Annotated in this window: 44 protein-coding genes, 2 tRNA genes and 1 pseudogene (2 of these 47 cut by a window edge); 17 read left to right on the forward strand and 30 right to left on the reverse strand. The window is 70.5% G+C overall.

Features of this window, described 5'->3' with window-relative positions; translation table 11 throughout:
* The 9 genes from rodA to OG927_RS10905 form a co-directional block, all read right to left on the reverse strand.
* On the reverse strand, positions 1–33 hold the start of the coding sequence (gene rodA, locus OG927_RS10865; RefSeq protein WP_056785536.1) for a rod shape-determining protein RodA. 1158 nt of this gene lie to the left of the window's left edge; 33 of the gene's 1191 nt are visible here — the first part of the coding sequence; the start codon lies at positions 31–33; its stop codon lies beyond the left edge, outside the window.
* Entirely contained in the window at positions 33–2210 is a 2178-nt protein-coding gene (mrdA, locus tag OG927_RS10870; RefSeq protein ID WP_056785540.1) for a penicillin-binding protein 2, read from the reverse strand. The genes rodA and mrdA overlap by 1 nt, the downstream gene beginning before the upstream one ends.
* Positions 2211–2247: 37 nt before the next feature.
* Entirely contained in the window at positions 2248–2907 is a 660-nt protein-coding gene (mreD, locus tag OG927_RS10875; protein WP_056785544.1) for a rod shape-determining protein MreD, read from the reverse strand.
* A gap of 11 nt (positions 2908–2918) precedes the next feature.
* Positions 2919–3977 (reverse strand): rod shape-determining protein MreC, encoded by a 1059-nt coding sequence (gene mreC, locus OG927_RS10880; protein ID WP_056785548.1) that lies wholly within the window; start codon positions 3975–3977, stop codon positions 2919–2921.
* A 97-nt stretch (positions 3978–4074) separates the two neighbouring features.
* The gene (locus tag OG927_RS10885; RefSeq protein ID WP_056785551.1) at positions 4075–5094 is read right to left on the reverse strand and encodes a rod shape-determining protein; all 1020 of its coding nucleotides are present in this window, start codon (positions 5092–5094) and stop codon (positions 4075–4077) included.
* A gap of 292 nt (positions 5095–5386) precedes the next feature.
* Positions 5387–5800, reverse strand: a complete 414-nt coding sequence (gene ndk, locus OG927_RS10890; RefSeq protein ID WP_056785556.1) for a nucleoside-diphosphate kinase — start codon at positions 5798–5800, stop codon at positions 5387–5389.
* Positions 5801–5890: 90 nt separating this feature from the next.
* Positions 5891–6253 carry a DUF4233 domain-containing protein gene (locus OG927_RS10895; protein ID WP_056785560.1) on the reverse strand — a complete coding sequence of 121 codons (363 nt, stop codon included), beginning with the start codon at positions 6251–6253 and terminating at the stop codon, positions 5891–5893.
* Positions 6254–6256: 3 nt separating this feature from the next.
* Positions 6257–7780: a bifunctional tetrahydrofolate synthase/dihydrofolate synthase gene (folC, locus tag OG927_RS10900; protein ID WP_056785563.1), complete on the reverse strand. Its 1524-nt coding sequence runs from the start codon at positions 7778–7780 to the stop codon at positions 6257–6259.
* Between the two features lie 123 nt (positions 7781–7903).
* Positions 7904–10525: a valine--tRNA ligase gene (locus tag OG927_RS10905; RefSeq protein ID WP_056785567.1), complete on the reverse strand. Its 2622-nt coding sequence runs from the start codon at positions 10523–10525 to the stop codon at positions 7904–7906.
* Positions 10526–10662: 137 nt separating this feature from the next.
* Between OG927_RS10905 and OG927_RS10910 the strand changes: the two genes are divergently transcribed.
* The gene (locus tag OG927_RS10910; RefSeq protein WP_056785573.1) at positions 10663–11655 is read left to right on the forward strand and encodes a hypothetical protein; all 993 of its coding nucleotides are present in this window, start codon (positions 10663–10665) and stop codon (positions 11653–11655) included.
* Between the two features lie 73 nt (positions 11656–11728).
* On the opposite strand, the gene clpX is transcribed toward OG927_RS10910, so the two are convergent.
* The 5 genes from clpX to OG927_RS10935 form a co-directional block, all read right to left on the reverse strand.
* Positions 11729–13030, reverse strand: a complete 1302-nt coding sequence (gene clpX, locus OG927_RS10915) for an ATP-dependent Clp protease ATP-binding subunit ClpX (protein ID WP_056785577.1) — start codon at positions 13028–13030, stop codon at positions 11729–11731.
* Positions 13031–13186: 156 nt separating this feature from the next.
* Positions 13187–13870, reverse strand: coding sequence for an ATP-dependent Clp protease proteolytic subunit (locus tag OG927_RS10920; protein ID WP_019992624.1), 684 nt, complete (start codon positions 13868–13870; stop codon positions 13187–13189).
* Between the two features lie 91 nt (positions 13871–13961).
* Positions 13962–14567, reverse strand: a complete 606-nt coding sequence (locus OG927_RS10925) for an ATP-dependent Clp protease proteolytic subunit (protein ID WP_164494208.1) — start codon at positions 14565–14567, stop codon at positions 13962–13964.
* Positions 14568–14845: 278 nt separating this feature from the next.
* The gene (gene tig, locus OG927_RS10930) at positions 14846–16267 is read right to left on the reverse strand and encodes a trigger factor (RefSeq protein WP_056785584.1); all 1422 of its coding nucleotides are present in this window, start codon (positions 16265–16267) and stop codon (positions 14846–14848) included.
* Positions 16268–16430: 163 nt separating this feature from the next.
* Positions 16431–16507 (reverse strand) — tRNA-Pro (locus tag OG927_RS10935).
* A 167-nt stretch (positions 16508–16674) separates the two neighbouring features.
* Here OG927_RS10935 and OG927_RS10940 point away from each other — a divergent pair.
* A tRNA-Gly gene (locus OG927_RS10940) sits at positions 16675–16748 on the forward strand.
* Between the two features lie 160 nt (positions 16749–16908).
* Here the strand turns inward: OG927_RS10940 and OG927_RS10945 are convergent.
* Positions 16909–17103 (reverse strand): hypothetical protein, encoded by a 195-nt coding sequence (locus OG927_RS10945; protein WP_056785587.1) that lies wholly within the window; start codon positions 17101–17103, stop codon positions 16909–16911.
* Between the two features lie 479 nt (positions 17104–17582).
* On the opposite strand from OG927_RS10945, the gene OG927_RS10950 reads away from it, so the two are divergent.
* On the forward strand, positions 17583–18755 hold the full coding sequence (locus OG927_RS10950) for an acyltransferase family protein (RefSeq protein WP_330320063.1): 1173 nt from the start codon (positions 17583–17585) through the stop codon (positions 18753–18755).
* A gap of 48 nt (positions 18756–18803) precedes the next feature.
* On the opposite strand, the gene OG927_RS10955 is transcribed toward OG927_RS10950, so the two are convergent.
* Complete coding sequence (locus OG927_RS10955) at positions 18804–19304, reverse strand: HD domain-containing protein (protein WP_209470540.1); 501 nt, start codon at positions 19302–19304, stop codon at positions 18804–18806.
* A gap of 151 nt (positions 19305–19455) precedes the next feature.
* Between OG927_RS10955 and OG927_RS10960 the strand changes: the two genes are divergently transcribed.
* Complete coding sequence (locus tag OG927_RS10960) at positions 19456–20640, forward strand: cation:proton antiporter (RefSeq protein WP_056785597.1); 1185 nt, start codon at positions 19456–19458, stop codon at positions 20638–20640.
* Positions 20641–20755: 115 nt separating this feature from the next.
* Here OG927_RS10960 and OG927_RS10965 read toward each other — a convergent pair whose 3' ends face one another.
* From OG927_RS10965 to OG927_RS10975, 3 genes are all read right to left on the reverse strand, one after another.
* Positions 20756–21901 carry a PP2C family protein-serine/threonine phosphatase gene (locus OG927_RS10965; RefSeq protein WP_056785600.1) on the reverse strand — a complete coding sequence of 382 codons (1146 nt, stop codon included), beginning with the start codon at positions 21899–21901 and terminating at the stop codon, positions 20756–20758.
* Positions 21902–22213: 312 nt separating this feature from the next.
* Positions 22214–23023: an Fpg/Nei family DNA glycosylase gene (locus OG927_RS10970; RefSeq protein WP_330320064.1), complete on the reverse strand. Its 810-nt coding sequence runs from the start codon at positions 23021–23023 to the stop codon at positions 22214–22216.
* Between the two features lie 92 nt (positions 23024–23115).
* A complete protein-coding gene (locus OG927_RS10975) occupies positions 23116–23604 on the reverse strand; it encodes a ribose-5-phosphate isomerase (RefSeq protein ID WP_056785606.1) in 489 nt (162 codons plus the stop codon).
* Positions 23605–23850: 246 nt separating this feature from the next.
* On the opposite strand from OG927_RS10975, the gene OG927_RS10980 reads away from it, so the two are divergent.
* Positions 23851–25290: an amino acid permease gene (locus OG927_RS10980; protein ID WP_056785610.1), complete on the forward strand. Its 1440-nt coding sequence runs from the start codon at positions 23851–23853 to the stop codon at positions 25288–25290.
* 354 nt (positions 25291–25644) lie between these two features.
* Here OG927_RS10980 and OG927_RS10985 read toward each other — a convergent pair whose 3' ends face one another.
* Complete coding sequence (locus OG927_RS10985; protein WP_319105552.1) at positions 25645–26238, reverse strand: biotin transporter BioY; 594 nt, start codon at positions 26236–26238, stop codon at positions 25645–25647.
* Positions 26239–26505: 267 nt separating this feature from the next.
* Between OG927_RS10985 and OG927_RS10990 the strand changes: the two genes are divergently transcribed.
* The 5 genes from OG927_RS10990 (at position 26506) to OG927_RS11010 (ending at position 32288) form a co-directional block, all read left to right on the forward strand.
* Complete coding sequence (locus OG927_RS10990) at positions 26506–27963, forward strand: amino acid permease (protein ID WP_330320065.1); 1458 nt, start codon at positions 26506–26508, stop codon at positions 27961–27963.
* A 181-nt stretch (positions 27964–28144) separates the two neighbouring features.
* Positions 28145–29560, forward strand: coding sequence for an amino acid permease (locus OG927_RS10995; RefSeq protein WP_124282776.1), 1416 nt, complete (start codon positions 28145–28147; stop codon positions 29558–29560).
* Between the two features lie 43 nt (positions 29561–29603).
* Complete coding sequence (locus OG927_RS11000) at positions 29604–30272, forward strand: CatB-related O-acetyltransferase (protein WP_330320066.1); 669 nt, start codon at positions 29604–29606, stop codon at positions 30270–30272.
* Positions 30273–30484: 212 nt separating this feature from the next.
* Positions 30485–31549 carry a glycerophosphodiester phosphodiesterase family protein gene (locus OG927_RS11005; protein WP_330320067.1) on the forward strand — a complete coding sequence of 355 codons (1065 nt, stop codon included), beginning with the start codon at positions 30485–30487 and terminating at the stop codon, positions 31547–31549.
* A gap of 97 nt (positions 31550–31646) precedes the next feature.
* Positions 31647–32288 (forward strand): superoxide dismutase, encoded by a 642-nt coding sequence (locus OG927_RS11010; RefSeq protein WP_124282381.1) that lies wholly within the window; start codon positions 31647–31649, stop codon positions 32286–32288.
* A gap of 187 nt (positions 32289–32475) precedes the next feature.
* On the opposite strand, the gene OG927_RS11015 is transcribed toward OG927_RS11010, so the two are convergent.
* The 3 genes from OG927_RS11015 to OG927_RS11025 all read right to left on the reverse strand — a co-directional run bounded on the left by OG927_RS11015 (position 32476) and on the right by OG927_RS11025 (position 36150).
* Entirely contained in the window at positions 32476–33987 is a 1512-nt protein-coding gene (locus tag OG927_RS11015) for a pyridoxal phosphate-dependent decarboxylase family protein (protein WP_330320068.1), read from the reverse strand.
* Positions 33977–35347, reverse strand: coding sequence for an MFS transporter (locus OG927_RS11020; protein ID WP_330320069.1), 1371 nt, complete (start codon positions 35345–35347; stop codon positions 33977–33979). Before OG927_RS11020 ends, OG927_RS11015 begins: the two co-directional genes overlap by 11 nt.
* Before the next feature lie 152 nt (positions 35348–35499).
* Complete coding sequence (locus tag OG927_RS11025) at positions 35500–36150, reverse strand: mycothiol-dependent nitroreductase Rv2466c family protein (protein WP_056785630.1); 651 nt, start codon at positions 36148–36150, stop codon at positions 35500–35502.
* Between the two features lie 143 nt (positions 36151–36293).
* On the opposite strand from OG927_RS11025, the gene pepN (OG927_RS11030) reads away from it, so the two are divergent.
* The 4 genes from pepN (OG927_RS11030) (at position 36294) to OG927_RS11045 (ending at position 44802) form a co-directional block, all read left to right on the forward strand.
* The gene (pepN, locus tag OG927_RS11030) at positions 36294–38873 is read left to right on the forward strand and encodes an aminopeptidase N (RefSeq protein WP_330320070.1); all 2580 of its coding nucleotides are present in this window, start codon (positions 36294–36296) and stop codon (positions 38871–38873) included.
* A gap of 208 nt (positions 38874–39081) precedes the next feature.
* Positions 39082–40110: a hypothetical protein gene (locus OG927_RS11035; protein ID WP_124282378.1), complete on the forward strand. Its 1029-nt coding sequence runs from the start codon at positions 39082–39084 to the stop codon at positions 40108–40110.
* A gap of 170 nt (positions 40111–40280) precedes the next feature.
* Complete coding sequence (locus tag OG927_RS11040) at positions 40281–43589, forward strand: S8 family serine peptidase (RefSeq protein WP_330320071.1); 3309 nt, start codon at positions 40281–40283, stop codon at positions 43587–43589.
* Between the two features lie 184 nt (positions 43590–43773).
* Positions 43774–44802: an aspartate-semialdehyde dehydrogenase gene (locus OG927_RS11045; protein WP_124282377.1), complete on the forward strand. Its 1029-nt coding sequence runs from the start codon at positions 43774–43776 to the stop codon at positions 44800–44802.
* Positions 44803–44990: 188 nt separating this feature from the next.
* Here the strand turns inward: OG927_RS11045 and OG927_RS11050 are convergent, their stop codons facing one another.
* Positions 44991–45527 carry a DUF1203 domain-containing protein gene (locus tag OG927_RS11050; protein ID WP_209470529.1) on the reverse strand — a complete coding sequence of 179 codons (537 nt, stop codon included), beginning with the start codon at positions 45525–45527 and terminating at the stop codon, positions 44991–44993.
* Positions 45528–45639: 112 nt separating this feature from the next.
* Here OG927_RS11050 and pepN (OG927_RS11055) point away from each other — a divergent pair, with 112 nt between their 5' ends.
* Positions 45640–48216 (forward strand): aminopeptidase N, encoded by a 2577-nt coding sequence (pepN, locus tag OG927_RS11055; protein ID WP_056785654.1) that lies wholly within the window; start codon positions 45640–45642, stop codon positions 48214–48216.
* A gap of 120 nt (positions 48217–48336) precedes the next feature.
* Here pepN (OG927_RS11055) and alc read toward each other — a convergent pair whose 3' ends face one another.
* The 5 genes and pseudogenes from alc to OG927_RS11080 all read right to left on the reverse strand — a co-directional run bounded on the left by alc (position 48337) and on the right by OG927_RS11080 (position 53246).
* A complete protein-coding gene (alc, locus tag OG927_RS11060) occupies positions 48337–49479 on the reverse strand; it encodes an allantoicase (protein ID WP_330320072.1) in 1143 nt (380 codons plus the stop codon).
* A gap of 69 nt (positions 49480–49548) precedes the next feature.
* The gene (locus OG927_RS11065; protein WP_330320073.1) at positions 49549–50457 is read right to left on the reverse strand and encodes a LysR substrate-binding domain-containing protein; all 909 of its coding nucleotides are present in this window, start codon (positions 50455–50457) and stop codon (positions 49549–49551) included.
* A gap of 83 nt (positions 50458–50540) precedes the next feature.
* Entirely contained in the window at positions 50541–50768 is a 228-nt protein-coding gene (locus OG927_RS11070) for a hypothetical protein (protein ID WP_079099521.1), read from the reverse strand.
* A 26-nt stretch (positions 50769–50794) separates the two neighbouring features.
* A pseudogene (gene malQ / locus OG927_RS11075) lies at positions 50795–52955 on the reverse strand (4-alpha-glucanotransferase); the annotation flags it as partial.
* Positions 52956–53246 (reverse strand): hypothetical protein, encoded by a 291-nt coding sequence (locus OG927_RS11080; protein ID WP_056785672.1) that lies wholly within the window; start codon positions 53244–53246, stop codon positions 52956–52958.
* Positions 53247–53566: 320 nt separating this feature from the next.
* On the opposite strand from OG927_RS11080, the gene OG927_RS11085 reads away from it, so the two are divergent.
* Entirely contained in the window at positions 53567–56560 is a 2994-nt protein-coding gene (locus OG927_RS11085; protein ID WP_330320075.1) for a beta-N-acetylglucosaminidase domain-containing protein, read from the forward strand.
* Here OG927_RS11085 and OG927_RS11090 read toward each other — a convergent pair.
* The gene (locus tag OG927_RS11090; RefSeq protein ID WP_056785679.1) at positions 56542–57132 is read right to left on the reverse strand and encodes an HNH endonuclease; all 591 of its coding nucleotides are present in this window, start codon (positions 57130–57132) and stop codon (positions 56542–56544) included. The genes OG927_RS11085 and OG927_RS11090 overlap by 19 nt on opposite strands.
* A 317-nt stretch (positions 57133–57449) precedes the next feature.
* Between OG927_RS11090 and OG927_RS11095 the strand changes: the two genes are divergently transcribed.
* On the forward strand, positions 57450–57671 hold the 5' end (the start) of the coding sequence (locus tag OG927_RS11095; protein WP_056785682.1) for a mechanosensitive ion channel family protein. The gene runs 837 nt beyond the window's last position; only the first 222 of its 1059 coding nucleotides appear in the window; the start codon lies at positions 57450–57452; its stop codon lies beyond the right edge, outside the window.

Here is a 57671-nt window from a genome sequence, read left to right on the forward strand (position 1 = left end):
GGGGGCGTAGCGCGAGACGGAGAAGCCTGCCATCAGTCCCGCCTCCCCGGGGCTCCGGCGAGGGCGGCCGCGAGGGCCTGGGTGCCGTCCTGGGCCGGGGGCTCGGGGGTGTACGGCTTGATCCTCGGGGACTCGATCGAGCCGTCCTGCTGGATCTTGGGCAGGGTCTTCTGGGGCGTGGGCAGCAGGGCCTTCGACAGGTCCTGCTTGCCGGCGGCGTCGAGCCCGTAGAGCGCGTTGTAGATGTTGCGCACGGCGGGGCCCGAGGCTCCGGAGCCCGTACCGCCCTGGGCGATCGTCATGACGATCGAGTAGTCCTTCGTGTACGTGGCGAACCAGGAGGTCGTCTGCTTGCCGTAGACCTCGGCCGTTCCCGTCTTGGCGTGCATCGGGATCTTGTCCTGGGGCCAACCGCCGAATCGCCAGGCGGCGCTGCCCCGGGTCGCGACTCCCGCGAGGGCTTCGTCTATCTCGTCGCGGGTGTCTCCCTTGAAGGGGAGCTTGCCGTGTGCCCGGGGCTTGATCTCCTGGACGGTCCGGCCGTCGCCGCTGATGACCGCCTTGCCGACGGTCGGGTCGTAGAGCGTGCCGCCGTTGGAGATCGCGGCGTAGATGGTCGCCATCTGGATCGGGGTGACGAGCGTGTCGCCCTGGCCGATCGAGTAGTTGACGGAGTCACCGGCGCGCATCTTGTAGCCCTCGAGGCAGCCTTCGTACGCGATCATCTCGACGTACGTTCCGTCCTTCTTGCCCTGCTTGCACCACGCGGTCTTGTTGGCGTCGTAGAAGTCCTGCTTCCACTGACGGTCGGGGACGCGGCCGGGGACCTCGTTGGGGAGGTCGATGCCGGTCTCCTTGCCGAGGCCGAACTGGTGGGCGGTCTTGTAGAACCAGTCGTTGGCCTTCTTCTTCGGGACGTTGCCGCCGTCCCGCTGCCACTCCTTGTGCGCCAGGCCGTAGTAGACGGTGTCGCAGGAGACCTCGAGCGCACGGCCGATGCTGATGCTGCCGTAGCCCTGGGACTCGAAGTTCTTGAAGGTCTGGCCGCCGATGGAGTACGAGCTGGGGCAGGGGTAGTTGCCGTCGAACGGGTATCCGGCGTTGACCGCGGCGGTCGAGGAGACCACCTTGAAGATGGACCCGGGTGCGGCGGTGCCCTGGATGGCGCGGTTCAGCAGCGGGAAGTTCGACTTCTTGCCGGTGAGCTTCGCGTAGTCCTTGCCGGAGATCCCGCCGACCCAGGCGTTGGGGTCGTACGTCGGCAGGGACGCCATCGAGACGATGCGGCCGGTCTTGGTCTCCATCACGACGACGGCGCCGGAGTCGGCCTTGTACAGCTCGTTGGTGTTGCGGTCCATCTCCTTGCGGGCCGTCTCCATCGCCTTGTTGAGCTCGTACTCGGCGACGGCCTGGACGCGTGCGTCGATGGAGGTGACGACGCTGGCGCCGGGCTCGGCCTCGTCGTTCTCCGCCTGCCCGATGACACGGCCGAGGTTGTCGACCTCGTAGCGGGTGACGCCGGCCTTGCCCCGCAGCTCCTTGTCGTACGTGCGTTCCAGGCCGGAGCGGCCGACCTGGTCGGAGCGGAGGTAGGGCGAATCGGTGTCCTGTGCCTTCGTCAGCTCGTCGTCGGTGACGGGCGAGAGGTAACCGAGCACCTGGGCGGTGTTGGCCTTCCCGGGCGCGGCGTAGCGGCGCACGGCGGTGGGCTCGGCGGTGATGCCGGGGAAGTCCTCGGCACGCTCACGGATCTGCAGTGCCTGCTGGGTGGTGGCCTCGTCCGTGACCGGGATCGGCTGGTAGGGCGAGCCGTTCCAGCACGGCTGCGGGGTCTTGGAGTCGCAGAGCCGGACCTTGTCCAGGACGTCCTTGGGCTTCATGTCCAGGACGCCGGCGAGCCGGGTGAGGACGCCGACGCCGTCGTCCTTCATCTTCATCAGCTCGGTGCGGCTGGCGGAGACGACGAGGCGGGTCTCGTTGTCGGCGAGGGGCACGCCGCGCGCGTCGAGGATGGCGCCGCGGACCGCGGGCTGCACGACCTGCTGGACGTGGTTGTTCTTGGCTTCGTCGGTGTACTCCTGGCCGTTGCGGATCTGGAGGTACCAGAGCCGGCCGCCGAGCGTCAGGAGCAGGGAGAAGACGAGGACCTGGATGACGACGAGGCGGATCTGGACCCGCTGGGTCCGGCCCGTCTCGGGAATGTTGCTCACGGGGCGCCCCCGGTGGTGTTCCGGTGCTGGTCCAGCCTCACAGTCGCTTGACCCCCTTGATCCTTCCTGCGCGTGCGGCACGGTTGCGGGCCGCCTTGACGCGGAGCCCGCCCCGCTGGCTGCCGATCCGCAGCCCGGTCCCCGAGGCCAGCCAGCCCGCGGCGACATCGCCGCCGGAGCTCTCGGCGATCGGGTCGTTCTCGGTACGTCTGGCGAGCGCCATGATCAGCGGGACGGTGAACGGCGCGAGGAGCAGGTCGTACACCAGTGCGGTGAACAGCAGGCTGCCCAGGCCCACATGGCGGGCGGCCGTGTCCCCGACGAGGGCGCCGACTCCCGCGTACAGCAGGGTCGATCCGACCGCCGCGGCGACGACGACGGCCATCGGGGCGAAGGCCGACTTGAGCTGGCCGTTCTCGGGACGCGCCAGCCCGGCGAGGTAGCCGATGACGCAGAGCACGAGGGCGTAGCGCCCCGCGGCGTGGTCGGCGGGCGGCGCCAGGTCCGCGAGGAGACCCGCGCCGAAGCCGATGAGCGCACCGCTGACGTGCCCGTACACGAAGGCGAGTCCGAGGACGACGAGGAGGAGCAGGTCCGGGGTGGCGCCGGGGAGCTGGAGGCGGGCGAGTACGGAGACCTGGACGACGAGGGCGACCACGACCAGGGTGACGGAGAGCAGCGTCCGGTTGAAGCGCATGGGGATCAGCTCTATTCCTGCTCGTTCGCCGCGTCACCGGCGTCGGTGTCGGTAGTGCCGTCCGCGCCGGCGTCGGTGTTCCCGGAGGCGTCCGTGCCGGGCTTCTCGTTGATGTTCCCGACGACCTTGCCGCTGCCGTCGACGAGGTCGCCGTTGGGCTGGACGGTGACCGTGACGGTCGGGGTGGGCTTGGGCTTCTCCGGCTTCCTGGGCTGCTTCGGCAGCACCATGTCGCGGGGATCCTCACGGGGCGCCTGGACGACGATGCCGACGATGTCGAGCTTGGTGAAGCCGACGAACGGGCGGATGTAGACGGTCCGGGTCAGGTCGCCGCCGGACGGGTCGACCCGTACGACCTCGCCCACCGGAACCCCGGGGACGAACGGCTTGTCCTTGCTCGATCCGAAGGTGACGAGCCGGTCGCCCTTCTTCACCTTGGCCTTGCCGTTGAGGAACTGGACCGACAGCGGGCGGGAACCCTGTCCGGTGGCGAAGCCGAGCTCGTCGGTCTTCTCCATGCGGGTGCCGACGGTGAAGTCGGGGTCGTTGGCGAGCAGGACGGTCGCGGTCTCGGGGCCGACGGTGGTCACCCGGCCGACGAGTCCTTCCCCGTTCAGCACGGTCATGTCGCGGCGGAGGCCGTCGTTCGCCCCCGCGTCGATCGTGATCGTCCAGGAGAAGCCCTGGGCCGCTCCTATGGCGATGACCTCGGCGGCCTTGATGCCGTACTGGCCGGCGCCCGCGCTCTTGAGCATGGTGTCGAGCTGGCGGACCTTGCTGCTGTTGCGGTCGTCGCTGCCGAGTCTCGTCTTGAGCGCGGCGTTCTCGTGCTCCAGGGCCGCGATCCGGTCGTGCCGGTCGTCGGAGTCCCGTACGGCGCCGATGGCGTTGCCCACCGGATCCACCGCCGCTGCGACGCCGTTCTCGACCGGTCCGAAGACCGTGGCGGCGGCCTGCCGGGCGCCGTCCACCGGCGACTCCTCGCCACCGCGGATGTCCACCGTGATCAAAGCGAACGCGGTGGCGACCAGCAGCACCAGGAGCAGCCGGCTCTCTCGTGTGTCCCTCACGTGCGGCGGCCGTGCCTTCCTCGTCGGAATATTCGTGTCTGTATATCAACGTTCCGCCGTACGGGGCGGCAGTGCCCGTACGGCGGAACGGCGGGTTCTACCGTCGGGGCTGGGCGTCCAGCACCTGCTGGAGAGCCTCGAACTCCTCGACGCACTTGCCGGATCCGAGCGCCACCGAGTCCAGCGGGTCCTCGGCGATGTGGATGGGCATGCCCGTCTCGTGGCGCAGCCGCTCGTCGAGTCCGCGCAGGAGGGCGCCGCCGCCCGTGAGGACGATGCCGCGGTCCATGATGTCGCCCGAGAGCTCCGGCGGGCACTTGTCGAGCGTCGTCTTCACGGCGTCGACGATCGCGTTGACCGGCTCCTCGATGGCCTTGCGGACCTCGGCGGCCGAGATGACCACGGTCTTGGGCAGTCCGGAGACCAGGTCGCGTCCGCGGATCTCGGTGTGCTCGTCCTTCTTGAGGTCGAAGGCCGAGCCGATCGTGATCTTGATCTGTTCGGCGCTTCGCTCACCGAGGAGGAGCGAGTACTCCTTCTTGATGTGCTGGATGATCGCGTTGTCCAGCTCGTCGCCGGCGACCCGGATCGACTGGGCGGTGACGATCCCGCCGAGCGAGATCACGGCGACCTCGGTGGTGCCGCCACCGATGTCGACGACCATGTTGCCGGTGGCCTCGTGGACCGGCAGGCCGGAGCCGATGGCCGCGGCCATGGGCTCCTCGATGATGTGCACCTGGCGCGCGCCGGCCTGCGTGGACGCCTCGATGACGGCGCGTCGCTCGACCCCTGTGATACCGGAGGGGACACAGACGACGACCCGCGGGCGGGCCAGGTAGCGGCGCTTGTGGATCTTGAGGATGAAGTAGCGGAGCATGCGCTCCGTGATCTCGAAGTCGGCGATCACGCCGTCCTTGAGGGGCCGTACGGCAACGATGTTGCCCGGCGTACGGCCGATCATCTTCTTGGCCTCGGAGCCGACCGCCAGGATGCCGCCGGTGTTGGTGTTGATGGCCACGACGGACGGCTCGTTCAGAACGATGCCGCGCCCCCTGACGTACACCAGCGTGTTGGCAGTCCCGAGGTCGATAGCCATGTCACGGCCGATGAACGACATTGAGTTCCCCTTGTTCCCCATGAGGATGCGTCGGGCCTTCCCAGGAAGCGGAAAATGGCTTGTTCCAGGTAGGCGAGGTTGGCGCTGCGGGCGTGGAAGCTTCCATCGTAGTGCCGTATGCACGGACACAGCGCGAGGGTCCTTCGCCATTGTGGACGGAACGGCTGCCCGTTCCACCCATGGTGACGTTACGTCGGGAGGATGCGTTCCCGCGATCCCTGACCCTATGCCGAAGGGCGACCGAATTACTTCGGTCGCCCCAGGTCATGAGCGCTGATTGGCCGAGCCGAAGTCAGGAAAGTCCGGGAAAGAAAAGCTTGATTTCTCGCCCTGCGGACTCCTCGGAGTCCGAGGCGTGGATCAGGTTCTCCCGGGTGACCGTACCGAAGTCACCACGGATCGAGCCGGGCGCGGCGGCGATCGGGTCGGTCGGGCCGGCCAGGGCGCGGACGCCCTCGATGACCCGCTCGCCCTCGGCCACGAGGGCGACGACGGGGCCGGACGCCATGAACTCCACGAGGGGCTCGTAGAACGGGCGGCCCTTGTGCTCGCCGTAGTGCTGCTCCAGGGTCTCCTGGTCGAGCGTGCGCAGCTCCAGCGCGGTGATCGTCCAACCGGCCTTGCGTTCGATGCGGCCGACGATCTCGCCGATCAGCCCACGCCTGACGGCGTCCGGCTTGAGAAGGACGAGGGTGCGCTGAGTCATGTGCGGCTCCTTGCAGACTTGCGGGTGCGGTGAGGTGAGATTACAGGTGCAGGCGTACGACCCAGCGGCCGGGTTTACGCTGCGTCATCCTCAGGCCGGAGCCTCTGTGCTCTCCTGCGTCTCGGCCTGTGCCGCCCACCGGGCCTTCGCCTCGTCGATCTGGCGGCCGTAGTGCACCGAGGCCCACCACAGGGCGCTGAAGATCACGCCGAGGATGAACATCATCGGGACGAAGAAGCCGCTCAGCACGAGCGCGATCTGGAACGCCCAGCCGAGCTGCACACCGCCGGGCCGGGTGATCACACCGCAGAGCAGGACGGAGAGCAGCATGCCGATGCCGCACACCGTCCAGACCGTGGTCATGGACAGGTCGTCGGACTTCATCGCGACGAGTCCGGCGAAGCCGATCACGAAGAATTCACCGATAAGTGTCGATGCGCAGAGCGTACGCACAGGTCAGTGCCTTCCCAGGAGCAGCCGGGCCTCGCCGACCGTGATCACGGATCCGGTCACCAGCACACCGGCGCCCGCGTACTCGGCCTCTTCCTCGGCGAGGGTGATGGCCGCCTCCAGCGCGTCGTCGAGGCGCGGCTCGACCTGCACGCGGTCGTTGCCGAAGACCTCGACGGCCACCGCGGCCAGCTCGTCCGCGTCCATCGAGCGGGCACTGGAATTCTGGGTGACGACGATCTCGGCGAAGATCGGCTCGAACGCTTCCAGCAGCCCTCGGACGTCCTTGCCCTCGCTGGCGCCGACGACCCCGATGAGCCGGGAGAAGCTGAACGCCTCGGAGATGCCGTCGGAGGCGGCGCGGGCACCGGCCGGGTTGTGGGCCGCGTCCAGCACGACGGTCGGACTGGACCGCACGACTTCGAGTCGGCCGGGCGAGAGCACCGCGAGGAAGGCCTTGCGGACGGCCTCGATGTCGAGGCTGCGGGCCTGCTCGGCGCCGATGCCGAAGAACGCCTCGACGGCGGAGAGCGCCACTGCGGCGTTGTGCGCCTGATGGGCGCCGTACAGCGGGAGGAAGATGTTGTCGTACTCGCCGCCGAGGCCGCGCAGCGTCAGCAGCTGACCGCCGACCGCGACCTCGCGGGAGACCACGCCGAACTCCATGCCCTCGCGGGCCACCGTGGCGTCGACCTCGACGGCCTTCTTCAGCATGACCTGCGCGGCGTCGACCGGCTGCTGGGCCAGTATCACCGTCGCGCCCTGCTTGATCACTCCGGACTTCTCGCCCGCGATCTCGGCGGGGGTGGAGCCGAGGCGGTCGGTGTGGTCCAGCGAGATGGGGGTGACGACGGCGACCGAGGCGTCGATGACGTTGGTCGCGTCCCAGGTGCCGCCCATGCCGACCTCGACGACCGCGACGTCGACCGGCGCGTCGGCGAAGGCCGCGTACGCCATGCCCGTCAGCACCTCGAAGAACGAGAGCCGGTAGGGCTGCTGCGCGTCGACCATCTCGACGTACGGCTTGATGTCGTTGTACGTCTCGACGAAGCGCTCGGCCTCGATCGGGGCGCCGTCCAGGCTGATCCGCTCGGTGATCGACTGGACGTGCGGGGAGGTGTAGCGGCCGGTGCGCAGCTCGAAGGCGTTGAGCAGGGCCTCGATCATGCGGGCCGTGCTGGTCTTGCCGTTGGTCCCCGTGATGTGGATCGAGGGGTAGGCGCGCTGCGGCTCGCCGAGCACGTCCATCAGCGCCGCGATGCGGGTCACCGAGGGTTCGAGCTTGGTCTCGCCCCAGCGGCCGGCGAGCTCCTGCTCCACGGTGCGGAGCGCCTGGTCGGTCTCGGGGTCGGTGGGGCGGGCGGGGACCGCGTCGCCCTGGGGCGGTCCCGACTGGGTGCGCAGCGTGCGGCTCCCGGCCTCGATCACCGCCAGGTCGGGGTCGCGCTGGGTCGCTTCGCCGACGATCTCCTCGAAGGTGTCGTCGGACTCTGACGCGTCGTGCCGGTCTGAAGGGCGGGGCTCACTCACAGGGCCAGTCTACGGATGGGCGCCGACATCGCGCGCAGCGCCCGGTACGGCGCTTCCCCGGGGGACGGCGAAACCCCCGCGCCCCCGGTCGGTCGGGGGTGCGGGGGCTTCGCCCTCAGGTCATCAGCTCTGCGGCAGGTTCGCCAGCTGAGCGGTGATCCGCTCGATGTCCGCGTCGGCCTTCGCGAGCCGGCCTCGGATCTTGTCGACCACGTTGTCCGGTGCCTTGGCCAGGAAGGCCTCGTTGCCGAGCTTCCCGTTGGCCTGGGCCTTCTCCTTCTCGGCCGCGCCGAGGTCCTTCGTCAGGCGCTTGCGCTCCGCCTCGACGTCGATCGTGCCCGACAGGTCGAGGGCGACCCGGGCCCCTGCGACGGGCAGGGTCGCCGTGGCGTGGAAACCCTCGCCGGCCGGCTGCAGACGCAGCAGCTGCCGGATGGCCGCCTCGTGCGGGGCGAGGGCCGTGCCGGTGACGTCCAGCTCGGCCGGGACCTTCTGGCCGGGCTGCAGCCCCTGGTCGGAGCGGAAGCGGCGGACCTCGGTGACGACCTGCTGGACGAGCTCGATCTCCTTCTCGGCCGCGTCGTCACGGAAGCCGCTGTCCTTCGGCCAGTCCGCGACGACGACCGACTCCTGACCGGTGAGCGTGGTCCAGAGCGTCTCCGTGACGAACGGGACGATCGGGTGCAGCAGGCGCAGCGTGACGTCCAGGACCTCGCCGAGGACCCGGGCGGACACCTTCGCCTGGTCACCGCCCGCGAAGAACGTCGTCTTCGACAGCTCGACGTACCAGTCGAAGACCTCGTCCCACGCGAAGTGGTAGAGGGCGTCACTGAGCTTGGCGAACTGGAAGTCCTCGTAGAACGCGTCGACGTCGGCGACGGTCTTGTTCAGCCGGGACAGGATCCACCGGTCGGTGGCCGAGAGCTGCTCGACGGGCGGGAGCGCACCCTCGACCGTCGCGCCGTTCATCATCGCGAAGCGGGTCGCGTTCCAGATCTTGTTGGCGAAGTTGCGGGAGGCCTGGACCCAGTCCTCGCCGATCGGCACGTCGGTACCGGGGTTGGCACCCCTGGCCAGGGTGAAGCGGACGGCGTCGGAGCCGTACGTGTCCATCCAGTCCAGCGGGTCGACGACGTTGCCGAAGGACTTCGACATCTTCTTGCCGCGCTCGTCGCGGACGAGGCCCGTGAGGGCGATCGTCTTGAACGGGACCTCGCCGTCCATGACGTACAGACCGAACATCATCATCCGGGCGACCCAGAAGAAGATGATGTCGTGGCCGGTGAGCAGGACGTCGGTCGGATAGAACTTCTTGAGGTCCGGGGTCTCCTCGGGCCAGCCGAGTGTGGAGAACGGCCACAGGCCGGAGGAGAACCAGGTGTCCAGGACGTCGGTGTCCTGGGTCCAGCCCTCGCCGGTGGGCGGCTGCTCGTCCGGGCCGACGCAGACGACCTCGCCGTCGGGGCCGTACCAGACGGGGATGCGGTGGCCCCACCAGAGCTGGCGGGAGATGCACCAGTCGCGGAGGTTGTCGACCCAGTCGAAGTACCGCTGCTCCATCTCCTTGGGATGGATCGCGACCCGGCCGTCGCGGACCGCGTCACCGGCGGCCTTCGCGAGGGTCTCGACCTTGACCCACCACTGGAGCGAGAGCCGCGGTTCGACCGTCGTGCGGCAGCGGGAGCAGTGGCCGACGGAGTGGACGTACGGGCGCTTCTCCGCGACGATCCGGCCCTGGCCGCGCAGGGCGCCGACGATGGCGGAGCGGGCCTCGAAGCGGTCGAGTCCCTCGAACGGGCCGGGGACGGTGATGACGCCCCGCTCGTCCATGACGGTCATCGACTCGAGCCCGTGCCGCTGACCGATCGCGAAGTCGTTCGGGTCGTGGGCGGGGGTCACCTTGACCGCGCCGGTGCCGAACTCCGGGTCGACGTGCGTGTCCGCGACGACCGGGATGGTGCGGTCGGTGAGCGGCAGCTTGATGCGCCGGCCGATGAGGTGGGCGTACCGCTCGTCGTCGGGGTGGACCGCGACGGCGGTGTCACCGAGCATCGTCTCGGCGCGGGTGGTGGCGACGACGAGCGTGTCGTCGCCCTCGCCGTACGTGATGGAGACGAGCTCGCCGTCGTCGTCCTGGTAGTCGACCTCGATGTCGGAGATGGCCGTCAGACAGCGCGGGCACCAGTTGATGATGCGCTCGGCGCGGTAGATCAGCTCGTCGTCGTACATCTTCTTGAAGACGGTCTGGACGGCGGCGGAGAGGCCCTCGTCCATGGTGAAGCGCTCACGGGACCAGTCGACGCCGTCACCGAGGCGGCGCATCTGCCCGAGGATCTTGCCGCCGTACTCCTCCTTCCACTGCCAGACGCGGTCGACGAACTCCTCGCGCCCCAGGTCGTGGCGGGACTTGCCCTCCTCGCCGAGCTGCTGCTCGACCTTGTTCTGGGTGGCGATGCCGGCGTGGTCCATGCCGGGCAGCCACAGCGCCTCGTACCCCTGCATCCGCTTGCGGCGGGTGAGGGCGTCCATGAGCGTGTGCTGGAAGGCGTGGCCCAGGTGGAGGGAACCGGTGACGTTGGGCGGCGGGATGACGATCGTGTAGGGAGGCTTCTCGCTCTCCGGGTCGGCCGTGAAGTAACCGCGCTCCACCCAGCGCTCGTACAGCTTCCCCTCTACCTCGGCCGGCGCGTACTGGGTCGGCAGTTCGGGGGTGCTGGCTGGCTGCTGCGAAGGGTTCTCGGTCACGCGCCACAGTTTAGGCCCGTCACAGTCCTGCACTGAAACCGGTTTGTTCAGTAACGGTGTGCGGCCCGATACCCCATGTCAGGGCTGCTTCCGTCAGGATGTTCGCAACGCATAAGCATTCTGGAGGGGACAGCCCAATGAGCTACAATCAGCCGGGCCCGTACGGCAGCCAGCCGCCGCAGGGCCAGCCCGGACCGTACGGCCAGCAGCCGGGCCCGTACGGCGGCCCGCCGCCGCAGGGCCAGCCGCAGGGCCAGCCCGGGTACGGCTACCCGCAGCAGGCCCCCCAGGGCGTCCCGCCGCAGCAGCCCCCGCAGCCGGGCTACGGCTACCCGCAGGGGCAGCAGCCGGGCCCGTACGGCCAGCAGCCGCCCACGCCCCCGTACGGCGGCCAGCAGGCGTATCCCGGCATGCCTCCGCAGCCGGGCACCCCGAAGAAGAAGACCGGCCTGATCATCGGCGCGGCCGTGGTGGCGCTGGCGGTCGTCGCGGGCGGGGTGTACTTCCTGACCTCGGGCGGCAGCAGCAACAGCGACGTGGCCGACTCCACCAAGGGCTACAAGCTGACGCCGGCCGCCTCGGTGGAGGACTACAAGCAGGACACCACCGGCACGACGCCCTCGAAGCCCTTGACGGGCAAGGACAAGGCCGAGGCCGAGGCCATGGGGATCAAGAACCCCAACCAGGTGACCGCCCAGTACGCGAGCGGTGGCGCCGAGAATCCGCTGACCATGAAGCGGCTGCTCCTGACCGGCTTCTGGGGTGAGGTCACCGACCCCGCGAAGGTCGTCGACGGTGCGTTCCGGAACGCCGAGCTGGAGATGGCGAAGGGCGAGGACAGCGAGAACGTCTCGCTCGTCGGTAGTCCCGAAGCCGTCAAGCCCGCGGGGTTCGACGGGGCGCTGATGAAGTGCCAGAGCCTCAAGATGGTCAACGACGAAGCCGACGGGTCGGTGGAGAAGGGGCCCAAGGAGATCACCACGCCGGTGTGCGTGTGGACCGACTACAGCACGGTCGGCATCGTCGTGGGCATGGACGTCGGCGCGATGATGACCAACAAGTCGATGCCGCAGAAGGACGTGGCGGCCCTCGCCGCCAAGCTCTACAACACCTCGCGCACCAAGGTCTGACCAGCCGCACCTCACACGCCGAAGGGGCGCCCTGCCAGTGGCAGGGCGCCCCTTCGCGTACGTGTCGCCCGCGCTACGCGGACTTCTCGTGGCGGCCGCCGTCGTCGTTCTTGCCGATCGTGCGCGGCTCGCGCGGGACCAGCGTCGGGTTGACGTTGTTGCGGACGACGTCCGGGGTGATGACCACGCGGGCCACGTCCTTGCGGGACGGGACCTCGTACATCACGGACTGGAGGACTTCCTCCATGATGGCGCGCAGACCACGCGCGCCCGTCTGGCGCAGGATCGCCTGATCGGCGATGGCCTCCAGGGCCTCCCGCTCGAAGTCCAGCTCCACACCGTCGAGTTCGAAGAGCCTCTGGTACTGCTTCACCAGGGCGTTGCGCGGCTCGACCAGGATCTGGAGCAGCGCCTCGCGGTCCAGGTTGTGGACCGAGGTCAGCACGGGGAGGCGGCCGATGAACTCGGGGATCATCCCGAACTTCACCAGGTCCTCCGGCATGACCTCCTGGAACTGGTCGCTCGCCTGGATCTCCAGCTTCGAGCGGATCGTCGCGCCGAAGCCGATGCCCTTGGCGCCGGCCCGCGACTCGATGATCTTCTCCAGCCCGGAGAAGGCACCGCCCACGATGAACAGCACGTTCGTCGTGTCGATCTGGATGAACTCCTGGTGCGGGTGCTTCCGGCCGCCCTGCGGCGGTACGGAGGCGGTGGTGCCCTCCAGGATCTTCAGCAGGGCCTGCTGGACGCCCTCGCCGGAGACATCGCGGGTGATCGACGGGTTCTCGCTCTTGCGTGCGACCTTGTCGATCTCGTCGATGTAGATGATCCCGGTCTCGGCCTTCTTGACGTCGTAGTCGGCGGCCTGGATCAGCTTCAGCAGGATGTTCTCGACGTCCTCGCCGACATAGCCGGCCTCCGTCAGCGCCGTCGCGTCCGCGATGGCGAACGGGACGTTGAGCATGCGGGCCAGCGTCTGTGCGAGGAGCGTCTTGCCGGAGCCCGTGGGGCCCAGCAGCAGGATGTTGGACTTGGCGAGCTCGATCGCGTCGTCACGATTCGCACCGCCGCCGTTCTCCCCGGCCTGGACCCGCTTGTAGTGGTTGTACACCGCGACCGAGAGGGCCTTCTTGGCGGGCTCCTGCCCGACGACGTACCCCTCGAGGAACTCGTAGATCTCGCGCGGCTTGGGGAGCTCCTCCCACCGCACCTCGGAGGTCTCCGCGAGCTCTTCCTCGATGATCTCGTTGCAGAGATCGATGCACTCGTCGCAGATGTACACACCGGGTCCCGCGATGAGCTTCTTCACCTGCTTCTGGCTCTTACCGCAGAACGAGCACTTGAGCAGGTCGCCGCCATCACCGATGCGTGCCACGAGGTGCTTCCCCTTCGCCTGGGAGCAGCCTGGTTCAGCGGCTCCTGGTGCTTCTCTCCGACGGTACCTTGCCTGGCCCCCCGTTCGGGCCCCCCTTGGCACGGTTCACACGGCCGGGGCCGTACTAACGGAATGTGCCAAGGGGAAAGACCGACGTCAGACGGACGCGCCGGCTGTGGTCTTGCGGGTGGACACGATCTGGTCCACCAGACCGTACGCCAGTGCGTCGTCGGCCGTAAGGATCTTGTCGCGCTCGATGTCCTCGCTGATCTTCTCCAGCGGGGTGGTGGAGTGCTTGGCCAGCATCTCCTCGAGCTGGGTGCGCATGCGCAGGATCTCGTTGGCCGCGATCTCCAGGTCGGAGAGCTGCTCACGGCCGGTCTGCGAGGACGGCTGGTGGATCAGCACACGGGCGTGCGGGAGCGCCATGCGCTTGCCCGGGGTGCCCGCGGCCAGCAGGACGGCGGCGGCGGAGGCCGCCTGGCCCATGCAGACCGTCTGGATGTCCGGCTTCACGAACTGCATCGTGTCGTAGATCGCGGTGAGCGCGGTGAACGAGCCGCCGGGGCTGTTGATGTAGATCGAGATGTCGCGGTCCGGGTCCATGGACTCCAGGCACAGCAGCTGCGCCATGACGTCGTTGGCCGAGGCGTCGTCGATCTGCACACCGAGGAAGATCACGCGCTCCTCGAAGAGCTTCGCGTACGGGTCGTACTCGCGCACACCCTGCGAGGTGCGCTCCACGAAGCGCGGGACGACGTAGCGGTTGTCCACCTGCGGGCCGGTGTAGAGGCCGCTCGCGGAGGCGCCGGGGAAGTTGTTCATGTGGGTGTTCACCATCCTGGTGGCGTATCTGTGGGCTGGGAGTCTCGGCGTACGGGTGGCGTACGAGAGGGTGCGGCGTGGTGCCGGTCCGGGGGGTGGGCCCGGATCAGGCGCCGGTGCCGCCGCCGCCCGGGATGCCCGACGCGACCGTGATGATCTCGTCGATGAGGCCGTAGTCCTTGGCCTCCTCCGCCGTGTACCAACGGTCACGGTCGCCGTCGCGGATGATCGTCTCCACGGTCTGGCCGGAGTGGTGGGCGGTGATCTCGGCCATCCGCGTCTTCGTGCGGAGCAGGTACTGCGCCTGGATCTTGATGTCCGAGGCGGTACCGCCGATGCCGGCCGAACCCTGGTGCATGAGGATGTCGGTGTTCGGGAGCGCGAAGCGCTTGCCCGCCGTGCCACCGGTGAGCAGGAACTGGCCCATCGAGGCCGCCATGCCCATGCCGATGGTGACCACGTCGTTCGGGATGTACTGCATGGTGTCGTAGACCGCCATGCCTGCCGTCACCGAGCCGCCGGGGCTGTTGATGTAGAGGTAGATGTCCTTGTCCGGGTCGGCGGCAAGGAGCAGAAGCTGTGCGGTGATCTTGTTGGCGATGTCATCGTCGACCTGCTGACCGAGGAAGATGATGCGCTCGCCGAGCAGTCGGCTGTAGACCTGGTCACCGAGGCCTCCACCGAGGGACGGCTCTCCGGCGGCGTAGGGCATCAGATTCGTCACGTATCCACCTGCTCGTCTCTGACGGCTCCGGCCGTCTCAGCGTCTTCGTACCGGGTGGGCCGGGACTACCCGACCCTTCCTCTTCATGGACCCTAACGCGCAGGTGGGACAACGCCATCCCGCTTCCCCAACTGTTCGCTGGGAGCGCAAGGTCAGCAGTCCGCACAAGGGTTCCTGGGCGGCGCGGGGCCGATACGACGACGGGCTCCGGACGCGATACGTCCGGAGCCCGTCGTGCGAATCGGATCAGCCGATCAGAACGAGGCTCAGGCCTCGTTCTTCTCGTCGGCCTTCTTCTCGTCGGCCTTCGTCTCGTCGGCAGCGGCCTCGGTGGTGTCCTCGGCTGCGGCCTCGACCGCCTCGGCGGCCTCGTCCTCGTCGTCCTCGAGCTCGACGAGCTCACCGTTGGTGTCGACGACCTTGGCGGCCTCGACGACCACGGCGAGCGCCTTGCCGCGGGCGACCTCGCCGACGAGCATCGGCACCTGGCCGCCTTCGACGACGGCCTGGGCGAACTGGTCGGGGCTCATGCCGGAGGACTGCGCACGCCGCATGAGGTGCTCGGTGAGCTCCTCCTGGTTGACGTTGAGCTTCTCCTTGTTGACGAGCTCGTCAAGGATGAACTGGGTCTTGATGCCCTTGACGGCCTGCTCGGAGGTCTCCGCCTCGAACTCCTCGAGCGTCTTGCCCTGGATCTCCAGGTACTTCTCGAGGTCGAGACCCATCTGGCCGAGCTGGTGGTGCTCGAGGTTGTGCTTGCGGGTCTGGACCTCGTCCGCGAGGAGCTTCTCGGGGATCGGGACCTCGGCCAGCTTCAGGAGCTCGTCGAGGACGCGCTCCTGGGCCTGCGTGGCCTGGTCGTACTGCTTGGTGTTCTCGAGGCGCTTGCGGCTGTCCTCGCGGAGCTCGGCGAGCGTGTCGAACTCGCTCGCCATCTGCGCGAAGTCGTCGTCCAGCTCAGGCAGTTCGCGGGAGGCGACGGCGGTGACCTTGACGGTGACCTCCGCTTCCTTGCCCTCGGCGGAGCCGCCCTTCAGCTCGGAGGTGAAGGTGGCCTCGCCACCGGCCTCCAGGCCGGTCACGGCCTCGTCGATGCCCTCGAGGAGCTCGCCGGAACCGATGGTGTACGAGACACCGGCGGCCACGCCGTCCTCCAGGACCTCTCCGTCGACCTTGGCCTCCAGGTCGATCGTCACGATGTCGCCCTCGGCGGCAGCGCGCTCGACCGGGTTCGTGGAGGCGAAGCGCTCGCGCAGCTGCTCCACGGCCTTGTCGACGTCCTCTTCGGTGACCTCGAGTGCGTCCACGGTGACCTCGATGCCGGAGTAGTCCGGGATCGTGATCTCGGGACGGACATCCACCTCGGCGGTGAAGGCCAGCAGCTCGCCGTCCTTGAGTTCGGTGATGTCAACCTCGGGCTGGCCCAGAACGTTGAGCTCGCCCTCGTTGACAGCCTCGGTGTAGAACTTCGGAAGGGCGTCGTTGACGGCCTCCTCCAGCACAGCACCACGGCCGAACCGCTGGTCGATGACGCGGTTGGGGATCTTGCCCTTACGGAAGCCCTTCACCGTGACCTGCTGGTTGATCTTCTTGTACGCCGCGTCGAGGCTGTCCTTGAGCTCCTCGAAGGGCACCTCGATGCTGAGCCGAACCCGAGTCGGGTTCAGGGTCTCCACGGCGCTCTTCACGGTTCGGTCTCCTTGGTGGCTGACTTCTTGGGGTTCTGCTGGACCGCCGAGAGGCGGCTTCGCGGATCGAGCCCGGTACATCAGACACACGGGCACGCATTTTGCATAGTAACGGCAAGCGGGACGACTCCCACAACGCGATCTTGCCGAACGATCCTGCTGGTGGTCGGGGTGGCCGGATTCGAACCGACGACCTTCCGCTCCCAAAGCGGACGCGCTACCAAGCTGCGCCACACCCCGTCGGTGCGACACGTAGGGTACATGCCGACAAGCCGTGCGTCGGACGCTTTTCGCGAAGGGTGGCGAAGACGGTCGCCGGGGCGCACCGATACGGGTGTGCGCGCATCGTCCGCGACCCGCTACGATGCTGTTCGTGCCGCGGTCCACCGGACTCCGGCGCGTCGCTTGCGGGCGTAGCTCAATGGTAGAGCCCTAGTCTTCCAAACTAGCTACGCGGGTTCGATTCCCGTCGCCCGCTCCATGCGTGAGCCCGGTCCGACAGTCACTCGTCGAACCGGGCTCTTCGCGTTCACCGGTCAGCCGCGCGCGGGCACGGCCGGCCCCCGCGGACCGGGCGTGTGCCAGAGGCGGTCAGGAGCTGGTCCGGCTCAGCGGATCGGAGGCCGGTCCGGTCGCGCGGATCAGAAGCTGATCTGGTTGATCGTGTCGGCTATCGAGTTCATGAATCTGTTGATCGACGGCGCCATGCCCGTCGATGCCAGGAAGAAGCCGAAGAGCACGGCGACGACCGCCGGCCCGCCCTTGAGGGACCCGCCGCGGATCAGCACCACCAGGATGATCCCCAGCATCAGCACCACAGACAGTGAAATGGCCACGACTGATCACACCCTTGGTCGGTCCGCCTTGCCGGCCCGGTGGTGTGCGGCCGAGCACACCCCGTCGCGACCATCGTGCCACCAACTCCCCTGTGGGTGCTGCCGGGTGATGAATCGAACTGACCGGATCACGCCATCCTCGCGCCCGCGCGCGCCGGGGCGACAACGCGCGCGGGGTGCGCCCACCAAGGGCCCCGCGACCCTCGTCGGCAAAACTGTGGACTTCCTGTGCGCGAGGCAGTTCGAATATTGGCCACTGTGATCGTTTCCATATCGCCACACTTCGTTCACAGCGTTTCGCCAGGAGTTCATGCGACGTAATTCACTCTCCCCAACTGCCCGCCGATATGCACTGTTTAAGGTGGATGAATCACCATGAAACGGTCAGTTCTCGGTGGTTTCATTTTCGAATGGGCGGGAACACGCAATAACTCTTGAGAGTTTTACGCATGCCAATCGACGGGTCTAAGGTGCCTTAGATGTTCAAAGCTCCGAGCGAATTTCAGAGGGCCCCCTTCCCCGCGGAGACCCGGGAGTCGGAGCCCAGACACGAAGACGCCCCGGCAGCGGCCCGGGCCTCCTCCCCTGCTGTCCCCACCCGCCCCGCTGCCTCCGCCCGTCCCGCGGCCGACGCTCCGGCGAAGCGGCGTGACGCCTATTTCGACAATGTGAAGTACCTCGCGATCGTGCTGGTCGCCGTGGCCCATGCCTGGGAACCGGTGATGGACGGCAGCCGCACCACGCGAGCGCTGTACATGGTCGTGTACACGTTCCACATGCCGGCGTTCATCCTCATCTCGGGGTATTTCTCCCGGTCCTTCGACATGAGCCCGGCCAAGGTGAAGCGCCTGGTGACCGGGGTCGCCGTGCCCTATGTGCTGTTCGAGACGGCGTATTCGCTGTTCAAGCGGTACGCCGGCGGTGCGGACGACACACCGATCACCCTGCTCGACCCCCTGTTCCTCACCTGGTTCCTGATCGCGCTGTTCATCTGGCGGGTCACCACGCCGCTGTGGCAGTCGCTGCGCCACCCGCTGGCGGTCGCCCTGACCATCGCCGTACTGGCCTCGGTGACTCCGGGCATCGGCGACGACCTGGACCTGCAGCGCGTCCTGCAGCTCCTGCCGTTCTTCGTGCTGGGCCTCCTGCTGAAGCCCGAGCACTTCCGGATGGTGCGGCGGCGCGAGGTGCGACTGCTGTCCCTGCCGCTGCTCGCGGGAGCACTGCTGTTCGCCTACTGGGCCGCCCCGCGCATGCAGTTGGGCTGGTTCTACCGCAGCAACAGCGCGCAGGAGCTGGGTGCTCCGTGGTGGTCGGGCGCCGTGATGTCCCTGGCGATGTTCGGGTGCGCCCTGGTCCTCACGATCTGCTTCCTGGCATGGGTGCCGCGCCGTCACCTGTGGTTCACCGCGCTGGGCGCGGGGACCATCTGCGGCTATCTGCTCCACGGCTTCCTGGTGAAGGGCGCCGGATACTTCGGTCTGTTCGACCGCTACGAGTGGCTCTCGGGACCCGCCGGACTGGTGGTCGTCTCCCTCGTCGCGGCGGTCGCGGTGACCGCGCTCTGCACCCCGCCGGTCCGGCGCGCGCTGCGTTTCGCCACCGAGCCGGACATGAACTGGGCATTCCGCAGGGGCGCCACCGAGCGCTGACCCTGTCCGGATCGATCCGGTACCGCCCGGCTTTCGGGCGGTACCGGATCAGTCCGTTTCGGGGTTGGCCGGATTCAGTTGGTCGGAGGCCGCTTTGCCCCCCGGGAGCCCCAACAGCCCGCGCACCTGCGCATATTTCTCGGTCAGCCGGGTACGGGTGGCCGGTTCGAGGACCGCGAGACGGTCCGGATCCGCGTTGTGGGCCAGATCCGACTCCTTCACCAGCAGCGCGCCGGGGGTGGCGAGAATCCGCCCGGTGTACGCGACGAGGTCCTCGCCGTCCCGCTTGGTGACGGCGAGGACCATTTCCTTCACCTCCTGCGGCAGCGCGGCCTCGTCCAGCCACCGCCGGGAGAGCGCGTCGTCCTCGACCGCGTCGTGCAGCCACGCCGCGGCGATCTGCTCCTCGCTGCCGCCGCGGTCGCTTACGCCTGCGGCGACCGCGGCCAGGTGCTCGGCGTACGGGCGCCCCGCCTTGTCCCTCTGGTTTCGATGGGCCTCGCGGGCGATCATCTCGACCTGGTCCAGGGTCAGATACGGGGTCGGCATGGGGCCGACTGTACGCCGCGGAGGGTGATTCTTCGAAGGGTCCATAGTTGCAGTGTCAATCATTCGGTAAACTAATTACTGACGGTTCCTTGACACCCTCTTGACCAAACGAAGGATCAGGCTCATCGGACACGCAGACACGCTCATCGCCATGGGCGGCGCCTTCCTCGCCGCCGCCGTCCTCGCCCGCGTCGGCGGCCGCATCGGGCTGCCGACCATTCCCCTCTTCATCCTGGCCGGGATCCTGCTCGGCCCCCACACTCCCGGGGTCGTCCTCGTCGAGGACCCCCACGAGCTGGAGATGCTCTCCGCGCTCGGCCTGGTGCTACTGCTCTTCTACCTGGGGCTGGAGTTCAGCCTCGACGACCTCAAGGCCGGCGGCCGCAAGATGGTGCTCGCGGGCACCGTCTATCTGATCCTCAACGTCGGCGCCGGTCTCGGCTTCGGCCTCGTCCTGGGCTGGGGCTTCGCCGAAGCACTGGTGCTGGCCGGGGTGCTCGGCATCTCGTCCTCCGCGATCGTCACCAAGATCCTGGTCGACCTGAAACGCCTCGAGAGCCCCGAGACGAAGACGATTCTCGGCATCATCGTCGTGGACGACGTCTTCCTGGCCCTCTACCTGGCCGCCCTCCAGCCGATCCTGTCCAAAGCGGACGGTATGGGCGCGGCCCTGCTGGACGGCGCCAAAGCGTTCGGCTTCCTGCTGCTGCTCGCCCTCGTCGCCCGCTTCGGCACCAAGGTCATCAGCTGGCTGATGAACACCCGGGACGACGAGCTCCTCGTCATCTCCTTCCTCGGTGCCGCGGTCTTCGTCGCAGGCATCTCCGACCTGTTCGGCGTCGCGGACGCGATCGGCGCCTTCATGGTCGGCCTGATGCTCGGCGGCACGACCTCGGGGGATCGCATCCGCGCGCTGGTCCACCCGCTCCGGGACGCCTTCGGCGCGATCTTCTTCTTCGCGTTCGGACTGTCCATCAACCCGGGGGACCTGCCGAGCGTGATGTGGCCGGTGCTGGCCGCCGTGGTGCTCACCATCGCGATGAACATGCTCTCCGGCATCTTCTCCGCACGGGTCTACGGCTTCGGCTCCCTGCAAGCGGCGAACATCTCCACGACGCTGACGGCCCGGGGCGAGTTCGCCCTGATCCTCGCCACGATGGCGGCGGGCGCGGGGCTGGACGAACGGCTCTCCCCGTTCATCGCCGGATACGTGCTCGTCCTCGCGGTCCTCGCACCGCTGGCCGCCGGACGATCGCACTGGCTCGCCCGGATCCTGCCCGTGGGGCGGGACAAGGACAAGGATCCGGACCAGGAGAAGATCTCGGTCCCGGCGTGAGGCCCGGCTCGGGTACGGGGCTGCCGTCCCGTACCCGATACCGGGAGTCCTCACGTACGAGTGACGCGGGGGACCTGATGTGACGCCCGTACCGTTTGGGTCGGTTTCGGGTGGTTCAGGGGCGGCGGGACAACAGCAGCAGCGCACGGTCGTCGTTGACGTCCTTCGCGCATGCCTCGATGAGGTGCCAGGCCGCACCCTCGAAGCCCGTGGTGACATAGCGGTCGGCTTCGCCGGTGAGCCGGTCGATGCCCTCGGCCATGTCCCGGTCGGACGTCTCCACCAGCCCGTCCGTGAAGAGCATCAGCACGTCGCCCGGCGCCAACGAGCCCTTCACCGCGTCGAACTGCGCCCCGTCGTAGACACCGAGCAGCGGCCCCTCGGCGGCCTTCTCCTCCCACTGACCGCTACCGGCGTGGAGCTGCAGGGCAGGCGGGTGGCCCGCCGAGAGCAGCTCGTAGTCACCGGAATCCAGGTCCAGGACGAGATGGATGGATGTGGCGAAGCCCTCGTCCCAGTCCTGGCGCAGCAGATAGCCGTTGGCCGCGGGGAGGAAGCCGTGCGGGGGCAGTGAGCCCAGGAGTCCGCCGAAGGCGCCGGAGAGGAGCAGGGCACGGGATCCCGCGTCCATGCCCTTGCCCGAGACGTCGGTGAGCACGACTTCCAGGGTGCGCCCGCCGTTGGTGCGGGCCGCGACGACGAAGTCACCGGAGAAGGACTGGCCGCCCGCCGGACGGAGGGCCATCTCCCGGTGCCAGCCCTGGGGCAGCAGCGGCAGGGCACTCTGGACCCGGATCCGCTCGCGCAGGTCGAAGAGCATCGTGCCACCGCGCCGCCACGGCACCCCGACCCTCGCCCGGAACTGGGCGAGGACCAGCCCGAAGAAGCCGCAGGCGGCGACGACCAGGACGGTGCCGGGCGTGACCCGGGCCGGCCCTTCCGCGTAGGGGCCCAGCGCGATGGACTCCACGATCAGGGCGGCGGCGGCGGTCGCGTAGAGGCTCAGCAGACTGGCCGGCCGCAGAAGCAGACCGCCCGCGACGATCGGCAGGGCCAGCGCGGTGGGTGAGCACCAGACCGGGTTGATCAGGGTGGTGCAGGTGATCACGGGAATGATGATCAGCAGGCCGGCAAGCGCTATCCAGTCGGACCCGTCACCGCGGAAGTAGTCGACCCCGGACCTGCGCAGCGTGATGCGCGCCCGGTGCATCGATCTTCGCCACCGGGCCGGGAACGCGTCTACTCCTCCGCGACGGGCCATTGTCGGGACCCTATCCACCCGACGGCCTCCGGTGCAGGGGGACCCCTGTGACCATGTGTTCGAAATTGGGTCACTCTTATGACTTACCCCCGGTAGCCACGGCATATGACGACGGAATCGTTCACGATCCCCCTCCCCGGACGGGCCCGCCGCAGGACGACGACGAGGTCCGGTGGACGTCCGGCCCGGTGCCGGACGGACCGGCGGAACAGGGCGGGGCAAGGCAGGGGCGGACCGTACGGGCGGCGGCCGGCGCACCGGCACCGCCGATGCAGGGGTCCGCGGAAGACGTGCCGGGCGGCCCGCCGGAGGTCAGGCCAGTTGGCAGGTGGGGCACCAGAAGAGGTTCCGGGCCGCGAGGTCCGCCGTACGGATCCCGGTACCGCAGACGTGGCAGGCCTGGCGGGCCCGGCGGTAGACGTAGACCTCGCCGCCGTGGTCGTCGACCCGCGGTGGACGGCCCATCACCTCGGGCAGGTGCTCCGGGCGGACGGTGTCGATCCGGTTGTTCCGCACGCCCTCGCGCATCAGCGCGCGGAGGTCGGCCCAGATCGCGTCCCACTCCCCGCGCGTCAGATCCCTGCCGAGGCGGTACGGGTCGATGCCGTGCCGGAAGAGGACTTCCGCGCGGTAGACGTTGCCCACGCCCGAGACGACCTTCTGGTCCATCAGCAGGGCGGCCACCGTGACGCGGCTGCGGGAGATCCGCTGCCAGGACCGCTCGCCGTCCTCGTCATCGCGCAGCGGGTCCGGCCCGAGCCTCTCGTGTATCGCCCGCTTCTCGGGGCCGGTGATCAGCGCACAGGTGGTGGGCCCGCGCAGGTCGGCGTGGTGGGCAGCGTTGACGAGACGGAGCCGGACCGTGTCGGTGGGCGGCGGCGCGGGCACCGTACCGAAGCCGAGCTTGCCGAACAGGCCCAGGTGGATGTGGACCCAGGCCGATCCCTCGAAGCCCAGGAAGAGGTGCTTGCCGTGCGCGTCGACGCCGGTGAAGGTCCGGCCGTCCAGCAGTGCCGCACTGTCGGCGAACTTGCCCTGTGGGCTGCTCACCCGCACCGGACCGCCGGCGAACCGCTCGCGGTGGTCCGCGGCGAGACGGTGGATCGTATGCCCTTCGGGCACGGCGGAACTCCTCGGTGAACCGACCGTGCCGCCGGGCGGACCCGGCGGCACGCGCATGCGGGTGGTGCGGGAAGGCAGGCGGTGCGGGCGGTTCAGCCCTGCTGCGGGTGGTGGGCCGGGATCGGGGGGAGGTCGCCCGTGCTCTCGTAGGCCGACAGCATCTCGATGCGGCGGGTGTGCCGCTCCTCGCCCGAGTACGGGGTGTCCAGGAAGATCTCGACGAACCTGGTGCACTCCTCCAGCGTGTGCATCCGGCCGCCGATGGCCACCACGTTGGCGTCGTTGTGCTCGCGGCCGAGCGCGGCCGTCTGCTCGCTCCAGGCGAGTGCGGCACGGACACCCTTGACCTTGTTCGCGGCGATCTGCTCGCCGTTCCCCGAACCGCCGATGACGATGCCGAGGCTGCCCTTGTCCGAGGCCGTCCCCTCCGCGGCACGGAGGCAGAACGGCGGGTAGTCGTCCTGGGCGTCATAGATGTGGGGACCGCAGTCGACGGCCTCGTGGCCGTGGGCCGTGAGCCACGCGACTAGGTGGTTCTTCAGTTCGTAGCCAGCATGATCGGAGCCGAGGTACACGCGCATGGTGCGAAGTGTGGCACGAACGGGCCGGGGTAACCGTCAGCGGGGTCGGGACCCACCGGCCGGTTCCGGGGCTCCGGTCCGGGGGCCTGTGTGCAACGCCACGCGGGCAACGATCGGGTCAAAGAACCGGACGAGGGGGTTCCGCTTCTGGCGCCGCTCGGGCTTGAATGCGTGGCCTTGCCTCCGCACCACCCCCTCCGGAGGCAGGACCGACACACGTGATCAGAAAACGTAAGGATTCGATCCATGACGTCGCAGACGACGCTGGCCGAGCCGGGCCAACAGCCCGGCGAGCCGGGTAAGCCGAACTCCCCGGACGGGCTCCAGGCCGGCCTGAAGAACCGTCACCTTTCGATGATCGCCATCGGCGGCGTGATCGGGGCGGGCCTCTTCGTCGGCTCCGGAGCAGGCATCGCCGCGGCGGGGCCGGCCATTCTCCTGTCGTACGCGCTGGTCGGCCTCATGGTCGTCTTCGTCATGCGAATGCTCGGCGAGATGGCTGTCGCCCGGCCGAGCTCCGGCTCCTTCTCCGCATACGCGGACCAGGCCCTGGGCCGCTGGGCCGGCTTCTCGATCGGCTGGCTGTACTGGTTCTTCTGGGTCGTGGTGCTCGCCGTCGAGGCCACGGCGGGTGCCAAGATCCTGGAGGGCTGGATCCCGGGCGTACCGCAGTGGGGCTGGGCCCTGATCGTCATGGTGGTGCTGACGGCGACCAATCTGGTCTCGGTGGGTTCGTACGGTGAGTTCGAGTTCTGGTTCGCCGGGATCAAGGTCGTGGCCATCGGCGCCTTCGTCGTCGTCGGCCTGCTCGCCGTCTTCGGCCTTCTCCCCGGCTCGGACAATGCCGGATCGGGGCTGGCCCATCTCACGGACACCGGCGGGTTCTTCCCGGAAGGGCCGGGAGCCATCCTCACGGGTGTGCTGATGGTCGTCTTCTCCTTCATGGGCAGCGAGATCGTCACCCTGGCGGCCGGTGAGTCCGAGGACCCGCAGCGCGCCGTCTCCAAGGCCACCAACAGCGTGATCTGGCGTATCGCCATCTTCTACCTGGGCTCGATCTTCGTCGTCCTGACGCTGCTGCCGTGGAACGACCCGTCGATCGTGAAAGACGGCTCGTACGTCGCCGCGCTGAACGCCATCGGCATCCCGCACGCGGGCCAGGTCATGGACGTCATCGTGCTGACGGCCGTGCTGTCCTGCCTCAACTCCGGCCTCTACACGGCCTCCCGCATGGGCTTCTCGCTCGGTCGGCGGGGGGACGCACCGAAGTCCTTCGCCCGGGTGAACCGGCGGGGTGTGCCGCAGGTCGCGATCCTCTCGTCCGTCGTGTTCGGCTTCGTGGCGGTCTTCTTCAACTACCAGTGGCCGGACACGGTGTTCCAGTTCCTGCTGAACTCCTCCGGCGCAGTGGCCCTGTTCGTGTGGCTGGTCATCTGCTTCACCCAGCTGCGGATGCGCGGCATCATCCTGCGCGAGTCGCCCGAGAAGCTGGTCGTGCGGATGTGGCTCTTCCCGTACCTGACCTGGGCGACGATCGCGATGATCTCGTTCGTGCTGGTCTACATGCTGACCGACGACTCCGGGCGCGAGCAGGTGCTGCTCTCGCTGCTGGTCGCGGCACTGGTGGTGGCCGTCTCGCTGGTGCGTGAGGCGCGCGGCCGCAAGGCATCGGCCCCGGTCGAGTGACCGCGGCGCATACCTGACGGCAGGTGTCGGACACGGCCGGGAGGCTCTCCCCCGCCGAGCGATCGAGCGACGAGCGATCCGGCGAGTGGAGGGCCTGCTCGTGCCCGGCGCCCCCGTGTCCGACGCCCTCGCGGGTTCCGGACCGGCTGCGCCTCGCCCCGGCCGTCCTGGTGGACGCCGTCGTACGGGCGGCCGACGTACGGGCCGTCGTGCGTAGGCCGTGGGCCGTCGTCCGGACCTCCCGTCCGGCGGCGGGGAACGCGTGGAGGGCTTGCACGGCCGGGACGCGCGAGAGGCTCGCCGGTCTGGTGTCGCGTCGCGACCCGGCGAGCCTCTTCGGTGGCGCCTACGGCATCAGCCGCGACGCCCGATGAGCTTCCAGGAAGCGGGGAGCGCGCCCATCGCCAGCGCGGCCTTGAGCGCGTCCCCGATCAGGAACGGCACCAGACCGGCCGCGACGGCGGCACTCAGCGACATCCCGGTGGAGAGCGCGAGGTACGGCACGCCGACCGCGTAGATGATCACGGAGCCGACGGCCATCGTCCCCGCGGTCCGCAGGACGGAGCGGTCGCCGCCGCGCCGGGCGAGGCCGCCGACGACCGTTGCGGCGAGCAGCATGCCCAGGACGTAGCCGAACGAGGCGCCGCCCGCGCCGGAGCTGCCCTCGGAGAACCACGGCACACCGGCCATGCCGACGAGCGCGTACAGGGCGAGGGAGAGGAAGCCGCGACGGGCGCCGAGCGCGGTACCGATGAGCAGCGCGGCGAAGGTCTGGCCGGTGACGGGCACCGGGGAGCCGGGCACGGGTACGGCGATCTGGGCCGCGATGCCGGTGAGCGCGGCGCCACCGACGACCAGGGCCGTGTCCACGGCGTAGCGGTGCCGGGCGGCGGGCAGCAGGTCGGCGAGGACCGCTCCGGAACGGATGGGGGCGGCAGCAGTGCTCATCGGGACTCCGCGGGTGAGGGCAGCAGGACGGGTGGGGACGGACTGATGGTGACGTTAGCCGACGGAATATCGCTCGATCACCATCAGCCGCCCACAAAGCGGCGGTTGAGGGATTAGTGGGGTTCACACAAAGGGCATGGTGCAATCACTCATCGGCGTGATGCTGGTCACGGTGGTGAGGGTGGGGGCGGCTCTCCGCATCGGAAGGGGCCGGACAGCGTGAGACTGTAGGTTCCCCATAAATGATCCGAGAGTGACCCGCAGCTCATGCACGATGCGTCTTCCCCCACGCACGCCCCCGTCCCACCGGGATCCGGCCCGTCCGGATCCGGCTCGGCGGGACCCGGCCCGTCGGGGGCCCTTCCGCCCGAGCCCCTGGCGCACGGCCTCAAGCAGCGCCATCTGACGATGCTCGGGCTGGGCGGGGTGATCGGCGCCGGGCTGTTCGTCGGCTCGGGTGCCGGGATCGCGGTCGCCGGACCCGCCATCGTCGTCTCGTATCTGATCGCGGGCACGCTCGCGATGCTGGTGATGCGGATGCTCGGCGAGATGTCGGCGGCGATGCCCGCGTCCGGTTCGTTCTCCGTGCACGCGGAACGCGCCCTGGGCCGCTGGGCCGGGTTCAGTGTGGGCTGGCTCTACTGGTTCCTGCTGGTGGTGGTCCTCGCCGTGGAGGCGACGGCCGCGGCACAGATCGCCCACGCCTGGGTGCCGGCGGTGGAACCGTGGCTCTGGGTGCTGCTCTTCATGGTGGTGTTCACCGTGGCCAACCTGGCGGCCGTGAAGAACTTCGGCGAGTTCGAATTCTGGTTCGCCGCGCTGAAGGTGACCGCGATCGTGGTCTTCCTGGCGCTCGGCCTGCTGGCCGTCTTCGGGGTGCTCCCGGACACCGATCCCGTGGGACTGACGAACCTCACCGGCCAGGGCGGCTTCCTGCCGAACGGCTGGGGTGGCGTTGTCTCGGGTGTGCTCACGGTCGTGTTCGCCTTCGGCGGGCTGGAGGTGCTGACGATCGCGGCGGCGGAGACCGATGATCCGGCACGTGCGGTGGGGCGTGCGGTGCGCAGCGCGGTGGTGCGCATCCTCTTCTTCTACGTCGGTTCGATGCTGGTGATCGTGACCGTGCTGCCGTGGACCGCTCAGCGGGCGGGTCTCAGCCCGTACGTGAAGGTGCTGGACGCGATCGGGGTGCCGTCGGCCGGGCAGATCATGAACATCGTGGTGTTCGTGGCGCTGCTCTCGGCACTCAACGCCAATCTGTACGGGTCGTCCCGGATGGTCTTCTCGCTCGCCGAACGCGGCGAGGCGCCGCGCGCACTGCTCAAGGTGTCGGGAAACGGCGCCGGCGGGGTGCCGCGGCGGGCGGTGCTGGCCTCGGCGTCCTTCGGCTTCGCCTCCGTGCTGCTCAACCTGAGGTGGCCCGACTCGGTGTTCCTCTACCTGCTCAACTCGGTCGGCGCGGTCCTGCTGTTCGTCTGGGGCCTGATCGCCGCCTCGCAGCTACGACTGCGGCGCCGGCTGGAGCGTGAGGCACCGGGCGCCCTGGCCCTGCGGATGTGGTGCTTCCCGTATCTGACCTGGCTGACGCTGGCGGCCCTGCCGGCCGTCCTGCTGCTGATGCTCACGGACGACGCGGCCCGTCCTCAGGTGCTGTGGTCGGCGGGCGCCACCGGGCTGGTGCTGCTCGTCGCGGCGGTCCGGGAGCTGCGCGCACGCAGGGCTTGAGCCGGAGGGCCGTGGTGACGTGCGTCGCAGGGACACCGCCCATGTGGACCGGCGCGGCCGTACGCGGTTGTGCACGATGTGTGAGCCTGGTGACCGTATAGCGGACATCTGTTCCCTGTGGTCGGAGCGCGTGCTCAGACTGTGGGCCGACCTCGTCCCGACCAGTGAACAGAGCCCGTCCATGTCCCGGACCCCCGCGCCGCCCCCCACGGACGCCCCCGCCTCCGCCCCCGTCGCCGACTCCGCCCTCACGCACGGTCTCAAACAGCGCCATCTGTCGATGATCGCCCTCGGGGGAGTCATCGGGGCCGGGCTGTTCGTCGGCTCCGGCGCGGGGATCGCCGCCGCCGGCCCTTCGATCGTCCTCGCCTACGGCATCTCCGGGCTGCTGGTCATGTTCGTGATGCGGATGCTCGGCGAGATGTCGGCCGCCAATCCGGCGTCGGGTTCCTTCTCCGTCCACGCCGAGCGGGCGATCGGTCCGTGGGCGGGCTTCACCGCCGGGTGGTCGTTCTGGGTGCTGCTCTGCGTCGCCGTCGGTCTGGAGGCCATCGGCGCCGCGAAGATCGTCACGGGCTGGCTGCCCGGCACCCCGGAGTGGGCCTGGGTCGCCCTCTTCATGCTGGTCTTCCTGGGCACGAACCTGGCGGCGGTGAAGAACTTCGGCGAGTTCGAATTCTGGTTCGCGGCGCTGAAGGTCGTCGCGATCACGCTCTTCCTGGTCCTCGGCGTGCTCGCGATCCTCGGCGTGCTGCCCGGCACGGACTCCCCCGGCGGCTCGAACCTCACCGGGGAGGGCGGCTTCCTGCCGAACGGCTCCGACGGATTCATCATCGGACTGCTCGCCTCCGTGTTCGCGTACGGCGGTCTGGAGACCGTCACCATCGCCGCGGCGGAGTCCGAGAACCCGGTGCGGGGCGTGGCCAAGGCGGTGCGTACGGCGATGTGGCGGATCGCGGTCTTCTACGTCGGCTCGATGGCGGTCATCGTCACCCTCGTCCCGTGGGACGACCCGGAGGTCGCCGAGGTCGGCCCCTTCTACGCGGCCCTCGATCGGCTGGGCATCAGCGGCGCCGCGGAGATCATGAACGTGGTCATCCTGGTCGCCCTGCTCTCCGCGATGAACGCGAACATCTACGGCGCTTCGCGCATGGCCCGTTCCCTCGTCGCACGCGGTCAGGGCCCCCGGCTGATCGGCACGGTCTCGTCCGGTGTCCCGCGCAACGCCGTGCTCGCCTCCTCCGTCTTCGGCTTCCTGTGCGTGCTGCTGAGCTACTGGCGCCCCGACGACGTCTTCCCGTGGCTGCTCAACATGATCGGCGCCGTGATCCTGGTCGTCTGGGTCTTCATCGCCGTCTCCCAGCTGATCCTGCGCAGCCGGCTGGAGCGCGAGTCGCCCGAGAAGCTCGTCGTACGGATGTGGCTCTTCCCGGTCCTGACGATCGTGGCGCTGCTCGCCATGGCGGGGATCTTCTTCCTGATGCTGCGCCAGCCCGAGACCCGCGACCAGCTGCTGGCGACCGGCGCGCTGACCGCGGTACTGATCGTGACGGGCCTGGTCCGGCAGAAGCGGGCGGAGCGCGGGGCGCGCACCTGAAATTCCCGTGCCCCCCGCACGGGTCTTCTGGGAGAGTGCCCGGATGAATCCCGCCCCCGTCCCCGCCGATCCCACGGTGCTGCACCCCATGCCCGGCCAGCCCAGGGTGGTGCAGCTGAAGCCCCTGGCCACCTCGCCCCTCATCGAGGTCGGCGAGTACTCGTACTACGACGACCCCGATGACGCGACGGCGTTCGAGACCCGCAACGTGCTGTACCACTACGGTCCGGAGAAGCTCGTCATCGGCAGGTTCTGCGCGCTGGGCACCGGGGTGCGGTTCCTCATGAACGGCGCCAACCACCGGATGGACGGCCCGTCCACGTTCCCGTTCCCCACCCTGGGCGGCTCCTGGGCCGACCACTTCGACCTGCTGACGGGTCTGCCGGGCCGGGGCGACACCGTGGTGGGCCACGACGTGTGGTTCGGTTACCGGTCGACCGTGATGCCGGGCGTGCGCATCGGCAACGGCGCGATCATCGCCGCGGGCGCGGTGGTCACCCGCGACGTCCCGGACTACGGGATCGTCGGCGGCAACCCGGCGACACTGATCCGCACCCGTTACGACGACGCGGACATCGCCCGGCTGCTCGCCGTCGCCTGGTGGGACTGGCCCGCCGGGCACATCACCGAGCACGTCCGCACGATCATGTCCGGCGGCATCGACGAGCTGGAGGCGGCCGCGCCCGGGGGCGCACCCCGGCCGGGACGCTGAGCCCGACGAGCACCTCGCCCGGCAGCCACACGGAGGTACCGCACCGACCGGCCCGTCCTCGGGTCCCGGCCCGCACCCCTCCGGGCGGTCGGAGTTCGACACCCTCCGACGGCTCTACCCACGCCCGTACACGCTGCCGCAAGCCTCCGGCCGCCCTGTCGTAACCCCTCGTGGCTTTGGTGGGTCTCCCACCAGAGCCACGAGGAGACAGCATGTCCCAGCACCCCAGGCGCCGTTCGGTTCTCCTGGCCACGGCCGCCGTGTCGGCTGCCGCTGCGGCCCCGGCCGGCGCGGCCACGTCCGGCGGCACCCGCAGGCCCCGCGGTCCGCTCGTCATCGGCCACCGGGGCGCGGCCGGCTGGCGGCCCGAACACACCGCCTCCGCGTACACGTTCGCGGTGCGCGCCGGGGCCGACTGGATCGAGCCCGACCTCGTCCCGACGAAGGACCACGTCCTGGTCGTGCGCCACGAGAACGAGATCTCGGGTACGACGGACGTGGCCCGTCATCCGGAGTTCGCCGGCCGCCGCACCACGAAGACGGTGGACGGCCGTGCCGTCACCGGCTGGTTCACCGAGGACTTCACCCTCGCCGAGCTGAAGACCCTGCGCGCCGTGGAGCGGTTGCCCCTGGTCCGCAACCGCAACACGGTCTTCGACGGGCGCGAGCAGGTCATGACCTTCCAGGAGGTCGTGGACCTGGCCCGCGCGCTGTCGAAGGAGCACGGCCGCCGGATCACGGTGTTCCCCGAGACGAAGCACCCGACGTACTTCCGTTCGATAGGCCTGCCGCTGGAACCGGAGCTGGTGCGGGCCGCCCGCCGCAACCGCCTCACCGCCCGGGACTGCGTCGTCCAGTCCTTCGAGCCGTCCAGCCTCCACCTGGTGGCGGAGGCGCGGCTCGGTCTCCCGCTCTGGCAGGCACTGGGCGCGAGCGGCGGTCCGTACGGCCATCCGGTCACCTACCAGGAGATGGCGACGCCGGCCGGGCTGCGCGAGATCGCCTCGTACGCGCAGTGGATCGGGCCCGACAAGTCGTCGCTCGTGCCCCCGCTCACCCTGCTGGCCGACGCCCACGCGGCGGGGCTGAAGGTCGGTGCGTACACCTTCCGCGCCGAGAACCAGTACCTCCCGGCGACGTACCGCAGGGGCACCGTACCGGCCGAATTCGGTGACGCCTTCGCGGAGTACGCCTTCCACTTCGGCCAGGGGGTGGACGCGGTCGTCACGGACTTCCCGGACCTGGCGGCGACGGCGCGCGACAGCCTCCGGTCCTAGGTCCGGAGGCTGATCACTTTCCGACCTTCCTGCTGCTAGCCTGCAGATGCGAACAACTTGCAATAACAACACGCCAGCAGCTGGAGGGTTCGAACCCATGGCCACGTACACGCTTCCGGAACTCCCGTACGACTACGCGGCGCTCGAACCGGTCATCAACCCGCAGATCGTCGAGCTCCACCACGACAAGCACCACGCGGCGTACGTCAAGGGCGCGAACGACACCCTGGAGCAGCTGGAAGAGGCCCGGGACAAGGAGGCCTGGGGTGCGATCAACGGCCTCCAGAAGAACCTCGCCTTCCACCTCTCGGGCCACATCCTGCACTCGATCTACTGGCACAACATGACCGGTGACGGCGGCGGCGAGCCCCTCGCCGCGGACGGTGTGGGCGACCTGGCCGACGCGATCACCGAGTCCTTCGGCTCGTACGCGGGCTTCAAGTCCCAGCTGACGAAGGCCGCGGCGACCACGCAGGGTTCGGGCTGGGGCGTCCTGGCGTACGAACCGGTGAGCGGCCGGCTGATCGTCGAGCAGGTCTACGACCACCAGGGCAACGTCGGCCAGGGCTCGGTCCCGATCCTGGTCTTCGACGCCTGGGAGCACGCGTTCTACCTGCAGTACAAGAACCAGAAGGTCGACTTCATCGAGGCGATGTGGCGCGTCGTGAACTGGCAGGACGTGGCCAAGCGGTACGCCGCCGCCAAGGAGCGCGCGGACGTGCTCCTGCTGGCCCCCTGACGGCCTCCGGGCGTCCTGCCTCGTGATCGTCTTCTCAACCTTCACCCGGCAGGCGGATCAACGGAGAATCCCCGCGAGGACATGACTCGCGGGGGTTCTCCCATGTCCGGGGGCCTCACGCCCGAGGGCGTCACGCTTGTGCGCCGGGTGCGGCGCCGCGTGCGCCGGCGCGGGGCCCGGGCCGCCCTCAGACGTGGAACACGGAGCCGATGAACTCCGCGAGCAGCCGCTCCTTGAGCGCCTGCGGCAGGGCGTCGAGCAGGACGAGCACGGGGGCCGTCCTGCCGGGCAGTCCTGCGCCGCCGCCGAGTCCGGCGAAGGCGAGGACGGCCGCGACCTCCTCCGGTCCGAGGGTCTGCGGGTCCAGCCCGGCGGCGAGTTCGGCGAGTCCGGGGTCGACGGTGACCGGCGGCAGGCCGCGGGCCTTCGCCAGGGCCGCCGCGAGGTCGTCGAGCAGGGCGTCGACCCGGCCGACCGTGGCGGGGGTGAGCGTGAGGTGCAGGTTGGGCGGCAGGCCGTCGAAGGAGAGCTGGGGCTGGAGGTACCAGCCGAGCGCACGCATCTCGTCGGCGAGGTGCAGCAGCAGGCTGAGGTCGGGAGCGCCGTGAGCACCGGCAACCGCTTCGCAGCCGCCCTCCCCCAGGACGGTGAAGGCGACGAGCCCGGCGCCGGGTTCGCCGAGCACCCGCACGCCACCCGTCGCCCTCAGCCCGGCCAGCAGCCGGTCCGAGGCCTCGGCGACCCGGCCCGCGAGGGCGGTGTAGCCCTCCTCCCCCACGTGCTGGAGCACCGCCCAGGCCTGGGCCAGCAGACCACCGGACTTGGTGCCCTGCACGGTCGGGTTGACGACGGGGTAGCCGGGCCAGCCGGCGTGCGCGAAGTACTGGTGGCGGCGGAGCTCGGCGTCCCGGTAGAGGACCACGGAGGCGCCCTTGTCTGCGTACGCGTACTTGTGCAGGTCCACGGAGAGCGAGGTGACGCCGGGCACCGACAGGTCGAAGGGCGGCACCTCGCGCCCCCCGCGCCGCAGGTAGGGCAGGATCCAGCCGCCGATGCAGGCGTCCACATGACAGAGCACCCCGGCCTCGGCGGCGGCTGCGGCGATCTCCGCGACGGGGTCGATCACCCCGTGGGCGTACGAGGGCGCCGAGGCGACCACGAGGACGGTGCGGTCGGTGAGCGCGGCGGCCACGGCGTCGGCGTCGGCGCGGAAGGTGGCCGGGTCGACGGGCACCACGACCGTTTCCACACCCAGGTAGGCGGCGGCCTTGTGGAAGGCCGCGTGAGCGGTGGAGGGCATCACCAGCTGGGGGTCGGTGACGCCGCGGACCGACCGGGCGTGGTCACGGGCGGTCTTGACGGCGAGCAGGATGCTCTCCGTGCCGCCGCTGGTGAACGTGCCCTGGGCGCCGGGGGCACCGAGCAGGGCGGCGACCGCCGCGACCAGGTCGTTCTCCAGCCGGGCGACGCTCGGGAAGACCGTCGGGTCGAGTCCGTTGACCGTCGCGAAGGCGGTGTACGCCTCCGCCGCCAGCTCGTCCAGGCCGTCCAGGCCCGCGTCGTAGACGTAGGCGAAGGTGCGGCCTCCCCGGGTGGGCGCGTCGGACTCGCGCAGGGCCCGCAGTTCGGCGAGGACGTCGGCGGCGGGGCGTCCGTCGGGCAGGGCGCGGGCGGGAGCGGATGCGGGGTCAGTCGGCACGGGCTGGCTCTTCCTCGAGGGGGACGGGCTCGGTCGGGGGCTCGTGGTAGCGGTGCAGCAGCCAGAGGCTGGCGAGCGCGAGGACGGCGGGCAGCACGCTCATCCCCGCGGTGATCCCGGTCAGCGCGGCGTCCGGCTGGTCCACGTGGTGGGCGGCGTCGGAGGAGCGGAAGCCCGTCACGGCCAGGACCAGGGCGAACACCCCGGCGCCCAGGGCGAAGGCCAGGGTCTCGGCGGCGGTCCACAACCCGGTGAAGGTCGCGGCCCGCCGCTTTCCGGTGCGGGCGGCGTCGGCGGCCAGGGTGTCCGCGAGCATCGTCAGGGGGAGCAGTTGCAGCCCGGCGTAGGCGATGCCGACGAGGACGACCGCCGCGTAGCCGACGGCGGGGCCGCCGGTACCGGTGAAGGCGAGGACCACCGCCCCCGCGGTGTAGAGCAGGGACGCGCACCACTGGGCGTACGTCACACCCCTGCGGCGGGCCAGCCGGTTCCAGAGCGGCATGCACAGGACCAGCGGGCCGATCAGACAGGCGAACAGCGGCGTGACCGCGCCGGCCGAGCCGAGGGTGTACGTGGCGAAGTACTGGACGCCCGCGAGCATCACGCCGATCGCGAGGGCCTGCAGGGTCCACATCCCGGCCAGGTACAGGAAGGGGCGGTGGGAGCGGGCGGTGGCGAGCTGGGCCCGCAGGGAGGGCTCGGCCTCGCTGCGGGCGACCGCCGGGGCCCGCCGGGTGGCGGCCCACGCCCCGAACATGCCGACGGCCAGCAGCACCGCGACGGCGATGCCCATCAGCCGGTAGCTCTCCGGGGTGTCCCCGTCGGCGTGCGCGATCGCGGGGGCGAGCGCGCCGGACAGCAGGATCGCGACGCCGAGGAACCCCACCCGCCAGCCCAGGACGCGACCGCGCTCCCGCGGGTCCTCGGTCATCTCGGCGGGCATCGTCACGTACGGGACCTGGAAGACGGCGTACGCCGTGGCGGCGAGCAGGAACAGGACGGCGACGTACCCGGCGGCCGCGGCGCCCCGGAGCGGGGGCGCGGCGAAGATCAGCGCGAAGAGCGGCGGCAGGGTGCAGGCGCCGATCAGCAGGAACGGGCGGCGCGGTCCGCCGCGCAGTGCGCTGCGGTCGGAGAGGGCGCCGACCAGCGGGTTGATCAGGACGTCCCAGGCCTTGGGCAGGAAGACCGCGGCCCCGGCGACGGCGGCGGGCACGGCGAGGACGTTGGTGAGGTAGTAGAGGAGGATCAGGCCGGGCACGGTGGCGAAGGTGCCGGTGCACAGGGAGCCGAGTCCGTAGCCGACCCGCACGGTGCGAGGCAGCGGCGTGGCTGCGTCCTGAGGGGTGGCGGCTGGCATGGGCCAGAGCATGAACGACGGTCCGAGCGGTCGGCAAGGCCTCGCCCGGAGGGAATCGGGAACGCGGTACGCCGCAGGTCCCGACGGCGCCGGAACGCGGTACGCCGCGGGTCCCGGGAATCCCGGGCCCGCGGCGTACCGCGCGGGGCGGGTCAGTCGAAGACGGGACCCTGCGTACGCGTCCGCTTGATCTCGTAGAAGCCGGGGATCGACGCCACCAGCAGCGTGCCGTCCCACAGCTTCGCCGCGTCCTCGCCCTTCGGGGCGGGGGTGACGACCGGTCCGAAGAAGGCGATCTGCTCACCGTCGGGGCCCGGCACGGCGATGACCGGGGTGCCGACGTCCTGGCCGACCTTGTCGATGCCCTCCTGGTGGGAGGCGCGCAGCTCGGCGTCGTACGCGTCGGAGTCGGCGTACTCGGCGAGCTCCACCGGAAGGCCGACGTCCTCCAGCGACGCCACGACGGCCTCGCGGGTGGGTCCCTCGCCCTTGTTGTGGAAGCGGGTTCCCATGGCCGTGTACAGAGGGCCGACGACCTCGTCGCCGTGCTTCTCGCGGGCGGCGACCACGACGCGGACCGGGCCCCACGCCTTGGTGGCCAGCATGTCCCGGTACTCCTCGGGCAGCTCGTCCAGCCGGTTCTCGTTGAGGACGGCCAGGCTCATCACGTGCCAGCGGACCTCGACGTCACGGACCTTCTCCACCTCCAGCATCCAGCGGGAGGTCATCCAGGCCCAGGGACAGAGCGGGTCGAACCAGAAGTCCGCGGGCGTCCTGCCGTTCGACGTGCTGTTCTCGGGCATATCTCTCCTCAGAAGGTCGTCTCGCACCTGGGGTCGGAACGCCACGGGGCGCTCCCACCATTCCCGCTCACCGGCGCCGGCGGCCGCATGGGAGGATCCAGGGTGTTCGAATAAGCAGTAAATGAGTCACAAAGGAGTGCTCCGTGCCCGGTGAGAACCTGTCCCGCGACGAGGCCCGTGAACGGGCCGAGCTGCTGACCGTCGACGGATACGAGGTCGCCCTCGACCTGCGTTCCGCCGTCGGTGAGTCCGACGGGGAGGCGCCGCGCACCTTCCGCTCGGTGACCACGATCCGCTTCCGAGCCGCGCGCGCGGGGGCCTCGACCTTCGCCGACCTGGTGGCCCCGGCGGTGAGCACGGTGACGCTGAACGGGCGGGCGCTGGACCCGGCGGCCGTCTTCGACGGCACCCGGATCGCGCTGGACGGTCTCGCCGGGGGCGAGAACGTCCTGGTGGTCGACGCGCGGTGCGCCTACAGCCGGACGGGCGAGGGCATGCACCGCTTCGTCGACCCGGAGGACGGCGAGGTCTACCTCTACACCCAGTACGAGCCGGCCGACGCCCGGCGCGTCTACGCGAACTTCGAACAGCCCGACCTGAAGGCCCCGTACCGCTTCGAGGTGACGGCCCCCGAGGACTGGACGGTCCGCTCCAACGGCGCCGAGGAGTTCCACGAGGGCGAGGTGTGGCGGTTCGCGGAGACCAAGCCCATCTCGACGTACATCACGGCGGTCGTCGCGGGTCCCTACCACTGCGAGAGCGACCTCTACACCCGTACGTTCGACGACGGTTCGAAGCTGGAGATCCCGCTGGGCGCGATGTGCCGCAAGGGCCTCGCGCGGCACTTCGACGCGGACGACATCTTCCTGATCACCAAGCAGGGCCTGGACTTCTTCCACGACCACTTCGACTACCCGTACCCGTTCGGGAAGTACGACCAGGCCTTCGTGCCCGAGTACAACCTCGGCGCCATGGAGAACCCGGGCTGCGTCACCTTCCGCGAGGAGTACATCTACCGCGGCAAGGTCACCTCGGCGTCCTACGAGCGGCGCGCCAACGTCATCCTGCACGAGATGGCGCACATGTGGTTCGGCGACCTGGTCACCATGCGGTGGTGGGACGACCTGTGGCTGAAGGAGTCCTTCGCCGACTTCATGGGGACGTTCTCGATGGTGGAGGCCACCCGCTTCACCGACGGCTGGATCACCTTCGCCAACAACCGCAAGGCCTGGGCCTACCGAGCGGACCAGCTGCCGTCCACCCACCCGATCACGGCCGACATCCGTGACCTGGAGGACGCCAAGCTGAACTTCGACGGCATCACGTACGCCAAGGGCGCCTCGGTGCTGAAGCAGCTGGTGGCGTACGTGGGACGGGACGCGTTCCTGGAGGGGGCGCGCCGCTACTTCAAGCAGCACGCGTACGGCAACACCCGGCTGGGCGACCTCCTGTCGGTGCTGGCCGAGACGTCGGGGCGCGACATGACCGCCTGGTCGCGCTCATGGCTGCAGACCGCGGGCGTGAACGTCCTGACACCCGTCGTGACGTACGACGCGGCGGGCCGGATCGCCGAGCTCGCGGTCGTCCAGGAAGCGGCCGCCTCCCACCCGGAGCTGCGCCCGCACCGGGTGGCGATCGGTCTGTACCGGCTGACCCCGGAGGGTTCGCTGGTGCGGTACGCGCGCGCCGAGGCGGACGTCGCCGGTGAGCGCACCGTGATCACCGAGCTGGCGGGTGGCGAGAAGCCGGATCTGGTCCTGGTCAACGACGACGACCTCACCTACTGCAAGGTGCGCTTCGACGAGGGGTCCCTCGCCACGCTGCGCAAGCACCTGGGCGACATCACCGACCCGCTGGCCCGGGCGCTGTGCTGGTCCGCCCTGTGGAACCTGACCCGGGACGCAGTTCTGCCGGCCCGCGACTTCGTCTCCCTGGTTCTGGCGTCCGCCGGCAGGGAGTCCGACATCGGCGTGCTCCAGATGCTGCACGCCTGGGCGGAGTCGGCGCTCGACCACTACGCCGCGCCCGCGTGGCGCGAGGAGGGCGGCCGGGCGCTGGCCGAGGGGGCGCTGCGGGAACTGCGTCTCGCGGAGCCGGGCAGCCAGCACCAGCTGACGTGGGCGCGCTTCTTCGCGTCGGTCGCCGCCTCGGACGCGGACTTCGAGCTGCTGGGCGGCCTCCTCGACGGCTCGGCCGTGATCGAGGGCCTGGACGTCGACCAGGAGCTGCGCTGGGCGTTCCTTTCCCCGCTGGTCTCGCACGGGGTGGCCGACGAGGCGGTCGTCGACGCCGAACTGGCCCGCGACGACACGGCGTCCGGCAAGCGTCACCACGTGCGGTGTCTGGCCTCCCGCCCCTCGGCGGCGGTCAAGGCGCAGGCCTGGGCGGCGGTCGTCGAGTCGGACAAGCTTTCCAACGCCCTCGTCGGGGCGACGATCTCGGGCTTCGCGCAGCCCTCGCAGCGGGAGCTGCTGGCGCCGTACACCGCCTCGTACTTCGAGGCCGTCGAGCGGGTGTGGGACCAGCGGTCCATCCAGATCGGCATGGATGTGGTCAAGGGACTGTTCCCGGGACTGCAGGACGACCCCGCGACGCTCGCGGCGACGGACGCGTGGCTGACCTCGCACCCGGCCGCCGCCCCGGCACTGCGGCGGCTGGTCCTGGAGGCGCGGGACGACCTGGCCCGCGCCCTGCGGGGCCAGGAGCGCGACGCGGAGGTCTGATCCGGCCCGGCGCGCGTCCCCGGCTGGGCGCGGCGCCCGCCGGTCCGTGCGCCCCGTACGCCAGTGCGGGGCGCACGCCGCACCATCCCCGGCGCGACCACTCTTTTCGACCTTCGAACTTCCGTACTTTAGGACGGTGTTGTCCTGGAATGTCAACGAGCGTGTAACACGGGTTACTGACACGTGGGCCTGCGGGAACCTCCCGGACATGACCCAGAACACCCCGCTGTCCCCCCGCACCCTCCACGAGGTGCGCCCGCGCGTGTGGTCCACGGAGCAGTTGCGTGCCCGGGGCGTGACCGCCGCGCAGACCGCCGCGCAGTGCCTGCCCGGTGGATCGTGGCAGCAGCTGCTCCCCGGTGTGTACCTCCTGGACCCCGGCCCGCCGACAAGCCAGGAGCGGGTGCACGGCGCCCTGTTGTACGCCGGGCGCCCGCCGGCGTCCGCGCGGCGGACCGCACCCGACCGGTCCGGCCCGGGGTACGGCGAGGCGATGGTCACCGGGCTCGCGGCCCTGGCCCTGTACGGCTTCGAGGCCGCCCCGCCGGTGATCGCGCTGCACCGGATCGACGTGCTGGTGCCGCGCACGAGGCGGCTGCGCTCCACCCGATTCGTCCAGGTGACGCGAGCTGCCCCGCTGCCTCGCCCGGAGCACCGGCTCGGGGTACCGCTGGCCCCGGTGGAGCGGGCCCTCGCGGACGCGGTCTCCACGCTCACGGACGCGCGCACGGTGCACCGGATCCTGACGGAGGCGGTGCGCGGCGGGCACTGCGAGCCCGCCGCGGTCGTACGGGAGCTCGGCGCGGCGCGACTGCTGGGCCGGACACACGTGGTCGGCGCCGTCGACGCGCTGCTCGCCGAGGGACGGGCGGTGGCGGAGGGCCGGCTCTACGCGATGGTGCGCGGCCACGGCCTTCCGGAGCCGCTGTGGAACGTGGACCTGTGCCTGCCCGGTGGCGCCCTCCTGGGCACGGTGGACGCGTACTGGCCCGAGCAGGCCGTCGCGCTGGAGCTCGGCACCCGGGCGCCCCGCAAGGGGCCCGCCGCCCTCTCCGAGGAGGACGTCGCCTTCACCACGGAACGCGAGCATCTGGAGCGGCTCGGGGTCACGGTCGTCCGGGTCACACCGAGGAAGCTGCGCGAGACGCCGGCGCAGCAGGCCGTGGTGGTGCGTACGGCCATGATGGCGGCCGAGGACCGCGAGCCCGCCGCCCATGTGGTGGTCCTGCCGCGCTGAGCGGCGATTCCACCCCGTTCGTCCCGTGTGGCGCACCGGAAACAGTGGCGGATCTACGCCATGTGCGTTTCTCACACCCGTCAAGTCTCCACAAACCCCTGTCATTTGCGAAAGGCTGAGCGGTCATCGGGTACCGAATTCCGGACTCTCTCTTTCGTTCACACACAGGGATGCTGATGACCAAGGAATCCCCCAGCTCCATACCCGGGGCGAGACGCGCGGCGCGCATCGCGGCCGCCGCCGGTCTGGCGGCCGCGCTGGCCGCCTCCGGCGCCGCTCCGGTCTTCGCCGCGGACGACCCGGCGACCACGCCGGTGAAGCCCGCCGCCACCAGCGACACGGGTGACAAGCTCGGTGCGGCCGACGCCGACGTGCTGGCGAAGGCCGAGGCCGAGGGCGAGAAGAACGTCACCATGATGGTCGCCACCGCCCCCGGTGCGACCGAGCAGGTCGCCCGGCAGCTGGACGCCGTCAAGGGGTCCGTGCTGGGACAGACGTACGACAAGCTCGGCTACGTCCGGGCGACCGTGCCGACGGCCACGGCCGAGGCCACCATCAAGGCGGCCCAGAAGCTGTCGTCCGTCCACGGCATCGATCTCAAGCAGGAGATCGTGCTGGACGACCCGACGCCCGCGGGCGACCGGACGGCCGGGGCCAAGCAGGCCAAGGCGACGGGCAGTTACCCGGCGCCCGGGAAGAACACCCCGGCGAAGAACCCGTACAACCCGTCCTTCGAGACGGGTGCGGTCGACTTCGTGAAGCAGCACCCGAAGGCCGACGGCCGCGGCATCACCATCGGTGTCCTGGACTCCGGTGTGGACGTCTCCCACCCCGCCCTCCAGAAGACCACCACCGGCGAGCGCAAGATCGTCGACTGGGTGACGGCCACCGACCCCGTGAACGACGGTGACGGCACCTGGCTGAAGATGGTCGAAGGTGTGGCGGGCCCGACGTTCACGAGCGGCGGCACGACGTACTCGGCACCGGCGGGCACGTACAAGTTCAGCCTGTTCAAGGAGGCCGCCACCCGGGGCGGCGACATGGCGGGCGACCTCAACCGCGACGGTGACACCACCGACGTGTGGGGCGTGCTCTACGACCCGGTCACCGGCACCACGCGGGTCGACCTGAACAGCAACGCCGACTTCGCCGACGACGCCGTGCTGAAGCCCTACAAGGACAAGCACCAGGTCGCCTACTTCGGCACGGACGACCCGCGGACCGAGGTCGCCGAGCGCATCCCATTCGTCGTCGAGAACCGCAAGAACGTCGTCTTCAACGCGGCCGGCGACCGGGCCGACTTCGTGAGCATCGGTGTCATCGAGGGTTCGCACGGCACGCACGTCGCGGGCATCACGGCGGCCAACGGCCTGTTCGGCGGCAAGATGAACGGCGCGGCGCCCGGCGCCAAGGTCGTCTCCTCGCGCGCCTGCACCTGGTCCGGCGGCTGCACCAACATCGCGCTGACCGAGGGCATGATCGACCTCGTCGTGAACCGCGGTGTCGACGTCGTCAACATGTCGATCGGCGGCCTGCCGGCCCTCAACGACGGCAACAACGCCCGCGCCGAGCTCTACAAGCGGCTCATCGACATCTACGGCGTCCAGCTGGTCATCTCGGCCGGCAACGACGGCCCGGGCGTCAACACCATCGGCGACCCCGGCCTCGCCGACCACGTCATCTCGGTGGGCGCGTCGATCTCCAAGGAGACCTGGGCCGCCAACTACGGCTCCCACGTCACCAAGAAGTACGGCATGCTGCCCTTCTCCTCGCGCGGTCCGCGTGAGGACGGCGGCTTCGCGCCGATCCTGACGGCTCCGGGTGCGTCCATCAACACCACCCAGACCTGGTCGGCCGGCGGTCCGGTCAAGGAGGCGGGATACTCGCTCCCCGCCGGGTACTCCATGCTGCAGGGCACCTCGATGTCCTCGCCGCAGGCCGCGGGCGCCACGGCGCTCCTCCTGTCCGCCGCGGAGCAGAAGAACATCGAGCTGCCCCCGGCCGACCTGCGCACCGCGCTGACCAGCACCGCCACCCACATCACGGGCGTGCCCGCGCACGCCCAGGGTGCCGGTCTGATCGACATCGTCGGCGCCTGGAAGCAGATCGAGAAGAAGGGCGCCGCGGCGCACGAGTACACGGTGAAGGCTCCGGTCGACACCGCGATCGACTTCGCGCTGAAGACCCCGGGCTTCGGCACGGGCCTGTACGACCGTGAGGGCGGCCTGAAGGCCGGCCAGAAGAAGTCGTACGACGTCACCGTCACCCGCACCACGGGTCCGGACCGCGCCGTCGCGCACAAGCTGTCCTGGAAGAACAACGACGGCACCTTCAAGCTGACCGGTTCGAGCACCGTCTCGCTGCCGCTCGGCAAGCCGGTGACCGTGAAGGTCACGGCGAAGCCCGGCAGTGCGGGCGTGCACAGCGCGATCCTGCAGGTGGACGACAAGAAGACCGTCGGCGTGGACCAGCAGATCCTCTCCACGGTGGTCGTCGCCAAGGACCTGGTGAAGCCGGCGTACGCGTTCTCGACGTCCGGCTCGGTGCAGCGCAACGGCACCACGTCGTACTTCCTGAACGTGCCGGAGGGTGCCGAGACCCTCGAGGTCGCGCTGAGCGCCCTGCGCTCGGGCAGCCAGACGCGGTTCATCTCCATCCACCCCTACGGGGTCGCGGTGGAGGACAGCGCCACGATCTACTGCTACCCGAACTACGAGAGCCCGGCCAACACCTGCCGCCCGGACACGCGGTCCTACAAGGACCCGCAGCCCGGCGTCTGGGAGATCGAGGTCGAGTCCCGCCGTACGTCGCCGCTGCTGGACAACCCGTACAAGCTGGATGTCACGCTGCTCGGCGCCTCCTTCGACCCGGCGGTGCAGACCATCGCCGAGGCGAAGATCGGCACCCCGGCCGCGGTGGACTGGACGGTCACCAACAACGCCGGTGACCTGGAGGGCAAGCTCAAGGGCGGCTCGCTGGGCTCGGCCGACGTGGAGCGTCCGTCGATCTCCACGGGTGGCGAGTACGTCAAGGAGGTCACCATCGGTGCGGGCGTCGAGAAGCTGGACGTCGCCATCGGCGGCACCTCGGACGCCAACGCCGACATCGACCTGTACGTCCTCAGGAACGGGGTGGAGGTCGGCAGCTCGACCACGGCGGGCTCGGAGGAGTCCGTCAGCCTCGTGAAGCCGGCGGCCGGCACCTACACCGTCGTGATCGACGGCTACTCGGTCCCGGCCGGGACCACCGAGTACGACTACCGGGACGTGTACTACGCCCCGTCGCTCGGCGCGATCAAGGTCGACGAGTCGAAGACCGTGAACCTGGTCAACGGCGCGTCCGCCCAGGTCGGCGCCGAGGTCGTGGTCGCCGGAGCGGCCCCCGAGGGCCGTCAGTTCTTCGGTGAGGTCCAGCTGGTGAACTCCCGCGGCACCGCGGCGGGCACCGGCAGCGTCGTGATCGAGAAGGTCACGCCGTAACGGCCGTGACCGTGTGATCCGCACGACACGCACGGACTGTGGGGCGGGGGCTCGTAAGGGCTCCCGCCCCACAGCTCTGTCCGCGTCCTGTCCGTCTGCCGGACAATGGATTGGACAAGGAAGCCCTGGACAGACACATCATGGAACGGCAACCGTGCCCGTTCGCATCTGTGAGGGAGTCCCAGTGAAGGTCGGAATCGTCGGCGCCACCGGTCAGGTCGGCACTGTCATGCTCAGGATCCTGGCCGAGCGGAAGTTCCCCGTCGCCGAACTGCGGCTCTTCGCCTCCGCGCGTTCCGCGGGCTCCACCCTCACGTACGAGGGCACGGACATCACCGTGGAGGACGCCTCCGCGGCGGACTACACCGGGCTGGACATCGTGCTGTTCTCCGCCGGCGGCGCGACCTCGAAGGCGCTGGCCGAGAAGGTCGCCGCCCAGGGCGCCGTGGTGATCGACAACTCCTCCGCCTGGCGCAAGGACCCCGAGGTTCCGCTGGTGGTCTCCGAGGTCAACGCGCACGCGATCGCGAACCGCCCCAAGGGCATCATCGCCAACCCGAACTGCACCACGATGGCCGCCATGCCCGTGCTGCGTCCGCTGCACACGGAGGCCGGTCTGGAGGCGCTGACCGTCGCCACGTACCAGGCGGTGTCCGGGTCCGGTGTCGCCGGTGTCGCGGAGCTGCACGGCCAGGTGTCCAAGGTCGTCGCCGACGCGGACAAGCTGACGCACGACGGCGGCGCGGTCGACTTCCCCGAGCCGGGTGTCTACAAGCGTCCGATCGCCTTCAACGTGCTGCCGCTGGCCGGCTCCATCGTCGACGACGGCTCCTTCGAGACGGACGAGGAGCAGAAGCTCCGCAACGAGTCCCGCAAGATCCTGGAGATCCCGGAGCTCAAGGTGTCCGGCACCTGCGTCCGGGTCCCGGTCTTCTCCGGCCACTCCCTGCAGATCAACGCGCGCTTCGCCCGTCCGATCAGCGTCGAGCGCGCCCACGAGCTGCTGAAGGACGCCGCGGGCGTCGAGCTCTCCGAGATCCCGACCCCGCTCCAGGCGGCCGGCCAGGACGCCTCCTACGTGGGCCGGATCCGGGTCGACGAGACCGTCGAGCACGGTCTCGCGCTGTTCGTCTCCAACGACAACCTGCGCAAGGGCGCGGCACTGAACGCGGTGCAGATCGCGGAGCTGGTGGCGGCGGAGCTCAAGGGCTGACGCCCGCCCGCCGGCTTCGTACGAGAGGGGGTGGCCACCGGGTTCCGGTGGCCACCCCCTCTCGCCGTCCACACCCGGGCCGGAGGGCGGGGTGCGGCGCAGCGCCGTATCGGGGTCGGTCGGTCGGTCGATCGATGAAGGCGACATCCTGCCGCGGCAGGCCGGCACCGGTATTCGTGCCACTTGTCCTACCCGGGGCAGGAATCGAGTGGCTGCCCCACGTGCCCCTCCCTCCGTACCTCGAAGTGGAAGCACCCGTACTCCACGGCCCGCACGTGCGCCAGCACCACCTCCGGGTCCGCGAACGCCTCCGCGAAGGCCGCGTCGAAGCCGCTCTCCTCGTCGGCCGGGATCTCCAGCAGCCGGCCTCCGACGATCCTGCCGTCGGCGTCGTAGCGCCGGACCGTGCGCAGGGCGCCCGCCCGGGAGAACGGATAACCGGGCCGGCCCCCCGCCGGTCCCTCGCACTCCTCGGCGTGGATGAACACCGGGCCCTGCTCGTCGTACGCCCCCGGGCGCCCCCAGGTCTCCGCCGCCCAGCGTCGCAGCGGCGCGTAGGAGACCAGGGCGATCCGCTCCCCCGGCTCGGCGCCGCGCAGGCAGCAGCGAAGGGGATCGCCTCCCTCCGCGGCCGCGTGGGGGACGCAGGGGCGCCCGGCGTCGTCGCTCGCGCGGAGCTCTTTCAGGGCATCCGGCCCGATAGGCCGTGCCTCGTAGGTCGTCATGGTCCGAGGGTGGCCCGAAGACCTGCGAAGGCCCGGCGGAAAACGGACATCGCGTTGCCCCGCCCTACGTGGAAGGATGGCCAGAAACACCGCATATCAAGGAGATGACCGCGTGCCTGGCACGAATCTGACCCGCGAAGAGGCACAGGAGCGGGCGCGCCTGCTGACCGTGGACGCGTACGAGATCGATCTCGACCTCTCCGGAGCGCAGGAGGGCGGGACCTACCGGTCCGTCACCACCGTGCGCTTCGACTCCGCCGAGGCGGGTGCGGAGACCTTCATCGATCTCGTCGCCCCGGCGGTGCACGACATCGTGCTGAACGGCAAGGACCTGGACATCGCCGCCGTCTTCCGGGACTCCCGGATCACGCTGCAGCACCTCCGGGCCGGCGCCAACGAGCTCAAGGTCGTCGCCGACTGCTCGTACACGAACACCGGTGAGGGCCTCCACCGCTTCGTCGACCCGGTCGACGAACAGGCTTACCTGTACACCCAGTTCGAGGTGCCGGACGCCCGCCGGGTGTTCGCGAGCTTCGAGCAGCCCGACCTGAAGGCGACCTTCCGCTTCACCGTGAAGGCACCGTCGGGCTGGACCGTGATCTCCAACTCGCCGACGCCGGAGCCGAAGGACGACGTCTGGTCCTTCGAGCCGACGCCGCGCATCTCCACGTACATCACGGCCCTGATCGCGGGCCCGTACCACGCGGTGCACAGCAGCTACGAGAAGGACGGCCAGTCGGTGCCGCTCGGCATCTACTGCCGCCCCTCTCTGGCCGAGCACCTCGACGCGGACGAGATCTTCGCGGTCACGCGGCAGGGCTTCGAGTGGTTCCAGGAGAAGTTCGACTACGCGTACCCGTTCGCCAAGTACGACCAGCTCTTCGTCCCGGAGTTCAACGCGGGCGCGATGGAGAACGCCGGCGCGGTCACCATCCGCGACCAGTACGTGTTCCGCTCCAAGGTGACCGACGCGGCGTACGAGACGCGCGCCGAGACCATCCTCCACGAGCTGGCCCACATGTGGTTCGGCGACCTGGTCACCATGGAGTGGTGGAACGACCTCTGGCTGAACGAGTCCTTCGCCACGTACACCTCGATCGCGTGCCAGGCGTACGCCGAGGGGTCGAAGTGGCCGCACTCCTGGACCACGTTCGCCAACTCCATGAAGACGTGGGCGTACCGCCAGGACCAGCTGCCCTCGACGCACCCGATCATGGCGGACATCCGCGACCTGGACGACGTCCTGGTGAACTTCGACGGCATCACGTACGCCAAGGGCGCCTCGGTCCTGAAGCAGCTCGTGGCGTACGTCGGCCAGGACGCCTTCTTCAAGGGCGTGCAGGCGTACTTCAAGGCGCACGCGTTCGGCAACACGCGCCTCTCGGACCTGCTGGGCGCGCTGGAGGAGACCTCCGGCCGTGACCTGAAGACCTGGTCGAAGGCGTGGCTGGAGACGGCGGGCATCAACATCCTGCGCCCGGAGATCGAGACGGACGGGAACGGCCACGTCACCTCGTTCACCGTGCTCCAGGAGGCTCCGGCACTCCCCGCGGGTGCGAAGGGCGAGCCGACGCTGCGTCCGCACCGGATCGCGATCGGCTGCTACGACCTCGACGCGGCCGGGAAGCTGGTCCGTACGAACCGGATCGAGCTGGACGTGGACGGCGAGCGCACCACCGTGCCGTACCCGGCCGGCACGGCACGCCCGGCCGTCGTCCTGCTCAACGACGACGACCTGTCGTACGCGAAGGTCCGCCTCGACGAGGAGTCGCTGGCCGTCGTCACCGAACACCTGGGCGACTTCACCGAGTCCCTCCCGCGTGCCCTGAGCTGGGCCTCGGCCTGGGACATGACGCGCGACGGCGAACTGGCGGCGCGCGACTACCTGGCGCTGGTCCTCTCGGGGATCGGCAAGGAGTCGGACATCGGTGTCGTCCAGTCGCTGCACCGCCAGGTGAAGCTGGCGGTGGACATGTACGCCGCACCGGAGTGGCGTGAGACCGGCCTGACGCAGTGGACGGACGCTACGCTGGCGCACCTGCGCGCGGCGGCTCCGGGCAGCGACCACCAGCTGGCCTGGGCCCGTGCCTTCGCGGCGACGGCGCGCACGCCGCTCCAGCTGGACCTGCTGCAGTCGCTGCTGGACGGCACCGAGGAGATCGAGGGCCTGGCCGTCGACACGGAGCTGCGCTGGGCGTTCGTGCAGCGGCTGGCCGCGTCCGGCCTGCTGGACGAGGAGGAGATCGCGGCGGAGTACGAGCGCGACAGGACGGCGGCGGGCGAGTGCCACGCGGCGTCCGCGCGTGCGGCGCAGCCCTCCGAGGCGGCGAAGGCCGAGGCGTGGGCCTCGGTCGTCGAGTCCGACAAGCTGCCGAACTCCCTCCAGGAGGCCGTCATCAACGGCTTCGTGGAGTCCGACCAGCGTGAGCTGCTGGCTCCCTACACGGAGAAGTACTTCGCGGCCGTCAAGGACGTGTGGGACTCGCGCAGCCACGAGATGGCCCAGCAGATCGCGGTCGGCCTGTACCCGGCCTTCCAGGTCTCGCAGGCCACGCTGGACGCGACGGACGCCTGGCTGGCCTCGGCGGAGCCGAGTGCGGCGCTGCGGCGGCTGGTGTCGGAGTCCCGGGCGGGCGTGGAGCGTGCGCTGAAGGCGCAGGCGGCCGACGCCGCGGCGGCTTCCGCGTAGCGGCCTCCCGTACGTGGACGAGGGGGCGCCTCCGGCGAGGGAGCGCCCCCTTCGTCGTGCGGGGCGTGGAAACCGCCCGGCGGGCGGGCACTGACGCGCGGCCGTCCGCCGGGCGGGGCGTCAGGCGCCGGACTCCTGGTAGCGGCGGGCCAGTTCGGCCGCGCCCTTCTCCGTCAGGGAGCCGTGCAGGCGCATGCGGGCCACGCCGCCGTCCGGGAAGGTGTCGAGGCGCACGTGGGTGACCACGGCCTCGGTGTCCAGGACGAAGCGGTGCGGGGTGTCGGGCTGGAGCCTGGTGCGGGGGATGATCTCGGACCACTCGCCGGTGTCGCCGTCACGGCCGTGGAGGCCGATCCAGCCGGCCGCGTTGCCCTTGAGACAGGCCGTGTCGATCTCCACGGCGCGCACCGCGCCCTGCGCGGGGAGGCGGAAGCGGACCCAGTCGTTCGTGTCACGGACCCGGCGGCGGCGGTTCTCCCAGCCGTCGTCCATCCTGCGGGAGGTGCCGGGCAGGATGATCTGGGCGGGCGAGGAGTAGAAGCAGTCGGACGCGTCCTCGTAGATACCGCCGTTGAGGATCGAGATGAGGTCGACGGTGCCCAGCGCGGCGAGCCAGGCCGGGTCGGGGACGACTTCGCCGTGGACGCGGAGGCGGGCGATGCCGCCGTCGGGGTGCTGGCGGAGGCGGACGTGGGTGTGGCGGCGGTCGCCGTCGGTCTCGAAGGCGTTGGCCGCGTGGCCGCGTACGGGGGACGGCGGGACGAGCTCCTCCCACTCCACGTCGTCGGCGAGGAGCCGCTCGGGGCTCGGGGCGCCCTCGAAGGCCGTTGCCTGGAGGGATACGCGCTGCGGGTAGTTGCCGCGGAAGTGCGCGGTGTCCACGACGACGCCGCGGATGATCCCGGGGGCGCCGAGGCGCACGATCGCCCAGTCGTGGTCCTCGGCGGCCGGGAAGGTGTGGTCCGCGTCCGCGCCGCGACGGCGGCGGGTCTCCCAGCCGTCCATGATCTTGCCCTTGTGGCCGAAGCGCTCGGGGTCGAAGACGGCGGGTTCCCGGATCAGCAGGTTCTCGCGCTCGGCGAAGAACTCGTCGTTCGCCGCGATGACGCCCGCGCCTAGGCGGCGGTCCGCGAGGTCGACGAGGTCGGTGAAGGGGAGGGCGGTGGCGGTGCGGTAGTCGGCGTACGGGTCGCCCCCGCCGTAGGGCGCCGCGTCATTGGCGTGGGGGTCCTGGCATGTGGTCTCGTGCGCGTCGGTGGTCACGGACCGACTGTCGCCCCCACGAACCCATCAGGTCCATCGAATCTTTTCGCACTGTTTATTCAGCTCTACTTAACGAAGGTCGGCCACCCGCTGCAGCGCCTCCAGCACCCTCGCGACCGCCGGGCGCTGCTCCGCCCCCTGCCGCACCGCTGCCACGACGTGCCGGTGCGGCCGGTCCGCGGCCAGGACCCGCATGGCCACCCCGCCGGGCCGGTCGGGGGCGGACGCCATCCGGGGCACGAGCGCGATCCCCATCCCCGCTTCCACCAGGGCGAGGATCGCGGTCCAGCCGGAGGCGCTGTGGGCCTGTTCGGGCACGAAGCCCGCCGCCTGGCAGGCGGCTCTCGTGATCTCCGACCAGGGGTCCGAGCCGCCGAAGATCCATGGTTCGCGGGCGAGATCGGCCAGCCGCAGGCCCGGTGCCCGGGCGAGGCGGTGGTCCGCGGGCAGCGCCACGTCCAGGGGGTCGGCCAGGAGCGGCAGCAGGGTGAAGCGGGGGTCCCGGGCCGTCGGGGCGTGCGCCGCCAGGGAGAGCGCGAGGTCCACGTCACCGGCCGCGAGCAGCTCGTACGCCCGGCCCGCCTCGGCCTCCCGTACCCGCACCCGGGGCCCCGGCCGGTCCTCGGCCCCCAGGAGCCGCACGGCGGGCACGACGAGCGCCGGGACGGCCGTCGAGAAGGCGCCGACCCGCACGTGGCCCGCCTCGCCGCGCAGATAGCCGGTGAGCTCCGCGTCCGCCCGTTCCAGCTGGGCGAAGACCTCTTCGGCGTGGCGCAGCACGAGATGCGCGGCATCGGTGAGCCGGACGCGGCGGCCCTGCGCCTCCAGGAGGGGTACGCCGAGCTGCCTGGTCAGGTTCGAGAGCTGCTGCGAGACGGCCGACGGGGTCATCAGGAGCGCCTCGGCGGCGGCGGTCACGGTGCCCCGGTCGCGCAGCGTGCGCAGGATGCGGAGCTTCTTGAGGTCCCACTCGGTCATGGCCGCAACCTACCGGTGTCCGGACATGCGGATGCGCCGCATGGTACGGGGTACCGTGCGGCGCATCCGTGAAGAGCGGGCCCCTAGACCTTCTTGGACTTGTCGAGGACCATGACCAGTCCGACGATCACCAGGAAGAGGAAGATCGGCAGCGCGACGAAGACCCCGAGGGTCTCGCCCAGCCCGATCCCCTGACCCGGGTCGTCACCGTCGTCGCGGGTGAGAGCGAGCGCGGGGGACGACATGAGCAGCATCATCAGCGTCGTACCGGCCGCGACGGCGCCGGCGCGCATAGCGTTCTTCTTGTCCACGGTGCAAACGTAGCGAACGCCCGTGAGCGGCGCGCGTCCGGGGGTGCCGTACGTGCCCTACGGCCGGCCCGCACCGGGTCTCAGCACCTCCATCAGCCGGTGCAGCCGGGGTGAGGCCGCGATCTCCTCCAGCGTGACGGGGTGCCCCTCGGCATCGGCGATGGGCAGGCGCCAGTTGGGGTACTGGTCCCAGGTGCCCGGAAGGTTCTGCGGGCGGCGGTCGCCCACGGTGTCCGGGAGCCAGACTCCGGTCATCCGGGCCGGGGTGCGCAGCAGGAAGCGGTGGACGGCGCGGACGGCGGCCTCCTCGTCGCCCTCGCCCTCGGGCAGCAGCCGGAGCCGGGCCAGGAAGGACAGCCACTCGGCGGTGTCGGCGGCGTCCTCGGCCAGTTCCCGCTCCAGGGTCCGGGTGAGCAGGCCCAGGCGGTGGCGGAGCGTCACGTGGTCGCCCGTCAGCCGGGCGGCGGTGGACGGCAGGTCGTGGGTGGTCGCCGTGGCCACACAGCCGCTGCGCCACTTCTCCGGAGCGAGCGGGCGTCCGGTGCCGTCCCAGTCGCGCTCGAACCAGAGGACGGAGGTGCCGAGCACCCCGCGCCGGGCGAGCGCCTCGCGTACGCCGGACTCGACGGTGCCGAGGTCCTCCCCTATGACGACGGCACCGGCACGGTGCGCCTCCAGGACGAGGACGGCGAGCATCGCCTCGCCGTCCTGGCTGACGTAGGTGCCCTCGGTGGGCGGCCTGCCCTCGGGCACCCACCAGAGCCGGAAGAGGCCCATGACGTGGTCGATGCGCAGGGCGCCCGCGTGGGAGAGGAGGCCGCGCAGGAGGTCTCGGTACGGGGCGTAGTCGGACGCGGCGAGCGCGTCGGGGCGCCACGGGGGGAGCCCCCAGTCCTGGCCGTGGGCGTTGAAGGCGTCCGGGGGCGCGCCGACGGACATGCCGTGCGCGAAGGCGTCCTGCTGGGCCCAGGTGTCGGCCCCTTCGGGGTGGACGCCGACGGCGAGGTCGTGGACGATCCCGACGGCCATCCCGGCGTCGCGCGCCGCGGTCTGGGCGGCGGCGAGCTGATCGTCCGTCAGCCAGGCGAGCCGGCAGTGGAAGTCGACCCGTTCGAGGAGGTCGGTGCGGGCGCGGGCGCTCTGCGGGGAGCGCGGGTCGCGCAGTCCGGCGGGCCAGCCGCGCCAGTCGGAGCCGTGCACCTCGGCCAGGGCGCACCACAGCGCGTGGTCCTCGAGGGCCTGTCCCTGCTCGGCCAGGAAGTCGCAGTAGGCGGCCCTGCGCCCGGGGGTGAGCGGCACCTGGGCGATGAGTTCCAGGGCCTGCTTCTTGAGCTCCCAGACGGCGTCCCGGTCGATCAGCGCGCCCTTGTTCAGCACGGCTTCGCCGAGTGCGGCGGCGTCCTGGCGCAGGTCGTCCAGGGCGGCCCGGCCGGGCTCGGTCACGTGTCCGTACTCCGGGACCGACTCGATGCGCAGGTGCACGGGGTCGGGGAAGCGCCGCGAGGAGGGGCGGTACGGGGAGGGGTCGGTGGGCCTGCCGGGAACGGCCGCGTGCAGCGGGTTGACCTGGACGAAGCCGTTCCGCAGGGTCCGGCCCGACCAGGCGGCGAGGTCGGCCAGGTCACCGAGGTCGCCCATGCCCCAGGAGCGGGCGGAGAGCAGCGAGTAGAGCTGGACGAGGAAGCCGTGCGTACGTTCGGGGGGCTGGGGTACGCGGTCGGGTGCGACGACGAGCGTGGCGGTGGCGTAGCGGTGGTCCGGTGCGCGGGCGGTCAGCCGGTGGACTCCCGGGGGCGGGGCGGTCCACCAGTGCGGCGTGAGCGGCGGACTCTCGCCGGGGGGCGTCGCGCGCGCCGGCGTGACGCGCATCCGCAGTTGCGGGGCGTCGGCGCACCCCGGCGCGTGCTCGGGATCGACCGTCAGGGTGGCACCGGGCGGAAGCCCGGCCAGGGCCTCCGGCAGCGGCTCCCCCGACCAGGTCACCACCGTCGCGGGGAGCAGTCGGGAGGCCGCCGCCGATTCGGCCGCGGCGAGTGATCTCCGTACGTCCGCGGGGGTGCTCGCGGCGACGCCCAGCGCGGCGAGCACGGCCGTGACCGTGTCGTCGGGGACGGACACCGTGACGTCCGCGGACGGGGAGAAGGAGGTGGCGACGCCGTGCAGTGCGGCGAGCCGGGACAAGCCCATTCAGACTCCTGGGGACTCCATGCCCCCTGCGGTGCCGGGTGCTGTCGGCTCGCTGGTCAGAGGGGCGACGGCGGCGAGCGGAGGCTCGCTCGTGAGAGGTGTGGCGTCGGCGAGCGGAGGCTCGCTGGTCAACGGAGCGGCATCGGCGAACACGGGTTCACCGCTGAGGTGGCGCACCTGGACGAGCGGCAGCTCGCTGATCATCGGGGGTGCGTCGGTCGGGGCAGGAGCCGCCGGGCTCGGTACCTGTTTGGAGAGGGCGGAGAGCAGAAGCTGCGCGGATGCGGGCACGGTGGCCTCCTGGCCGTGGACAACAGGACACAGCAGGCCTACCCAGTGGGTGCGGAAGCAGGCACAGGCGTGACACAGGCGTTATGACAACGAGCCCGACGTGCTGTGGGTCACACTACGTTCTGCGGTACGCCAGGTATGGGCTGTTTTCGGTCACTCGGCGGGTCACCAGGTGGCACCAGCGTGCCGCACCGTGTGACACATCAGGCATATGCGCCACAACGGCCACGCACATTGACACCCTCCCGCCCGGGTGGTGGGCTCGGGGCCCACGGGGGATCAAGGGCATCGGGGCAGGTACCGGAACAAGGGAGAGCGGCGTGCAGCTCGGGCGCAGGAGACATGCGACGGCCATGGCCGTCGCCGTGATCGGCGGACTGCTCGGACCCTTCGCACCGGCCGCGGTCGCGGCCCCCGTCGTCCCCGGCACACCCGCCGCGGCAACGCCCGACCGCACCGACGGCACCCCCCTGCCCGCCGTCTGGCCGCGGCCGCAGACGATCAAGGCCTCCGGTCAGTCCGTGCAGCTCGGCACCGAGGTCACCGTCCTCGCCGGCGCGGACGCGGATCCGTACGCCGTGGACGCCCTCGGCACACTCCTGCGGGACGCGGGGGTGCGGACCGTGCACGACGCCCTGCCCGGCCGGGGCCCGGTGATCCGGATGGGCGGTACGGGTGCCGGCCAGGCCCTGCGGGCGCTACGCGCACCCGAGCGCGCCGACCTGCCGTCCGGGGGCTACCGCATCGCCGTCGGCAGGGTCGCCGACCGGCCCACCGTCGCCCTGGACGGCATCGGGGAGGACGGCCTGTTCCACGGCGTCCAGACGCTGCGCCAGCTGGTCACGGACGGCACGGTCGCCGGTGCCGTGGTCCGTGACTGGCCGGGAACCACCGTGCGCGGCATGGCCGAGGGCTTCTACGGGCAGCCGTGGACCAGTGAGGAGCGGCTGGCCCAGATCGGTTTCATGGGGCGTACCAAGCAGAACCGCTACCTGTACGCGGCCGGCGACGACCCCTACCGGCAGGCCCGCTGGCGTGAGCCGTACCCCGCCGGCATGCGCGCCGACTTCCGTGAGCTGGCGGCGAAGGCGCGGGCCGAGCATGTGACGCTCGGCTGGGCCGTCTCCCCCGGTCAGGCCATGTGCATGGCCTCGGACGCGGACGTGAGGGCGCTGACGCGCAAGGTCGACGCGATGTGGGCGCTGGGCGTGAGGGCGTACCAGCTGCAGTTCCAGGACGTCAGCTACAGCGAATGGCACTGCGACCTGGACGCGGAGACGTTCGGCAGCGGTCCCGAGGCCGCTGCCAGGGCCCAGGCCCGGGTCGCGAGCGCGGTCGCCCGCCACCTGGCCGACCGCCACCCGGACGCGGAGCCGTTGTCGGTGATGCCGACGGAGTACTACCAGGACGGTGCCACCGACTACCGCACGGCGCTGGCCGCCGCGCTGGACGACCGGGTGCAGGTCGCCTGGACCGGTGTCGGGGTCGTGCCGAAGACCATCACCGGGAAGGAGCTGGCCGGTGCGCGGGCCGCGTTCCGCCGCCCGCTGGTCACCATGGACAACTACCCGGTCAACGACTACGCCCAGGACCGCATCTTCCTCGGCCCGTACACCGGCCGGGACCCGGCGGTGGCCATCGGTTCGGCGGCGCTGCTGGCCAACGCCATGGAACAGTCCTCGGCGTCCCGCATCCCCCTGTTCACGGCAGCGGACTTCGCCTGGAACCCGAAGGGGTACCGGTCGCAGGAGTCCTGGCGGGCGGCGATAGACGATCTGGCGGGTGGCGACGCCGACACCCGGGCCGCGCTGCACGCCCTCGCGGGCAACAGCGCCACCTCGGTGCTCGGGGGCGTCGAGTCGGCCTATCTGCAGCCGCTGTTCGCCGGGTTCTGGGCGTCGCGCACGACGGGGAACACGGCCGGCCGCGACAACGCGGCCGCCAGGCTGCGTGCGGCGTTCACGGTGATGCGGCAGGCCCCGGAGCGGCTGAGCACTCCGGCGGACGGGCGGCTCGAGGACGAGGTGCGGCCGTGGTCCGAGCAGCTGGCCCGGTACGGACGGGCGGGCGAACTGGCCGTCGACCTCCTGCAGGCGCAGGCACGCGGCGACGGGGCGGCCGCCTGGCAGGCCCAGCTGGCCCTGGAACCGCTCCGCAAGAAGATCGAGGCGAGCGGGGCGACGGTCGGCAAGGGCGTGCTCGACCCGTTCCTGGACCGGGTGCGCGAGGAGGCCGACAGCTGGAACGGCACCGACCGCGACACCGGCACGGTGCACCGGGACACGAGCAGCTACACGATCCGCCTCGACCGGGCCCGCCCCGTCGAGGCCGTCACCACCATCACGCGGCCCGCCGAGGCCCCGGGTGCGGTCCTGGAGGCCCATGTGCCGGGCGAGGGCTGGCGCGGCCTAGGCCCCCTGTCCGCGGCGGGCTGGACCCAGACACCGACGAAGGGCCTTCGCGCGGACGCGCTCCGGGTCACGGTCCCGTCCGCCCGCCCGGTCCTCGTGGGCCCGTCGGCCCCCGGTGTCATGGGTGAGCCCCCGCTCGCCACGGGACCGGCCGCGGCCTCCACCGCGGTGCACGGGCTGGTCCCCTGGTTCGGTGACGAACCCGCGGCCCGGCTCGACCTCGTACGCGGCGAGACGGACGCCGTGATCGGCGGGGGTACGCAGCGGGTCGAGGCACGGCTGGCGGGCGGCCGCCCCTCCGAGGTGAAGGGCGCCCTCACCGCGAAGGCTCCGAAGGGCATCGAGGTGACGGTGCCGAAGCAGACGACGGTGCCGCGGGGCGCCCGTACCGGCGTCCCCGTGGACATCACCGTGCCCGCCGACACCCCGGCCGGGGAGTACGAGGTACCGCTGAGCTTCGGCGGCGAGGAGAGCACGCTGACCGTACGGGCCTTCCCGCGCACCGCGGGCGCCGACCTGGTGCGTACGGCCACGGCGTCCTCGTCCGGCGACGAGACCCCGGACTTCCCGGCCTCCGCCGCCTCGGACGGCGATCCGGCGACCCGCTGGTCCTCGCCCGTCGAGGACAGTGCCTGGTGGCAGGCCGAGCTGCCCGGGCCCGTCCGGCTGGGCCAGGTCGTGCTGCAGTGGCAGGACGCCCACGCCTCCCGCTACCGCGTCCAGGTCTCCGCGGACGGCCGTACCTGGCGGACGGCGGCGACCGTGCGGGAGGGCGGCGGCGGGCGCGAATCGGTCCGCATGGACGCGAAGGACACCCGCTTCATCAGGATCCAGGCCGACAGCCGGGCCACGCAGTACGGGTACTCGCTGTGGTCGGTGGAGGCCTACGCCGTCGCCGAGTAGTGCCGCGGCCCCCCGGACGACGGAGGCCCGGGCTCTCCGGCGGAAACGCCGTCGATCCGGGCCATCACGTCGTCCGCGCCGAACGGCTGCAAGTAGGGCAGCCAGCGCGGGTCGCGATGTCCGGTCCCGATGATCCGCCAGGCGAGACCGCTGGGCGGGGCGGGCTGGTGGCGCAGCCGCCAGCCGAGCTCGGGCAGGTGCCGGTCGGCCTTGACGTGGTTGCAGCGGCGGCAGGCCGCCACCACGTTGTCCCAGGCGTGCTGCCCGCCGCGGCTGCGCGGGACGACGTGGTCGACGCTGGTCGCCGCCGCACCGCAGTACACACAGCGGCCGCCGTCCCTCGCGAAGAGCGCCCGGCGGGTCAGCGGAACGGGCCCCCGGTAGGGGACCCGTACGAACCGCTTGAGCCGGACGACGCTGGGCGCGGGCAGGGCACGGGTGGCACTGTGCATGAAGGCGCCGGACTCCTCGAGGCAGATGGCCTTGTTCTCGAGGACGAGGACGAGCGCGCGGCGGAGCGGTACGACGCCGAGCGGCTCGTACGACGCGTTGAGAACCAGGACGTGCGGCACGTGGATGCCTCCTTGTACGCCGGCGGCGCGTGGCTCGCGCCGGGACGATCCGCTCTCAGTCTCTCCTCATGCCTGGTCGTGGCGCCACCACGTGCGGGTAACGGGCCGGAGGGATTTTTCTCACCACCCGGCCGGGCGCACCCCGCGGGCACACCGGTGCGGGTGCCTCACCACGGCGGCCGGACACGGTGTGTCACGGGTCGTACCACGTGGCCCCGTGGGTGAGACGTGTCTCTCCTCCCTCCACGGCAACGAACCACCCGCTCCGCTTCGTTACTGTGGTTGATCTGCCGTCACCCCCTCTGGAGGTCCCCGTCGTGTCCCTGTCCGCCCTCCTGGCCGCAGCACCGTCACCCGAGCCGGCAGGCTCGCTGGACGAAGCCGCCGAGCGGGCCGGCAACGCCGCGGGCTGGGTGCAGGACAACTGGTCCACCTGGCTGAACACCGGTCTGCGCATCCTGTTGATCCTCACGATCGCGCTCGTGCTGCGCTACGTGATCCGGCGGGCGCTGACCAATCTCATCGACCGGATGAACCGC

This window comes from Streptomyces clavifer (assembly GCF_036345975.1).
Classification (GTDB): domain Bacteria; phylum Actinomycetota; class Actinomycetes; order Streptomycetales; family Streptomycetaceae; genus Streptomyces; species Streptomyces clavifer.

Excerpts from the sequence above, each read along its gene's own strand:
- OG927_RS11035 (WP_124282378.1), top strand. The coding sequence starts at position 39,082 with ATGACCCAGAACACCCCGCTGTCCCCCCGCACCCTCCACGAGGTGCGC.
- mreD (WP_056785544.1), bottom strand. The coding sequence starts at position 2,907 with ATGCGCTTCAACCGGACGCTGCTCTCCGTCACCCTGGTCGTGGTCGCC.
- OG927_RS11005 (WP_330320067.1), top strand. The coding sequence starts at position 30,485 with ATGTCCCAGCACCCCAGGCGCCGTTCGGTTCTCCTGGCCACGGCCGCC.
- OG927_RS10965 (WP_056785600.1), bottom strand. The coding sequence starts at position 21,901 with ATGGCCCGTCGCGGAGGAGTAGACGCGTTCCCGGCCCGGTGGCGAAGA.
- OG927_RS11025 (WP_056785630.1), bottom strand. The coding sequence starts at position 36,150 with ATGCCCGAGAACAGCACGTCGAACGGCAGGACGCCCGCGGACTTCTGG.
- OG927_RS10910 (WP_056785573.1), top strand. The coding sequence starts at position 10,663 with ATGAGCTACAATCAGCCGGGCCCGTACGGCAGCCAGCCGCCGCAGGGC.
- OG927_RS11065 (WP_330320073.1), bottom strand. The coding sequence starts at position 50,457 with ATGACCGAGTGGGACCTCAAGAAGCTCCGCATCCTGCGCACGCTGCGC.
- OG927_RS11020 (WP_330320069.1), bottom strand. The coding sequence starts at position 35,347 with ATGCCAGCCGCCACCCCTCAGGACGCAGCCACGCCGCTGCCTCGCACC.
- OG927_RS10950 (WP_330320063.1), top strand. The coding sequence starts at position 17,583 with ATGTTCAAAGCTCCGAGCGAATTTCAGAGGGCCCCCTTCCCCGCGGAG.
- OG927_RS10955 (WP_209470540.1), bottom strand. The coding sequence starts at position 19,304 with ATGCCGACCCCGTATCTGACCCTGGACCAGGTCGAGATGATCGCCCGC.
- OG927_RS10960 (WP_056785597.1), top strand. The coding sequence starts at position 19,456 with ATGGGCGGCGCCTTCCTCGCCGCCGCCGTCCTCGCCCGCGTCGGCGGC.
- OG927_RS10995 (WP_124282776.1), top strand. The coding sequence starts at position 28,145 with ATGTCCCGGACCCCCGCGCCGCCCCCCACGGACGCCCCCGCCTCCGCC.
- OG927_RS11040 (WP_330320071.1), top strand. The coding sequence starts at position 40,281 with ATGCTGATGACCAAGGAATCCCCCAGCTCCATACCCGGGGCGAGACGC.
- OG927_RS10985 (WP_319105552.1), bottom strand. The coding sequence starts at position 26,238 with ATGAGCACTGCTGCCGCCCCCATCCGTTCCGGAGCGGTCCTCGCCGAC.
- OG927_RS10925 (WP_164494208.1), bottom strand. The coding sequence starts at position 14,567 with ATGCCCTACGCCGCCGGAGAGCCGTCCCTCGGTGGAGGCCTCGGTGAC.
- OG927_RS11050 (WP_209470529.1), bottom strand. The coding sequence starts at position 45,527 with ATGACGACCTACGAGGCACGGCCTATCGGGCCGGATGCCCTGAAAGAG.
- OG927_RS10885 (WP_056785551.1), bottom strand. The coding sequence starts at position 5,094 with ATGTCGTTCATCGGCCGTGACATGGCTATCGACCTCGGGACTGCCAAC.
- OG927_RS10990 (WP_330320065.1), top strand. The coding sequence starts at position 26,506 with ATGCACGATGCGTCTTCCCCCACGCACGCCCCCGTCCCACCGGGATCC.
- OG927_RS11010 (WP_124282381.1), top strand. The coding sequence starts at position 31,647 with ATGGCCACGTACACGCTTCCGGAACTCCCGTACGACTACGCGGCGCTC.
- OG927_RS10980 (WP_056785610.1), top strand. The coding sequence starts at position 23,851 with ATGACGTCGCAGACGACGCTGGCCGAGCCGGGCCAACAGCCCGGCGAG.
- OG927_RS10920 (WP_019992624.1), bottom strand. The coding sequence starts at position 13,870 with ATGGTGAACACCCACATGAACAACTTCCCCGGCGCCTCCGCGAGCGGC.
- OG927_RS11000 (WP_330320066.1), top strand. The coding sequence starts at position 29,604 with ATGAATCCCGCCCCCGTCCCCGCCGATCCCACGGTGCTGCACCCCATG.
- ndk (WP_056785556.1), bottom strand. The coding sequence starts at position 5,800 with ATGACTCAGCGCACCCTCGTCCTTCTCAAGCCGGACGCCGTCAGGCGT.
- OG927_RS10975 (WP_056785606.1), bottom strand. The coding sequence starts at position 23,604 with ATGCGCGTGTACCTCGGCTCCGATCATGCTGGCTACGAACTGAAGAAC.